Source organism: Acinetobacter sp. YH18001, assembly GCF_013416975.1.
GTDB classification, from domain to species: domain Bacteria; phylum Pseudomonadota; class Gammaproteobacteria; order Pseudomonadales; family Moraxellaceae; genus Acinetobacter; species Acinetobacter pseudolwoffii.
Genome location: NZ_VPEU01000025.1, coordinates 1 through 42,919, shown reverse-complemented (window position 1 = coordinate 42,919; position 42,919 = coordinate 1). Strand labels below are relative to the sequence as shown.

36 protein-coding genes, 1 other RNA gene and 5 pseudogenes are annotated in these 42,919 nt (G+C 44.5%); 23 read left to right on the top strand and 19 right to left on the bottom strand.

Annotation, left to right across the window (positions count from 1 at the left end):
- The 3 genes from FTV48_RS09420 to rimI all read left to right on the top strand — a co-directional run.
- On the top strand, positions 1-809 hold an 809-nt coding region (locus tag FTV48_RS09420), incomplete at its 5' end, for an elongation factor Tu (protein ID WP_180000122.1).
- A 197-nt stretch (positions 810-1,006) separates the two neighbouring features.
- Positions 1,007-1,891: a metal-dependent hydrolase gene (locus tag FTV48_RS09415; protein ID WP_180000121.1), complete on the top strand. Its 885-nt coding sequence runs from the start codon at positions 1,007-1,009 to the stop codon at positions 1,889-1,891.
- Between the two features lie 102 nt (positions 1,892-1,993).
- Positions 1,994-2,452: a ribosomal protein S18-alanine N-acetyltransferase gene (rimI, locus tag FTV48_RS09410; RefSeq protein ID WP_180000119.1), complete on the top strand. Its 459-nt coding sequence runs from the start codon at positions 1,994-1,996 to the stop codon at positions 2,450-2,452.
- Between the two features lie 12 nt (positions 2,453-2,464).
- Here rimI and FTV48_RS09405 read toward each other — a convergent pair whose 3' ends face one another.
- The 3 genes from FTV48_RS09405 to trxB form a co-directional block, all read right to left on the bottom strand.
- Positions 2,465-3,280 carry an arginyltransferase gene (locus FTV48_RS09405; protein WP_005096022.1) on the bottom strand — a complete coding sequence of 272 codons (816 nt, stop codon included), beginning with the start codon at positions 3,278-3,280 and terminating at the stop codon, positions 2,465-2,467.
- A gap of 21 nt (positions 3,281-3,301) precedes the next feature.
- Entirely contained in the window at positions 3,302-4,033 is a 732-nt protein-coding gene (gene aat, locus FTV48_RS09400; RefSeq protein ID WP_180000118.1) for a leucyl/phenylalanyl-tRNA--protein transferase, read from the bottom strand.
- A gap of 92 nt (positions 4,034-4,125) precedes the next feature.
- A complete protein-coding gene (trxB, locus tag FTV48_RS09395) occupies positions 4,126-5,088 on the bottom strand; it encodes a thioredoxin-disulfide reductase (protein WP_005172342.1) in 963 nt (320 codons plus the stop codon).
- A gap of 250 nt (positions 5,089-5,338) precedes the next feature.
- Here trxB and FTV48_RS09390 point away from each other — a divergent pair, with 250 nt between their 5' ends.
- Positions 5,339-8,392, top strand: a complete 3,054-nt coding sequence (locus FTV48_RS09390; protein ID WP_180000116.1) for a DNA translocase FtsK — start codon at positions 5,339-5,341, stop codon at positions 8,390-8,392.
- Between the two features lie 64 nt (positions 8,393-8,456).
- Here FTV48_RS09390 and FTV48_RS09385 read toward each other — a convergent pair whose 3' ends face one another.
- From FTV48_RS09385 to FTV48_RS09360, 6 genes are all read right to left on the bottom strand, one after another.
- Positions 8,457-8,744 carry a PA4642 family protein gene (locus FTV48_RS09385; protein WP_005096030.1) on the bottom strand — a complete coding sequence of 96 codons (288 nt, stop codon included), beginning with the start codon at positions 8,742-8,744 and terminating at the stop codon, positions 8,457-8,459.
- A 443-nt stretch (positions 8,745-9,187) separates the two neighbouring features.
- Positions 9,188-9,460 (bottom strand): cell division topological specificity factor MinE, encoded by a 273-nt coding sequence (gene minE, locus FTV48_RS09380; RefSeq protein WP_005096032.1) that lies wholly within the window; start codon positions 9,458-9,460, stop codon positions 9,188-9,190.
- Between the two features lie 2 nt (positions 9,461-9,462).
- On the bottom strand, positions 9,463-10,275 hold the full coding sequence (minD, locus tag FTV48_RS09375) for a septum site-determining protein MinD (RefSeq protein WP_180000114.1): 813 nt from the start codon (positions 10,273-10,275) through the stop codon (positions 9,463-9,465).
- A gap of 66 nt (positions 10,276-10,341) precedes the next feature.
- A complete protein-coding gene (minC, locus tag FTV48_RS09370; RefSeq protein WP_005096035.1) occupies positions 10,342-11,052 on the bottom strand; it encodes a septum site-determining protein MinC in 711 nt (236 codons plus the stop codon).
- A gap of 159 nt (positions 11,053-11,211) precedes the next feature.
- A complete protein-coding gene (locus tag FTV48_RS09365) occupies positions 11,212-12,276 on the bottom strand; it encodes a preprotein translocase subunit SecA (protein ID WP_180000113.1) in 1,065 nt (354 codons plus the stop codon).
- Between the two features lie 18 nt (positions 12,277-12,294).
- On the bottom strand, positions 12,295-13,221 hold the full coding sequence (locus FTV48_RS09360; protein ID WP_005172334.1) for an acyltransferase: 927 nt from the start codon (positions 13,219-13,221) through the stop codon (positions 12,295-12,297).
- 253 nt (positions 13,222-13,474) lie between these two features.
- Here FTV48_RS09360 and FTV48_RS09355 point away from each other — a divergent pair, with 253 nt between their 5' ends.
- The 9 genes from FTV48_RS09355 to FTV48_RS09315 all read left to right on the top strand — a co-directional run bounded on the left by FTV48_RS09355 (position 13,475) and on the right by FTV48_RS09315 (position 22,795).
- The gene (locus FTV48_RS09355; protein ID WP_005096041.1) at positions 13,475-14,128 is read left to right on the top strand and encodes an OmpA family protein; all 654 of its coding nucleotides are present in this window, start codon (positions 13,475-13,477) and stop codon (positions 14,126-14,128) included.
- A gap of 136 nt (positions 14,129-14,264) precedes the next feature.
- Entirely contained in the window at positions 14,265-16,304 is a 2,040-nt protein-coding gene (locus FTV48_RS09350; protein WP_005096042.1) for a UvrD-helicase domain-containing protein, read from the top strand.
- Between the two features lie 47 nt (positions 16,305-16,351).
- Positions 16,352-16,804: a dUTP diphosphatase gene (gene dut, locus FTV48_RS09345; protein WP_005172331.1), complete on the top strand. Its 453-nt coding sequence runs from the start codon at positions 16,352-16,354 to the stop codon at positions 16,802-16,804.
- A gap of 380 nt (positions 16,805-17,184) precedes the next feature.
- Positions 17,185-18,603, top strand: coding sequence for a phosphomannomutase/phosphoglucomutase (locus FTV48_RS09340; RefSeq protein ID WP_074384136.1), 1,419 nt, complete (start codon positions 17,185-17,187; stop codon positions 18,601-18,603).
- Positions 18,604-18,613: 10 nt separating this feature from the next.
- Positions 18,614-19,522: an acetylglutamate kinase gene (gene argB / locus FTV48_RS09335; RefSeq protein WP_005096046.1), complete on the top strand. Its 909-nt coding sequence runs from the start codon at positions 18,614-18,616 to the stop codon at positions 19,520-19,522.
- Positions 19,523-19,654: 132 nt separating this feature from the next.
- Positions 19,655-20,503, top strand: coding sequence for a class II glutamine amidotransferase (locus FTV48_RS09330; protein WP_159138473.1), 849 nt, complete (start codon positions 19,655-19,657; stop codon positions 20,501-20,503).
- 281 nt (positions 20,504-20,784) lie between these two features.
- A complete protein-coding gene (locus FTV48_RS09325) occupies positions 20,785-21,240 on the top strand; it encodes a bacteriohemerythrin (protein WP_005096048.1) in 456 nt (151 codons plus the stop codon).
- A 143-nt stretch (positions 21,241-21,383) separates the two neighbouring features.
- Entirely contained in the window at positions 21,384-22,463 is a 1,080-nt protein-coding gene (locus FTV48_RS09320; RefSeq protein ID WP_180000111.1) for a hypothetical protein, read from the top strand.
- A complete protein-coding gene (locus FTV48_RS09315) occupies positions 22,463-22,795 on the top strand; it encodes an RnfH family protein (protein WP_005096050.1) in 333 nt (110 codons plus the stop codon). Before FTV48_RS09320 ends, FTV48_RS09315 begins: the two co-directional genes overlap by 1 nt.
- 100 nt (positions 22,796-22,895) lie before the next feature.
- On the opposite strand, the gene FTV48_RS09310 is transcribed toward FTV48_RS09315, so the two are convergent.
- On the bottom strand, positions 22,896-23,294 hold the full coding sequence (locus FTV48_RS09310) for an outer membrane protein assembly factor BamE (protein WP_004279275.1): 399 nt from the start codon (positions 23,292-23,294) through the stop codon (positions 22,896-22,898).
- A 112-nt stretch (positions 23,295-23,406) separates the two neighbouring features.
- Here FTV48_RS09310 and fur point away from each other — a divergent pair, with 112 nt between their 5' ends.
- Positions 23,407-23,844: a ferric iron uptake transcriptional regulator gene (gene fur, locus FTV48_RS09305; RefSeq protein ID WP_005096051.1), complete on the top strand. Its 438-nt coding sequence runs from the start codon at positions 23,407-23,409 to the stop codon at positions 23,842-23,844.
- 66 nt (positions 23,845-23,910) lie between these two features.
- On the opposite strand, the gene FTV48_RS09300 is transcribed toward fur, so the two are convergent.
- A complete protein-coding gene (locus FTV48_RS09300) occupies positions 23,911-25,032 on the bottom strand; it encodes a PilT/PilU family type 4a pilus ATPase (protein WP_005096052.1) in 1,122 nt (373 codons plus the stop codon).
- A 30-nt stretch (positions 25,033-25,062) separates the two neighbouring features.
- Positions 25,063-26,100, bottom strand: a complete 1,038-nt coding sequence (locus FTV48_RS09295; protein WP_004279279.1) for a type IV pilus twitching motility protein PilT — start codon at positions 26,098-26,100, stop codon at positions 25,063-25,065.
- A gap of 123 nt (positions 26,101-26,223) precedes the next feature.
- On the opposite strand from FTV48_RS09295, the gene FTV48_RS09290 reads away from it, so the two are divergent.
- Positions 26,224-26,910, top strand: coding sequence for a YggS family pyridoxal phosphate-dependent enzyme (locus FTV48_RS09290; RefSeq protein ID WP_005172317.1), 687 nt, complete (start codon positions 26,224-26,226; stop codon positions 26,908-26,910).
- 33 nt (positions 26,911-26,943) lie between these two features.
- Here FTV48_RS09290 and FTV48_RS09285 read toward each other — a convergent pair whose 3' ends face one another.
- Genes FTV48_RS09285 through FTV48_RS09275 form a run of 3 tightly spaced genes read right to left on the bottom strand, consistent with a single transcriptional unit; the run spans position 26,944 to position 32,926 of the window.
- Positions 26,944-28,047, bottom strand: coding sequence for an acyltransferase (locus FTV48_RS09285; protein ID WP_034609103.1), 1,104 nt, complete (start codon positions 28,045-28,047; stop codon positions 26,944-26,946).
- A 5-nt stretch (positions 28,048-28,052) separates the two neighbouring features.
- Entirely contained in the window at positions 28,053-31,664 is a 3,612-nt protein-coding gene (locus FTV48_RS09280) for an AAA family ATPase (protein ID WP_180000109.1), read from the bottom strand.
- 8 nt (positions 31,665-31,672) lie between these two features.
- Positions 31,673-32,926 carry an exonuclease SbcCD subunit D C-terminal domain-containing protein gene (locus FTV48_RS09275; protein WP_180000108.1) on the bottom strand — a complete coding sequence of 418 codons (1,254 nt, stop codon included), beginning with the start codon at positions 32,924-32,926 and terminating at the stop codon, positions 31,673-31,675.
- Positions 32,927-33,394: 468 nt separating this feature from the next.
- Here FTV48_RS09275 and FTV48_RS09270 point away from each other — a divergent pair, with 468 nt between their 5' ends.
- Positions 33,395-33,856, top strand: coding sequence for an ABZJ_00895 family protein (locus FTV48_RS09270; protein ID WP_005096058.1), 462 nt, complete (start codon positions 33,395-33,397; stop codon positions 33,854-33,856).
- Positions 33,857-34,008: 152 nt separating this feature from the next.
- Positions 34,009-34,914, top strand: a complete 906-nt coding sequence (locus FTV48_RS09265) for a TIGR01777 family oxidoreductase (RefSeq protein WP_005096059.1) — start codon at positions 34,009-34,011, stop codon at positions 34,912-34,914.
- A gap of 108 nt (positions 34,915-35,022) precedes the next feature.
- On the opposite strand, the gene thiO is transcribed toward FTV48_RS09265, so the two are convergent.
- Both thiO and hemB read right to left on the bottom strand, forming a co-directional pair.
- Positions 35,023-36,150: a glycine oxidase ThiO gene (thiO, locus tag FTV48_RS09260; RefSeq protein ID WP_100328912.1), complete on the bottom strand. Its 1,128-nt coding sequence runs from the start codon at positions 36,148-36,150 to the stop codon at positions 35,023-35,025.
- Positions 36,151-36,165: 15 nt separating this feature from the next.
- Positions 36,166-37,179 carry a porphobilinogen synthase gene (gene hemB, locus FTV48_RS09255; RefSeq protein ID WP_005172298.1) on the bottom strand — a complete coding sequence of 338 codons (1,014 nt, stop codon included), beginning with the start codon at positions 37,177-37,179 and terminating at the stop codon, positions 36,166-36,168.
- A 105-nt stretch (positions 37,180-37,284) separates the two neighbouring features.
- On the opposite strand from hemB, the gene FTV48_RS09250 reads away from it, so the two are divergent.
- Positions 37,285-37,782 (top strand): thioesterase family protein, encoded by a 498-nt coding sequence (locus FTV48_RS09250; protein WP_005172294.1) that lies wholly within the window; start codon positions 37,285-37,287, stop codon positions 37,780-37,782.
- Between the two features lie 73 nt (positions 37,783-37,855).
- On the opposite strand, the gene glpK is transcribed toward FTV48_RS09250, so the two are convergent.
- Entirely contained in the window at positions 37,856-39,340 is a 1,485-nt protein-coding gene (glpK, locus tag FTV48_RS09245; protein ID WP_180000106.1) for a glycerol kinase GlpK, read from the bottom strand.
- 130 nt (positions 39,341-39,470) lie between these two features.
- On the opposite strand from glpK, the gene ssrA reads away from it, so the two are divergent.
- Together ssrA and FTV48_RS09235 are read left to right on the top strand one after the other, a co-directional pair.
- Positions 39,471-39,829: a transfer-messenger RNA gene (gene ssrA / locus FTV48_RS09240) on the top strand.
- Positions 39,830-40,010: 181 nt separating this feature from the next.
- Positions 40,011-40,317, top strand: a pseudogene (locus FTV48_RS09235) (Arm DNA-binding domain-containing protein); the annotation flags it as partial.
- Between the two features lie 187 nt (positions 40,318-40,504).
- Here the strand turns inward: FTV48_RS09235 and FTV48_RS09230 are convergent.
- Positions 40,505-41,492: pseudogene (locus tag FTV48_RS09230) on the bottom strand (LysR family transcriptional regulator).
- 245 nt (positions 41,493-41,737) lie between these two features.
- Here FTV48_RS09230 and FTV48_RS09225 point away from each other — a divergent pair.
- The 3 pseudogenes from FTV48_RS09225 to FTV48_RS09215 all read left to right on the top strand — a co-directional run.
- Positions 41,738-41,869: pseudogene (locus FTV48_RS09225) on the top strand (acyl-CoA dehydrogenase); the annotation flags it as partial.
- A pseudogene (locus FTV48_RS09220) lies at positions 41,853-42,452 on the top strand (CoA transferase); the annotation flags it as partial. The pseudogenes FTV48_RS09225 and FTV48_RS09220, both read left to right, overlap by 17 nt.
- A 127-nt stretch (positions 42,453-42,579) precedes the next feature.
- Positions 42,580-42,720 (top strand): annotated as a pseudogene (locus FTV48_RS09215) (LysR family transcriptional regulator); the annotation flags it as partial.
- Positions 42,721-42,919 lie beyond the last annotated feature (199 nt).

The following is a 42,919-nucleotide window of genomic DNA, read 5'->3' as shown; positions in this document are numbered from 1 at the left end:
TACCTTACATCGTTGTATTCTTGAACAAATGCGACCTTGTAGACGACGAAGAGCTTCTTGAGCTGGTTGAAATGGAAGTTCGTGAACTTCTTTCTACTTATGACTTCCCGGGCGATGACACTCCAGTGATCCGCGGTTCTGCACTTGCTGCACTTAACGGTGAAGCTGGTCAGTATGGCGAAGACGCTGTTGTTGCGCTGGTTGAAGCACTTGACTCTTACATTCCAGAGCCAGAGCGTGCAATCGACCTTCCATTCCTTATGCCAATTGAAGATGTATTCTCAATCTCTGGTCGTGGTACAGTAGTAACTGGCCGTGTAGAGACTGGTATCGTTAAAGTAGGCGAATCAGTTGAAATCGTTGGTATCCGTGATACTCAAGTAACTACAGTTACTGGCGTTGAAATGTTCCGTAAATTGCTTGATGAAGGTCGTGCAGGCGAGAACTGTGGTGTTCTTCTACGTGGTACTAAGCGTGAAGACGTACAACGTGGTCAAGTATTGACTAAACCAGGTGCGATCAAGCCACACACTAAATTCGATGCAGAAGTATACGTACTTTCTAAAGAAGAAGGTGGTCGTCACACTCCATTCCTTAACGGTTACCGTCCACAGTTCTACTTCCGTACTACGGACGTAACTGGTGCGATCGCGCTTAAAGAAGGCGTTGAAATGGTTATGCCTGGTGACAACGTTGAGATGTCAGTAGAGCTAATCCACCCAATCGCAATGGACCCAGGTCTACGTTTTGCGATCCGTGAAGGCGGTCGTACAGTGGGTGCTGGTGTAGTTGCTAAAGTAACTGCATAATCGCTGATTGTTTAAAAAAAGCGCCTCTTTGAGGCGTTTTTTTTTGTCTGGATTTTTGTCAGACAATCACTCATGAGTGTCCTTAACTGATAGTGTGATGACCTAAACTGCACTTATTTATACGATAAAAATCAATAAAACTAGGCTCAATAAAACAAATAATAGATTCAGGCAGCTGTGCTTGAAAGGAGCCTACAATGAACGTAAAAGTAAAAATTTCAGAGCGTGCTGGTGCAAGCTTTCCTGTTCGTCGTATGAATTTTGATTTCGATCATGTCCCGGAATACTGGATGCATGGATCAGCCGGTTTAACGCATTTTATGACCGCTTTATCTGCACTGTTTCCGGCAGGTGAAAAGTTCTTTATCGATAGCGTTCGGGCCGTACGTCAGCATTCAGCGATCAAAGATAATGCAGAATTGCAAAAAGAAATTTCTGCCTTTATTGGTCAAGAAGCTATGCACACGCATGAACATGTCGGTTTTAATGCCTCCGCACAGCGCTATGGACATGATGTCGAGACACTGGATCATTATACCGATCAGGTGATTCAGACCACGCGTAAAGTCATGGCCAAACTGCTGAAGCCAGTTGGCATTAGCCAAAAAATGGTGGATTTGACTGCAACCACAGCACTGGAACATTTTACCGCGACCATCGCAACGCAGTTGTTAAGTAACGCTCATATCCAGGAACTGATGACTGATGAAACCATGAAAAATATGTGGATGTGGCATGCGATTGAAGAAAATGAACATAAAGCGGTGGCCTATGATGTGTTTGAAGCTGTCTTTGGTAACGGTTTAAAAGCCTATGCGCTACGGACCTCATCTTTGGTCATTTCGATGGCAACCTTAGCTGTTGTACAAAGCTATTTTCTGGCACGTTTACTCAAGCAGGACAATCAATTGAATTTGGAATCGCTGAAATCGATATATACCTACGCGTATAGCCCATCAAAAGGGGTAATTACGGGCATGGGTCGTGAAATGTTAATGTACTTTAAACCTGGCTTTCATCCAAATGATCATGATACACATGGCCTGTTAACAGTCTGGAAAGCCAAACTCGGACTTGAATAGGACTGAAAATTAAAGAGCGATTGAAATTGCTCTTTTTTTTACTCGATTTTTTGGATGAAGTTTCTATAATGCGAAAGTTAATTCTATATAAGATGAACGAAGATGATTCGTTTAATGCAAGCAGCGGATGTAGCAGCCGTTGCAAAGATTGAAAAATCTGTTCAATCACATCCCTGGACTTTAAAACAGTTTGAAGATGCGGTGACTGCTTATCAAAGTACTGTGATCGAGCAGCAGGGGCAGGTGCTGGGATTTTGTATTTTACAACCGGTGCTGGATGAAGCCAATTTACTGCTTATGGCAATTGATCCGGCCCAGCAAGGTCAGGGCTTGGGTTATCAATTATTGGATGCCTCAGTCGACATGCTGAAAAATAATCCGGTGCAGATTTTCCTGGAAGTGCGCGAAACTAATATTACTGCCATCAAGCTTTATGAGAAGTCAGGCTTTCATCAGATTGATTTACGCAAAAATTATTATCCGGGTTCAAACGGAATGCGCGAACATGCCATCATTATGGTCAAGGCATGTACGGATGACTTTGCTAGCCTGTTCAAATAGAAACTGACGACCTTATTTAATAATCTGGTGATTCCATCCGCTGGGTAAGGTCGTCATCAATGAGTTTCCCAGGTGCTGAATCTCCAGCTCACTCAGCGCACGGTTTAAACGTCGCCATTGGCCATCAATCAAGAGTTCTAGCGGCAGATACTGAGATTTATAATTCATCTTGTTGGAGTGTGGCACCCAATAACCGAGGTAGATGAATTGCAAGCCAAGTTTTTGCGCATGTTCAATCTGCTTCAAGATTGCAAATGCACCGAGAGAGCGGCGATTTTCATCCGGATCGAAGAAGGTATATACAGCCGAGATGCCATCATCTAGCAAGTCGCAGGTGGAAACACTGATCAAGCGATCATCCAGCCATAATTCTAAAAAGAAACTGTCCGTACAACTTTGCAATAAAAACTTTTCGAACTGATCGCGACTCGGAGGGAACATGTCACCATCTGCGTGGCGTTCATTGATATAGCGTTCATACAGCGCATAATGCGTATCACCGGCCTGCTCTGGACTGGTAATTTTCACCCGCAGATCCTGATTGCGTTTCCAGGCTTTTTTTTGTGAACTGTTCATGGAAAATTCAGCCACTGGTACGCGTGAAGATAAGCATTGACGACACAGATGACATTCCGGACGATAAACAAAATCGCCACTGCGCCGGAAACCGGTGCGCGACAGTTCTGACAGGGTCAGTACATCAATGCGATGCGCAGGATCCAGAAAAACCATACGTGCCGACTTATTGGGCAAGTAGCTGCAATCGTGCGGCGGCGTAATATAATACTGTAAATCGTTCAGTAGGGACTTTGGCTGATAAGAGTTCATAACAAGTACCCTCTGTTATTTTCATTCACTGAGTCGCGCGTTTTGCGCTATTGTTTTACTTGAAAATACACCCTCTTGATACTTTTTCCAATCGATAGCAGGCTGTTTTACAACATCTTGTAACGAATTAAGATAGTCTTGGCGAGAAAGTGTACAGGCGCCGAGGCTTAAAAGATGGTCATTGACCAACTGGCAGTCAATCCAGGGCAGCTTATTTTCCTGCCCAATCAGCATTAAAGTATAAAAAGCCATTTTAGAAACATCGGTCTGCGTACTAAACATGGACTCACCAAAACAACCCTGTCCAATCGTTACACCATAAAGCCCACCTACAATGCGATTTTCATCCCAGATCTCAATACTATAGCCATATCCGGCATCGAACATGTCGCAGTATCCTGCGATAATATCTTCACTGATCCAGGTATCTTCTGCATAAGCACGCGGCAATGAGCAGGAACGAATCACCCTTTCAAAAGCATGATTGACCGTGATTTGATAATCCCATTTTTTCATATTGCGGATCAGGGATTTACTTGGATGATAATCATGGGGCCGAATAATGCAGCGCGGTTCCGGACTCCACCAGCAAATAGGTTCTCCCTCAGAAAACCAGGGAAATAAGCCATGGGTATAGGCTTCAAAAAGTGTGGAAGGGGAGAGGTCAGCACCAATACAAATCAGTCCTTCGCCTTCAGGGTCAACCTGCATCGGGTCAGGGAAGATAAATTGTGAGGGAGAAAGTAGATGCATGGCAAACCTGAAATAAAACTATAGATGAATCATAAGCTAATTCTAGCAATAAAAAAGCCGCCCATAATGGACGGCATTTTTATTCTTGCTGCTTAGTCTAGTTTGCCCATCGCATCAAGATATTTTTCTGCATCGAGTGCAGCCATACAGCCTGAACCCGCAGAAGTAATGGCCTGACGGTAAATGCTGTCAGCAATATCGCCCGCAGCAAATACGCCCGGTACCGAAGTTTGGGTTGCATTACCCGCAGTACCACTTTGCACCTGAATATAACCGTCGCGCAGCTGCAACTGACCGTCAAACATTGAACTGTTTGGCTTATGGCCAATGGCAACAAACATACCCGTTACATCGACGTTTTGAGTAGAGTCATCCTGGGTCGACTTGATACGTACTGAGGTCACACCAGATTGTGCATCCCCTAAAACTTCATCGACCTGATGGTTCCAGATAATGCTGATCTTGCCTTCTTTTTCTTTGGCAAATAAATGATCTTGCAAGATTTTTTCAGAACGTAATGAATCACGGCGATGAACCAGAGTCACATGCGAAGCGATATTGGATAAGTATAAGGCTTCTTCAACAGCGGTGTTACCACCACCCACAACCATGACTTTCTGGTTTTTGTAGAAGAAACCATCACAAGTGGCGCAAGCGCTGACGCCTTGACCCATAAAGGCAGCTTCAGATTCAAGACCTAAATATTGAGCTGTTGCACCGGTACAGATGATTAAAGCATCACAGGTAAATTCGTCCATATCGCCTTTCAATACGAAAGGGCGCTGGTTTAGATCTACTTCATTGATATGGTCATACACGATTTCAGTGCCAAAGCGCTCTGCATGCGCCTGCATACGCTCCATCAATGCTGGACCGGTTAAGCCTTCAGGATCACCAGGCCAGTTATCCACGTCCGTGGTCGTGGTCAATTGGCCGCCCAGTTGCAAACCGGCAATGAGGGTTGGTTTTAGGTTTGCACGCGCTGCATAGACTGCTGCGCTGTAGCCTGCGGGGCCAGAACCTAAAATAATCAGTCGTGAGTGACGTGCGCTCATCAGCTGTATCCTTTTTTATTTAGAAATTTATTGAATTATACGTGAAACTGTATAACAGTGGGGTGAGATTAAAGTCGATATTATTGATCATTGAAATCGATTTGGGCTATATATAATAAGTACACAGTGTGCTTGCACAATAGTGCATCTTTTTTCACAGAACAGGTGCATAATATGCCTTTTATTGCGTCGCTTTTTTCAAGCATTGAAGCAAAAGAATATTCATGAAGAATTGGTTACAGGACAGTATATGACAGCGGTGTCGAGTGCCTATGCACAGCGCTTAGTAATGACATTATTTTTAGTCTCATTTGGGATTTATCTGTTTCTTGCAACAGTGACCTATACGCCATTTGATCCGGGATGGATGCATATCTCTAGTGATACGCAGACCGTTTCGAATGCCAGTGGGGTTGCGGGTGCCTGGATTGCAGACCTTTTGTTTGGCTTTCTCGGTTGGGCAAGCCTGCTGATTCCTGTCTATCTGTTTATGGAAGCGGTTCAGGTCTGGTGGCCACGTAGCTTCCTGAACCGGCCATTCCGCTATGCTGCGCAATTCTTCCTGTTATTGACCACGTCAGCACTGCTGTTTTTATTCTGGCAAGTGCCTGCCGATACGCTGGATAACTCTTCCGGCGGTATTATTGGCTATGAATTAGGCCAGAGTTTAGAACAGTTGCTGACGGTATATGGTGCTGCATTCTTCCTGTTGGTATTTTGGGTGATGTTATTTACACTGGCCTTTGGGGTGAAGTGGAACAAGACCTGGAGCAGTCTCAAAGCAACACCGGCTTATTTACAGGATCTGTTCTATCGCAATATCCCTGAAGGTATGTCCGATTTTGACCGGACTGCGCCTGTGGTTAAAAAAGAGCCAGTGAATGCTGCGAAGAAAATGGTCGCAGTAACCCCTGCACCTGAGCATGAACTGGTAGACATCGATCCGGTAGTGCGTGATCAGGTTGCTGAACGCTTATTTGATGATTTTGCTGATAAAGAATCGCAGCAGCCACAGTTACATGACGATATTCCTGAGGCTGTACAGCAGGCTCCTGAGCCAGTCGAGACATTGAAGCAAGCACCGCAAGTGCCGCAACAGCCAGACCGCGTCGTGGCAACAGGCGAAGTATGGCGTGCCTTACATTCCAGTGAAGATCAGCGCCATAAACAGGATATTGATGCATTACTTAAAGCTGCCGAAGAAGAGCAGCATAGTGCTCCAGCCTCACACTTGGCGGTTTCTCAAGCTGCGCCGTCTCAACATGTTCAAGCCAGAACAGCGCCTGCTACGCATACTGGGCTGGACTGGAATGATGATGAAATCTTTGATGAACTTCTGGCTGCCGTTCCACAAGGAAAAACGGCGACAGATGTGCATAGTCCATTTAATGCTGCGCCTGCTGCAAAACCCCAGAGCTTTGCCGAAGAAGTTACAAGCGCGGCGCCGGTTCTGGCATCTGTCGCAACAGCACATGTAGTCAAAAATAGTGCATTGCAAGCCGATCTGGATGACCTGGGTGATTTGCTGATTGAAGAGGATGAGCCAAAACAAACTATACGTGCCTCTAGCTATGCGCAATCTTCTGCTTTTGTACAGGCCCCGATTCAGCATCAAGTTATAGCACAACCGGTATCTGATTCTTCTGCAACTCATGCCGCAGTACGCGAGGCTTTATCTAAAGAAGAATTTGTAGAAGCCTGGCAAGAAACGGCTGGCAAACCACAAGATGAAGACGAGTTTGATTTTGATGCACCTTTAACTGATGCTTCAGGCCGTCCGATGTCACGTGCGATGCAGGTGGCTGAGCGCCGTAAAGATCTATCGCCTCTTCCGGGTCTGGACCTGCTGGATGAAGTCGATCCGAATAAAAAAGTGAATTTCACTGAAGAACAATTGTCGCGTTTATCTGAACTGCTTGAAATCAAGCTGCAGGAATTCAATGTCAAAGCCAAGGTGGTTGAAGCACAGCCGGGCCCAGTGGTGACACGTTTTGAACTGGATCTGGCGCCGGGTGTGAAGGCCTCTAAAGTCACTAATATTTCCCGAGATTTGGCACGCTCGATGTCGATGGCATCGGTACGTGTGGTTGAAGTGATTCCCGGTAAACCGTATATCGGGATTGAAGTGCCAAATAGCAGCCGTGAAATGGTACGTTTGATCGAGCTTCTGACCATTCCAGCCTTCACTGATCCGAACAGCATTCTTTCGATGGCAATGGGTAAGGATATTTCCGGTAATCCGGTAATTGCTGACTTGGGCAAGGCACCGCATATGCTGGTGGCGGGTACCACGGGTTCAGGTAAGTCGGTGGCAGTCAACTCGATGATTCTATCGATGTTGCTCAAATACAGCCCTGAACAGTTGCGTTTGATTCTGATCGATCCAAAGCAGCTGGAACTGGCCAACTATAATGATATTCCACATTTATTGACGCCAGTCGTCACCGATATGAAAGATGCAGTCAACGCATTAAATTGGTGTGTCAATGAAATGGAACGTCGCTATAAACTGATGTCTTTCCTGAAAATTCGTAAACTCAGTGACTATAACCGCAAGGTCGAAGAAGCGATTGCCAATGGTGAAGACCTGATCGATCCAACCTGGAAGGCCAGCGATTCAGTGGTGGGTGAGCGTGCACCGCGTTTAACGCCGTTGCCTTCGATTGTGATTGTCGCGGATGAATTTGCTGACATGATCATGCAGGTCGGTAAAAAAGCTGAAGAAATGATTACGCGTCTGGCACAAAAATCCCGTGCGGCCGGTATTCACTTGCTGCTTGCCACTCAGCGTCCATCGGTGGATGTGATCACCGGTTTAATCAAAGCCAATATTCCGACCCGTGTAGCACTGCGTGTCAACTCAAAAATTGACTCACGTACTATTCTGGATGCAGGCGGTGCAGAAGACTTGCTCGGTCATGGTGATATGCTCTTCTTGGGGCCTGGTAAAATTGAGCCTGAGCGTGTGCATGGTGCCTTTATTGCCGATGATGAAGTGAACCGGATTTGTGATGCATGGCGTGAACGTGGTGCGCCCAATTATGTCGATGAAATCCTGACGCCGTATGATGAGGAACCATCAAATCGCGGTTTTGAAGAGGGTGGAGAGAGTGGCCCAGATCGAGATGCACTGTATGATCAGTGCGTAGCATTTGTACTCGAAACCCGTAAGGCTTCAACGTCTTCGCTACAGCGTAAATTTAGTCTGGGGTATAACCGTGCTGCGCGGATCATTGACCAGATGGAAGAGAATGGTATTGTCAGTGGCATGGGGGCTAATGGTAAACGCGAGATTCTAGTTTAAGTTTCTCTATGCTGAACCATAAAAAAGCCTGCAATTGCAGGCTTTTTTAATACGGTAGCTAAAATCAGGCAAACTTCGCCAATACTGCCAAGAACTCGGCACTTTGACGCGGGAAGGTGGCAATCACGTCATGAATGCGTTGTCCTTCAGGATTGGTTGCATTGACATCACGGCCATCAGCGACAAATTTCGTCAACAGGCGTTCATAATCAAATGGACGCATATGCTTGAAAGCATGATAAAGCACATGAAAGTCAGCATTTACACCTGCAGGAGGAAGCTGATTCAGGTAGGCAAATACACGCTCATCTGACCATTCTTCGTTAAAGGTCGCTGGTTGAGATAATGCCATCGCAATTTCCTTAATCTAATGTAGTTTTTTCGGCATGAAAAAAGGCAAAATTTGTATGAGCAAGAGACAGTGTCTTTTGAGCTGACTCTGTCGACTAGAAACATTGTTTCTAGTCTTGGGATTGAGTAAATCCTTAAAAGCCGTGCTTTAATTTACTGATCCAGTCCACTCAAAGCCTAGCTTCTCGACTTGCGGCCGGGTAAAGCAGTATTTACGACCAGCCCACTCGAAGCATAGCTTCTCGTCTTGCGGCCGGGTAAAGCAGTATTTACGACCAGCCCACTCGAAGCTTAGCTTCTCGTCTTGCGGCTGGGTAAAGCAGTATTTACGACCAGCCCACTCGAAGCCTAGCTTCTCGTCTTGCGGCCGGGTAAAGCCGTGCTTTACTAATCCGGCCTCATATTTTGCCTTGAATCAATTTGCTTGACCAATCAAAAATCAGATTATCGTTCTTCAGGTAAATTGATATTCATCTCAAGCATTTCAATATTGGCTTCAGAACGTACCGACATTTGAATATGCTGCTCATCGACACCACGTACATAGCGATTGACCACTTGCATGATTTCTGTCTTCATCTGATCAATTTTGTCCTGGCTCAAGCGACGACCCAAGCCTTGTTCGGAAGCAACGATAACCTTCAAACGGTCTTTAGCAGTCCGTGCGCTTGATGGTTTATCCTCGCCACTAAAAAGTTTACTCCAGAATCCTGCCATGTCTACGCTCCAAATAGTCGTGCTAACCAGCCCTTAGGTTTTACCTCGATATGACGGTAAGGACGTTCTTCGCCAAGGAAACGTGCCACGAGGTCATCATAAGCCTGACCTGCTGCAGCCTCAGTAAAAAGAATCACCGGCTTACCTTCGTTCGATGCCTGTAAAACACTTGGACACTCAAGAATAACGCCCAAGGTCGGTACACGTAAAATATCTTTAGAAATATCGTCAATCGTCAGCATTTCCTGTTTATCGGCACGTTCCGGGTTGAAACGGGTAATACACAGATGCTTACGAATGCGACCTTCGTTTTGTTCTACTTTTTTAGTTTTACTGTCAAGCATGCCAATGATACGGTCAGAGTCACGTACTGATGAAATCTCAGGATTGGTGACAATGATGGCTTCATCAGCATGGTACATGGCCAAAATAGCACCACGTTCAATACCGGCAGGTGAATCACAGATAATGTAATCAAATTCCTGCGAAAGTTCATCCATTACACGAGCAACACCTTCATCTGTTAAGGCATCTTTATCACGTGTTTGTGATGCAGGTAAAATATATAAATTTTCAATATCTTTATCGCGAATCAGTGCTTGCTGTAATCGTGCTTCGTTATTTAAAACATTCACAAAATCATAAACTACACGGCGTTCACAGCCCATAATCAAATCAAGGTTACGTAAACCTACATCGAAATCGATCACAACAGTTTTGTGACCGCGTAGGGCTAAACCTGTTGCAAAAGATGCACTTGTTGTAGTTTTACCTACACCACCTTTGCCTGACGTTACGACAACAATTTTCGCCACCGAATCCACTCCTGTTATGGTTCAAATCCCCTGTTTAAAATGGGGTTTTTGGTATTTATTTATACATTAAAATTGTAGAGCTTCAAATACAAGCTCTTGTTGATCATTCAAGTAAATATGCACTGATTTCTTAACGACATGCGGGGGAATATCATCCGCTACGCAATAGGTTCCCGCAATCGAGATCAGTTCTGCTTCAAGGCTGTGACAGAAAATACGAGCTGCCGTATTCCCCCCGACACCTGCAATGACACGACCACGTGCGCTGCCATACACATGGATATTGCCTGAAGCAATCAGTTCTGAACCACTGTTGATGCCGGCATTGATAATAATGTCGCCATTATGCTGCACAATACATTGGCCCGTCCGCAGAATTTCATCATGATATGAGGTCACATGCGCAACGATCGGGGCAGCAGCTGCCTGATCATCACTTGTCGCTGCTTCTGGCTTAACTTCTACCACCTGTTCTTTCGTGGCTTTCACTTCTTCTAACTGGCGATCGGGTGGCAGAACCGGGAACTGAATGGAACGCGCCTGATCACCCAGTAAACCCTCAGTCACGGCCATTGGCTGTACATCTAAGTCGATTAACAGCTGAATCAGGGCAATCAGTTCCTGTTCAACTGAACTTTCAATGACGGCCAAAGTGCCAGATGGGAATGCAGCTTGTAATTTTGGGCTAAGTTGCTGGCGGATGGCATCATGATCATTGGTATCTAAGCTAATGCGTATTGCATTGACCATTCTGCCTTTTATCCGTATATCAGCCATAATTCTTCCTTAAATACTTCTGACTTGCTGGTTTTATGTCGAAGCAATGTTGTAAATAGTGCAAATCCTAGAACAAATTGGCGTAATTCTCTAGCGATCTCAGTTATTTTTTTATGCCAACAGAACCGGATGATTTTATCTGATTCTGCACTTTAAATGTTATCTATCTATTGAGCGCTGATTTTGCTCATGTTCTTCTAAAATCTGTTGCCACTGTTTGATTTTCACCTGTTTTTGGATCGCTTCAAGTGTTTCAAAAACAGCCGATTCGACCAACTTATCAATATGTGGATTATGTTCAATCTGAATCTGGCTGATTTTATCTGAAATTAGGGTAAAAGTCGGATTTTCTTTTTGGCCGGTATGAGTAAAGGGATCAATCAGACCTTGGGTGATATTTTCCCCTAGACGTTGGCCAATACTTTGAATTTGTTGTTCAATCCGGCTACCGACAAGTGGAATTAATCGCAATAACTGGGTCAGTTCCGGGGTGTCTTCAATGGCTTGATTGACTACTTGCCCGACATTTTTAGCAATCATGGAACGTTGTGCCTGCAACTCTTTACCCAAAGATTCCTGCAAGATGTCTGCCAAGGCAACTGCCAGTAATTTACGATGATGTTCTACCAAATCATCAATCAATTTTTTATGTGATGTACTGGTGCTGAGTTCACGCTTAATACCGTCCAGTACAGTCAGCACCACACGGCTGGAAAGCTCCTCCATGAGCATGTTGTAATAAAAATTGCCTTGACGATACCAGCGCTCGGGAATGACTTTATAACCGTGACTATGCAAGTTATAGCCAATCGCGACCGCACGTAACAGACGCAGAAAGCGCAGTTGTGGAATAATGGAGAGAATTTCATACCAATGTACGAATGGAAAAAACCACCAGCGCCGATGATGGCGCTGAACAATGGCAATGCCCCAACGTGCCAGTAATTCACAGATCAGGAAGGTGGTAAACCAGCCCTCAGTAATGACGACCCAAGGGCGTAAATCACTTTTATAAAACTGCAAGATTTCCGGTAAACGAATGAAGTCAAACAACCATTGACCAAAATCGCTCATTAAAATGGCATTGGCACTGAGACAAAATAGATTAATGATGATTAAGACCATCATAAAAATGTCGTAAATCAGTGCAACTTTCCAGCCCCAGGTGCCTTTACGAATAAACTTAAATGAGCTAGAGGTGATGTCGGGGTTGTCGTTCTTCATAGTTACTCAGGCAAAAAATCAGACAGCGCTTTGGTCAAAGTTCTGCTGCATTTGCGCTATTAGTTGATCTTTTTCAGTCCAGATTTGATCAATCCATTTCTGGAAACGTGCACGGTATTCAGCATCATCTTCATAATTGCCGCCGAGTACCCAGTCAGGAATCTCAATTTTTCTTAAATTTACCGCAATTCGTGGCACTTCACCTAACCAAAATTCACCATAACCCGGAATACCGTCCGGATAAACGATGGTCATATCGACCAGCGCATCAATTTTATCGCCGAGAATACTCAGCGCCAAAGCCAGACCACCGGCCTTAGGTTTAAGTAAGTATTTGTAAGGAGACTGCTGCTGATCATGTTTGTCTTGGGTAAAACGCGTGCCTTCCAGATAATTTAACAGGGTAAAGGGCTGACTGATCAGCTGCTCACAGGATTTACGTGCTTCTTCCATATCGCGGTATTTTAGCGCAGGATTTTTAGCAATCTGTTCCTTGCTATGCCGTTTCATCATCGGAAAACCTAAGATTTTAAAGGCTTGACCGACAAAAGGAATAAAAATAAGTTCCCATTTTGTAAAAAAACGCGTCAGCGGCATACGGGTCAAGCCGAAGTACTGATTGACGGTGGTATCGACCCAGCTTTGATGATTACAGGTCATCAAATAACGGCCCTGCATATTTAAATCAAGTGATTCATCTACTGTTATTTGCCATTCGGTATTGTTGAGCACATTGTCAATCAGCCAGTTATTGACGCCTAACCAGCTGTTGGTAATCTTGATATTGGTTTCATCAACTTTTGCAGATTTTTTAAAAAACTTGGTAAAACCCAGCGCCAGAACCGGAGGGCCATGAAAAAAAGTACTGCCTGTCATCACTGAGGTGACAGCCAAGCCACGTGTAAGTTTTTTTAAAGTTGCTTGTTTATTGCTATTCGATGACATATCAAAACAGTCCCCAGAGATTAATCGCTTAAATTTTTTCATATTTTGAATAATATAATGAGAGTGAGGCAAATAAAAAAGCCTAAAGGCCTAACTATGAAGATATTGTGATGAAGTCCATTGTTTTAGTTACATATAAACATTACAAAATATTGCGAAACGATTTATTATTAACAAAAATTCAATGGTTATCCCGTTCAATTTAAATCATTATTTCGCTTATACAACAAAGCATACAATAAGGAGTCATGCGATGCGTGCACTAGTAATTTCAGCAGCTGTAGCAGGGGCCGTAGCACTTACAGGTTGTCAATCAACTGGTAATAACCTCGGTGGTGTGGAATATGATAAAGCTGCTTTAGGTACTTTAATTGGTGCTGCAGCAGGTTACGGTGTTTCTAAGAGTAATGCGAATACCAGCCGTCAAAACAACCGTGCAGCAGCGATTGGTGCTGTTGTTGGTGGTGCAGCAGGTGTTTATCTTGATAACAAAGAGAAAAAATTACGTCAAGCAACAGCCGGAACTGGCGTAGATGTTAACCGTAATGCAGATGGTTCGATTAACCTTGTAATGCCAGGTAGCATTACATTTGATACCAACAAATCGAACATCAAACCAAACTTCTATGGCACTTTGAATAAAGTGGCTCAAGTATTAACCGAAGATAACAACAGCGGTATTTTGGTCACTGGCTATACAGACAGTACCGGTAATGACTCAATCAACATCCCGTTGTCTCAAGCACGTGCTAACTCTGTAGCAACTTATTTATCAGGTCAAGGTGTTTCACGTACACGTATTAATGCTCAAGGTTTAGGTTCAGCCAACCCGATCGCAGACAATACAACTGCGGCGGGTAAAGAACAAAACCGTCGTGTAGAAATCGCGGTATATGCTGTTCAATAATCTTTAAACGCATATAAAAAACCACCTTCGGGTGGTTTTTTTATATCTGAACATTGACCTGATTAATCGTATTTTAAATTAGGCAACTGAGGCAGAGATGACTATAATCGGAGCCGAATCTAGAAGAGGAAGCCATATGTCACTCGCCAGTCAGTTAAATGACAAGCAACTTGAAGCCATGAAATACACTCAAGGACCCTTGTTAGTACTTGCAGGAGCGGGTTCAGGCAAGACTTCAGTGATCACGCGAAAAATCGCATATCTTGTCAAGCATTGCGGGATTCCTGCGCATCGTATTACTGCAATGACCTTTACCAACAAAGCGGCACGTGAGATGAAAGAGCGTGTCAGCAAATTGTTAACCCGTGAAGAAAGTAAAGGCGTTTCAGTTTCGACTTTCCATACCTTTGGCCTGAATATGCTGCGTCTGGAGCTGAAACATACCCCCCTTAAAAATAATTTTTCGATTCTGGATGCTGACGACTGCAAACGTATTCTGATGGATTTGATGCATCGTGACAATTTATCCGGTGCAGAAAGCAAAGAACTGATTGCCAAAGCCATGAAAATGATCTCGGACTGGAAAAATGATCTGATTCCACCCGAGCAGGCGCATACCACTTGTGAAACTGCCGAAGATGTCCAGTTTGCGCATTTATATCAGCTTTATGAACGTAATCTGCGTGCCTATAATGCCGTAGATTTTGATGACCTGATCGTGATGCCGACACGTCTGCTACAGGAAAATGCCGAAGTACGGGATAAATGGCAAAACCGGGTGCGTTATTTGCTGGTCGATGAATATCAGGACACCAACACTGCACAGTATATTCTGGTGAAATTGCTGGTTGGCGTAATGGGGCAGTTCACCGCCGTAGGCGACGATGACCAGTCCATCTATGCTTGGCGTGGCGCCAAACCGGAAAATATGGCCTTGCTGCAACAAGATTTCCCGAATTTAAAAGTGATTAAACTGGAACAGAACTATCGTTCGACCAGTCGTATTCTTAAAGCAGCCAACACCGTGATTGGCAATAACCCGCATATTTTTGATAAAAAACTCTGGTCAGACAAAGGCCATGGTGAAGTGATCCGGGTGATTACTTGCCGTAATGATGATGATGAAGCAGAACGCGTGGTCAAAGACCTGATCACGCATAAATTGATGAATGGGAAAAGCTGGAAAGATTATGCGGTATTATACCGCGGCAATTTTCAGGCGCGTATTTTAGAAACCCATCTCCGTCAGATGCAGATTCCGTATAAATTGTCTGGCGGTCAATCTTTCTTCGCGCGTGCCGAAATCAAGGACATGATGAGTTATTTACGCCTGATCATTAACCCTGAAGATGACAGCGCTTTCCTACGGATTATCAATACGCCAAAACGTGCCATTGGGCCGGTGACACTGGAAAAACTGGGTCTCTTTGCTCAGGAAAATAACCTGTCACTGCTGGCTGCGGCAGCGGATCAGCGTTTGACCATGGCGATTCCGAAAAAGGCCACCACACAGTTGGCAGAGTTTGCCGACTTCATTGAGGGCTTTACCCGCAATTTACTTGATGATGATGAACCGGTACCGATCATCCGTCAGATGATGATTGAAGCAGGTTATATCGATTACATCAAGGAAACTGCAGCCACGCCGGCACAGGAAAAAACCAAGCTCGACAATATTGAAGTGCTTTACAGCAGCATCCAAAGCCTGATTAACCGCGCTGAAGATGTCGATGAAAAAAATATTGAAAGCGTGATTCGTAAAATGGTGCTGCTGGATATGCTGGAGCAGCAACAGGAAGAAGAAGATACTGACAAAGTCAACTTGTTAACCTTACATGCTTCTAAGGGGCTTGAGTTCCCATATGTCTATCTGATTGGGCTGGAAGAAGAAATTCTGCCGCATAAAAACTCGATTGCTGCAGAGACGGTTGAAGAGGAACGTCGCCTGATGTATGTCGGGATTACCCGTGCACGTCAGGGTCTGACCATTACCTTGGCCGAACAGCGCAAGGCCGGCGGACAGATGAAGCAAATGACTCCAAGCCGTTTTCTGGATGAATTACCAGAAGATGAACTGGAATGGTTAGGTCGCAAGAAAAAGCTGGCCGGTAATATCGATCCGAAATTACAGGCGCAGCATTATCTGGATAATTTGCGCAATCTTATCAAACGATAAAGTTCAACGCTTATACATATTTTAAATGCAACAACAGGAATGAACACATGAAAGTTCAGGTGAAAGTCCTTGACTCGCGTCTCGGTCAGGAATGGCCATTACCGACTTATGCCACCACAGGTTCAGCAGGATTGGACTTGCGTGCCTGCGTCCATGAAACGACAGTGATTGAACCGGGTCAAACCGTTTTAGTGAAAACAGGCTTGGCGATTTATATCGAAGATCCTGCTTTTGCAGGTCTGATCTTGCCACGTTCAGGTTTAGGTCATAAGCACGGGATTGTGCTGGGTAATCTGGTAGGTCTTATCGATTCAGATTATCAGGGTGAATTGATGGTATCGGTCTGGAACCGGAGTCAGACTGCTTTCAGTCTGGAGCCGGGTGAACGTTTGGCGCAATATGTGCTGGTGCCGGTAGTACAAGCTGAATTTGATCTGGTCAGTGAATTTGAAGCCACTGAGCGTGGTGCTGGTGGCTTTGGCCATACCGGTAAAAACTAAAGAGAAGATGACCTGCAAACAATGAATGGATGTAGGTCATTTCTTAAATACAACAAAGTAAATCCTAAACATAATGTGACGCTTAAAATGGAGTTAAAAATAAAAATTTATTTTCTATATAAATAGAGTTATTCAAAATTGAAATTTATATCTTTATTTTAATTTTAGCCGGGGAAATTAAAAATAAATATAATTAAATAAGGACTATTTCATCACAGAAATTTTCTGATTATTCAGTTAACGGTAATATTTTTATAATTGATTGTTACATTGAAATGGTTTAAAAGTAGCGGGTCTTAAAACAAAAACAAATGTTTAAAGTCATGATGATGAAATAAGTCATTTTATATCTCCTTATATTTAGTGAAAAGAACAGTTTTATGGGATCTATGAATCATCTATTCCCTATGCACATTTTTCGAGCCTATGACATACGCGGTAAAGTCAGTGTACTGGGTGCTGGGATTATCGATGCAATTGCTCACGGTTTAGCACAGCAATATCAGGCTGCGCGACAGACACGTGTCGCAATTGGCTATGATGCACGGCTTAGCAGTCCGGCTTTTGCAGAAACCATTCGCCGTATTTTTCAAGCTTATTCGATTGAAGCCACCATTGTCGGTTGTTGTTCCAGTCCGATGCTGTATTTCACCGCACGGCAATTTGATGGCAATGGCATCATGGTCACGGCCAGTCACAATCCCAAAGAAGATAATGGTATTAAATGGATTGTCTCTGGTGAGCCGCCTTGCCCAGAGATGATCCAGCAGGTGGCTCATCTGGCCAAACCACATTATAGCAATCAGCAGCTTTGCCTAGACGAACAGACTCATCAAGTTATTCCAGAATTTTGTCTAAAATATCAGCATGGTATATTAAAAGATATCCAGTTGAAGCGCTCATTTAAAGTGGTTCTGGATGGTCTGAATGGTTCAGCCGGGCGCTGTGCCAATCTGGTGCTTCAAAAAATGGGTTGTGCGGTGATGGCTTTGCGTTGTGATGCCAATGGGCATTTTCCAGACCATGCACCAGATCCTTCGCAAGACAAACATCTGGAGACTTTACGCCAAAGCATCATGCAACAGCAGGCTGATCTGGGCATTGCCCTGGATGGCGATGGCGATCGCGTGGTCTTGATTGATGCACAGGGCCAGATTATCACGGCGGATCAGTTACTGTGCCTGTTTGCCGAAATTTGCCTCACTGACTCAGCACCACGCAAGTTTGTTTATGATGTCAAATGTTCAACCCTGGTGCGAGACACCGTGCAACGTTTGGGCGGTGAGCCGGTGATGATTCGTACCGGAAGCTCATTTCTGAGAACTTATCTGGCACAATCTCAGCAGCAGGCGATTTTTGGTGGAGAATATGCCGGGCATTATGTCTTTAATGATGGCCGTGGCTGGGGCTATGATGATGGACTCTATGCAGCGCTCAGAGTCATGGAATATCTGGATCAAACTGGTCAAAGTCTTGCACAAGCTTTAGCGGCTTATCCGAAACGGCATGGGACCGAAGATCTTTATATTGCAACGCATCATGTGCATCCGGTTGAACTTTTAGACTTTGTTGAACAGCAATCTGAAAGAATTCGTGCGCAAATCAGTAAAATTGATGGGATACGTCTTGATTTTGAGGATGGTTTTGGCATCATTCGAGCATCCAATACAGGTGAGTATTTCACAGTGCGCTTTGATGCCAATGATGCTCAGGGCCTGAATGAAATTCGTCAGCTGTTTGTAGCCATGTTGCGTGACCGTTATCCACAGATCGCTCAAGATATTTTAGATGCTCAATAAGGAGAGGCGAATGCCAAATCAACAAACAGGCATCGACAAAGCACAGATTTTGACAGAAGCTTTGCCGTATATTCAACGCTTTGCGGGTAAAACCCTGGTAGTAAAATACGGCGGTAATGCGATGACCGATCCTGAGCTGGAAAGTTCATTTGCACGTGATATCGTATTATTAAAAACGGTTGGTATTAATCCGATTGTGGTGCATGGTGGGGGGCCACAAGTCGATTCCATGCTGAAACAGTTGGGCCGTGAATCAGACCGTATCGACGGGATGCGCGTGACTGATCCTGCCACGATGGAAGTCGTGGAAATGGTACTTGGCGGTAGTGTCAATAAATCGATTGTGAACCTGATCAACCAGCATGGTGGTCGTGCCATTGGCTTGACCGGTAAAGACGGCAACCTGATTCGTGCACAAAAACTGCTGATGGAAAAAGTGGCTGAAGATGGTTCGGTTCAGCAAATTGATTTGGGTCTGGTCGGTGAAGTCGTTGGCGTAAAAACCGATGTGCTGGAAATGTTCACCAACAGCGATTTCATTCCCGTGATTGCACCGCTGGGTGTGGATGAAGAAGGCAATACCTATAACATCAATGCAGACTTGGTGGCAGGTAAAGTCGCAGAAGCCCTAGGTGCAGAGAAGCTGATTCTGCTGACCAATATTACAGGTGTTCTGGATGAAAATAAAAACCTGCTGACGGGTTTAAGCACTCAGGAAGTTGACCGTCTGATTGAAACAGGTGTGATCTATGGTGGCATGATTCCTAAAGTCGGCTGTGCACTGGATGCGGTCAAAGGTGGCGTAGTGAGCGCGCATATTGTAGATGGTCGTGTGCCACATGCCAGCTTATTGGAAATTTTTACCGATCATGGCGTTGGTACACTGATTACCAACCGTGCCCATCCACCTCGTCCATAAGTTGTTTTTTTGCGGAAAAGAGCCTCAATTGAGGCTCTTTTTTATCTCTATTTATAACTGATAGCTATTTGAAATGACTCGGGTAGTCATGCACAATAAGCATCTAAGAAAATAGAAAGCTGAAACCAGACCATGTGCCAACTGCTCGGAATGAATTGTGCCACCCCGACGGATATTACCTTTTCATTTCGTGGGTTTTCCCAGCGGGCTGGAATTACCTCGGATCATGCCGACGGTTTTGGGATTGCTTTTTTTGAGGATAAAGCCTGTCGCCTATTTGTCGATAACCAGTCTGCGGTTGAATCTCCGATTGCCGAGCTGGTGCGTAACTATCCGATCAAATCCCGTAATGTGATTGCGCATATCCGTAAAGCTACCCAAGGCAAAATCAATCTGGAAAATTCGCATCCATTTAGCCGCGAACTGTGGGGCCGGCAGTGGATTTTTGCCCATAATGGCGATTTGCATGAGTATTTTCCGGTGCTGAGTGGCCGTTTTACCCCAGTCGGCAATACTGATAGTGAGCGCGCTTTTTGCTATTTGCTCGATCAGCTGGTCAAACGCTTTGGTTATGATGAACCGAGTCTGGATCAGGTCTTTGAACTACTTGCTGAGGTTTCACCTACGATTGCAGAACACGGCACTTTTAATTTCTGTCTTTCCAATGGGCAGGCGCTGTTTAGCTATGCCATTACCAAATTGCACTGGCTGGTGCGTGAATACCCGTTTAGACCGGCACAGCTGATTGATATTGATGTCGAGGTGGACTTTAGTCAGGTCACTACGCCTAAGGACAGGGTTGCGGTTATTACCACCGAGCCATTGACACAAAATGAGGAATGGACCGCTTTTCAGCCGGGTGAAATGATTCTGTTTAAAGAGGGTACCAAGTTCCGTTCGCAACTGACTCGGGTAGATCGGTTGGAACGGGAACGTCTAGATCCGTCCTTAAAACGTGTGACCAAAGCAGATTTATATTAAAAATAGATTTTTTTATTTTAAAGATGGGATTTAATTCCTATTTTTTAATATCTTTTTTATTTAAATTAAAGAGAAACCATATTATTAGAAATAGTAGATTGATTAAAAAATATCTGATTCTTATACTCGGGTTTAAAATATATTCCTAATGAAAACAGTTAATTGCAAGGTTTCTCTTAAATTAAGCCGAAAGCCGACTAATTTACTTCATTTTTATTCAAATCAATACGTTATATGATGATTTTTATGTGATAAGTCCTTAATATTTATAGGTGGTCGTAATGAAAATGAAATGGGTTCCAGACTATAATACTGGTATCGATGTGATTGACGATCAGCACAAACGAATTCTCGATTATATCAATGAAATTGATGAGATCAATGTAAATACCGACCGTGCCCGTATTAAACAGATCCTCGAAAATATTATCGATTATACCCAGTCGCATTTTACTTTTGAAGAATCTCTTCAGGAAGAAGCGGGTTATAAATACCGAGTTCCACATAAACGTGTACATGACCTGTTTATCAAGAAAATCGAGTCTTATCGTGATCGTTTTGAACTGGGGCAGTCGATTGAATCAGAACTGCATGAAGTATTATCTAAATGGTTAATCAACCATATTCAGCACGATGACGCTGATTATGTCGGCGCAGTGAAAGAAAATATGATGGGCATTATCAAAGAAAAAGAACAGAAAAAAGGTAAAAACTGGTTCGCTCGTTTCTTCTCATAATAAAAGACGTAACGAGATAACAAGAATTACAATTTAATAATAAATTTTGCGCAGCAAATCACTGTCATGGTGGTTTGCTTTTTGTTTTTGATTTTCACCGCTTCACAAGGCAAAATAGCGCTAGATTTTTATAGGAATGCATCATGCAGGACAATGCTATGTCAAAATGGTTATCACCGCTGATGGCTTTCTGTTTATCGTTTATTATCATCGCGACGCTCGCACCGATAACGGGTATACAGATTGATCGTCAGCTGGATTTCTGGATGCTCTGGTTAGCCACTATGCTGATTCTGGCGCTTCCCATCTGCTACTTGGAAATTGCTTTGGCCAAGCGCTCTAAAACAACGGCATTACAGGCACTGTCAACGCTGACCCGTGAAGCAGATGCCTCACAAAAATGGCGTATAGTCGGCTGGCTCAGTGTGATCTTTATTCCTTTTCTGGCCGGTGCCATGCTGAACAATGCCAGCAATGTTCTGGCGCTTGCTGCACTTGATCTTGCACCGAATCTTTTGTTTATAGGTCTGGTAATTGCTGCTCTGGTCTTGTCACTGCTGCCGCGTCAAATTTTGTTAGTCATTACGGCGATTGGTGTACTGGCATCTCTGATCTTGGCAAATGTGATGGGAACTGCGCTACCTGCATGGCAAGTCACGCCAGTTGAATTCTCGGAATGGGGTAATGCCACCGTATTGGCACTGGTTGCAAGTGGTCTGGGCATGGGCCTGTACTGGCAGTCTAGCCTGAGCACGGTACAACAGCAGGATGTCGCCAGCAAGACGGTCTTGCCGATCTGGATCGCACAATTGCTTGCTGTGATTGCATTTGCCTTCTTTGCTGTACAAGCACAAATCCCTGCATTTACATTGGTAGCAGCGATTGTAGCGACTGCAGCATTCATCCTGCTGATGGCACGAGAGCAGTTACAGCAACGTCAGCTTCACCCTGCGATTCAATGGGCGATTATGGCTGTGGTCACCCTGATCTGGGCCATTCCAAATGTGACACCAATGTTCAACGTAGTCTTACTACTTTGGGGCTTATTGATTTGTTTGATTTACGCGCTCTTTGCGGGCTGGATCATGAAGATCAGCCATTTACGTAAATCAATGAATTTTAGCTCTGAAGGGTTCTATAACCTGTGGCGTATTGCTGTCCGTGTGGTATTGCCTGTTTCGATTATCGTGGCGATGGTCGCTGTTCTAGGACAACTGTTCTGATGAATAATGCACTGATCTGGGTGGCCTACGCGACTCCGGAGCAACAGTTTCATCTGGCTGTACCATTTCAGCCCGGCATGACAGCATTGGATGCCATTCAGCAAAGTGGCATAGTAGAGCAGGTTACCCTACCTGAACCTTTGTCTTTGGGTATCTTCGGTGTACGCTTGCAAGATCATCAGCAGCCACTGGCAGCAGGTGATCGAGTCGAAATTTACCGAGCACTGACTATCAATCCTAAAGATATCCGACGTAAACGTGCCGAGAAAAATCCGGTGGGTCGTTATGCCAGAGGCAATCTTTTAAGAAAGCTGAAACCATCTTCCGAATAGAAAGCGGCTTGAATGAGCATTAGTTTCAATGATCTGCTCAATCAATCGACTTAATCAAAAAAGCCCCTGATGATTCAGGGGCTTTTTCATGAGAAAGCGACTATAGTGGAGGCGCATTTAAAATTGCTTCTTTTGAACCTGGTAAGCCGGGTTGAGATTCTGGAATGGTTTCCAGACCTTCAACACGTTCCACGATACCAGACTGGTTAAAGTAAATTTTCAAATGCTGGCCTTGGGCTGCCGGGATCTTGGCTTTTTTAGCGTAGGTTCCTGGGGTATAGTTATAGATGTAGTCCCAGCGTAAAGGATTCAGCGGATCGCTTACCGTTGGACTGCCCAGTAAGAAACGCACCTGTTGATGACTCATTCCCACTTGAATTTTAGCGGCTTGAGCTTGGGTTAAAGGGGTTCCTTGTGGAATATCTACTTTATAAACACCTAATGTCGAACAGCCGACGAGCAAGGAAGTGACGAATAACGTCAACATGATTTTTTGCATTTTGCTAAACTATCCCAAATTAATTATGATGCATTTGATCCAAGGATAGATCATACTGCATCTAAAGTTTGTTGCATATTCCAACTTTGATTTTGTTGAGAGACCTTTTTACATGACTATTTCAAACCAAGATTTACGAAAAGCTGGACTGAAAGTTACCCTTCCACGAATTAAAATATTAGAATTACTAGAAAATTCAAGACAACATCATTTAAGTGCGGAAGATATTTACAAGACTTTACTCGATCAGGGTGAAGATGTAGGTTTAGCAACTGTGTATCGTGTGTTAACACAGTTTGAAGCCGCGGGTATTATTGAGCGTCATAATTTTGAAAACAATCATTCCGTTTTCGAGATCATGCAGGAAGATCACCACGATCACCTGGTCTGTTTGAATTGCAGCAAAGTCGTTGAATTCATCAATGATACGATTGAAAAAGAGCAGCATGATGTTGCTGAAAAATTTGGTTTTGAATTAACCGGTCACTCTCTGAATCTGTATGGCTACTGCGATGCGCCGGCCTGTCAGGAAGTGTTTCGTAAAAAATAATTTGCACTCCGGTTGAAACAAAAAAACAGGCTTCTTGAAGCCTGTTTTTTTATGTGCTCAATCTGATCAGGACTGGCCATCAAAGGTGATATTGGAATGTGCACGTAATAAATGACTGCCGCCTTCTTCTGCCAGTTTGATTTGCAGACGTAAGTCATTGGGTGAATCCGCATGTTTCAGCGCATCTTTATAGCTGATCTGCTTGGCCTTATACAGGTCATACAGTGCCTGGTCGAAGGTTTGCATGCCCAGTTCACGGGAACGCTTCATCAGGTCCTTGATCTCATGCACATCACCTTTACGGATCAGGTCAGCAATCAGGGGGGAGTTAATCAGAATCTCAATCGCGGCACGACGACCATTGCCATCGATGGTTGGGATCAGTTGCTGTGCCACAATGGCTTTCATGTTCAGTGACAAGTCCATGAACAGCTGGTTATGCCGGTCTGCTTCAAAGAAATGAATGATCCGGTCAATGGCCTGGTTGGCGTTGTTGGCATGCAGGGTCGCAAAGACCAGATGACCAGTTTCGGCAAAGGCAATCGCATAATCCATGGTTTCACGCGAACGAATCTCACCAATCAGAATCACGTCCGGCGCCTGACGTAAGGTATTTTTCAGGGCAATTTCAAAGGAATCGGTATCAATCCCGACTTCACGCTGGGTAATGATACAGCCTTTATGCTGGTGAATGAATTCAATCGGATCTTCAATGGTAATGATATGACCTTTGGAATTTTCATTGCGATAACCGACCAGCGAGGCCAGTGAGGTTGATTTACCGGTACCGGTTGCCCCGACAAAAATAATGATGCCGCGTTTGGTCATCGCCAGTTCTTTTAGAATCGGCGGTAATTTGAGTTCATCCATGGTCGGAATCACGGTTTCAATCCGACGCAAAACCATACCCGGTTGATCACGCTGCTGAAAAGCACTGACACGGAAGCGGGCACTTTTGTCCGGTGTGCTGATGGCGAAGTTACATTCACGCGTGTCTGCAAATTCTTTACGCTGCTTGTCGCTCATGATGGAATGGAGCAGTTGTCCTACTGCCGCGCCGGGTAATTTTATCGAACCAATCGGTAAAATCTGCCCGTTAATCTTGATTGAAGGTTCGACATCGGCTGTAATGAACAGATCCGATGCTTTTTTCTCCACCATATAATCGAGTAAGCCGTTAAAATCCATGTATAAAAACCCCAATACAATTAATTTTTCTTATAAGAATGCTTCTGGCTGTTTGGCTGCAGTACGTGCCACTTGCGGGCTGATGAGACCTTTAGATACCAGCGTTTTCAGAGTCTGATCCAGTGTGGTCATGCCATAGTTGGCACCGGTCTGAATCGCAGAATACATTTGTGCGACTTTATTTTCACGAATCAGGTTACGGATTGCAGGAATACCAATCATGATTTCATGCGCTGCAACACGTCCGCCGCCATTTTTCTTTAATAGGGCCTGTGAAACCACAGCCTGCAATGATTCCGATAACATGGCACGAACCATATCTTTTTCTTCGGCAGGGAATACGTCAATCACACGGTCAATGGTTTTGGCCGCAGAGGTGGTATGCAGGGTGCCAAACACCAGGTGACCAGTTTCTGCCGCAGTTAAGGCCAGACGGATGGTTTCAAGGTCACGCATCTCACCGACCAGAATAATATCAGGGTCTTCACGCAGTGCCGAACGCAGGGCTTCATTAAAGCCATGCGTATCACGATGCACTTCACGCTGGTTGATCAGGCATTTCTTGGATTGATGCACAAATTCGATTGGATCTTCGACGGTCAGAATATGGTCATAACGGTTGTCGTTAATATAATCCAGCATCGCCGCCAAGGTGGTTGATTTACCCGACCCGGTTGGCCCTGTGACCAGTACCAGACCACGCGGATATTCACAGATGTCTTTAAAAATCTGTCCCATGCCCAGATCTTCAAGGGTCAGAACTTTGGATGGAATGGTACGGAATACTGCACCGGCACCACGGTTCTGGTTAAATGCGTTGACACGGAAACGGGCCACACCGGGTACTTCAAAAGAAAAGTCAGTTTCCAGATTTTCTTCAAAATCACGGCGCTGTTTATCGTTCATGATGTCATAAACAAGTTTATGTACTTCTTTATGTTCTAATGCTGGTAGGTTGATACGACGAACTTCCCCATCGACACGAATCATTGGCGGTAAGCCTGCAGACAAGTGTAAATCCGACGCACCATTTTTAGCAGAAAATGCCAACAATTCTGTGATATCCATAAGGTCCCCGAGTTCATTAAAATGTTAATTATTTTGATAGAATAATAAGGCTTTCCCACAGCTTAACCAACCCTTAGTTTATGGGCAAGGGAAAAAAAGATGAATGAAATGAGAACCCCATCAATGAATATGTTGCAACAGTCACGAAATCAGGTTTTAGCGCAAATTGAAACAGCCTGTGCTCAGGCCGGTCGTGAGCCAGATTCGGTGCAACTGCTGGCCGTTTCCAAGACCCAGCCGAGTGCAGTACTGGCTGATATGTATCAGGCGGGACAACGTGCCTTTGGCGAAAACTATTTGCAGGAAGCGCTGGAAAAAATTACGGCTCTAAAAGACTTGGAAATTGAATGGCATTTTATTGGCCATGTACAGCGTAACAAGACCAAACATCTGGCAGAAAATTTTGCCTGGGTGCATGGGGTGGATCGTCTGATTATTGCCGAGCGTTTATCCAATCAGCGTAGAGAAGATCAGCTCGCGCTGAATATCTGTCTTCAGGTCAATATTGATGCTCAGGATACGAAAGATGGTTGCCAACCGGAAGAAGTTACTGATTTAGTTAGACAAATCAGCCAACTGCCAAATGTGCGCTTACGTGGCTTGATGGTGATTCCAGCGCCGGGGAATCCTCAAGCTTTCATCGAGGCTAAAGCTTTATTTGATAGGGTGAAAGCTCAGCATGCGCATCCTGAAGATTGGGATACTTTAAGTATGGGCATGTCGGCCGATATGCAGGCTGCAATTGCTGCCGGTTCCAGCATGGTGCGTGTCGGCACGGCATTATTTGGTGCACGTCCTCAAAAGGATTAACAGGCGTTGTCGGGTTATTTTGAAAAAGTATGATTAAGCGTTATTCGATAACGCTTTTTTTCTTTGTGGCTCCAGCCATTTTGCCATGAGCCAGGCAAAGACAATCAGGCTGCCCATACTGCCGAGCAAGGCTAAAACAGCGCCGCCCAGACCATAAGCCAAGGTTGCCGGAACACAGCCCAGAATAAACAGCAGCAAAGGGAAATGGGTTACATACAAGGTATAGGAAAAATCAGCGGATTGTACCCAGACCGGATTGTAGTGACTGCGCTGCTGCTGGAGTTGTACCAGCCAGCAGCTAAATGCTAGGCCGATACAGAAATTAAAGAGAGTAAAATTTGCAGCGCGATATTGTCGGGCTTGATCGACGATATGAAACTGGTAAGCATCAATGCAGGCGATTAGAAATGCCAAGCCAAATAACCCCAGTTTAAGCACTTGTAACCGGTTTAGAAAATGTCGCTGGATATGACGAAATGAACAGGCAAAGGCCATCAGCCAGACCAGAAAATAAATAAAAAACTGAATATTCAGGATGGATAAAACGATTAAAACACTAAAAAAGCCGATTTTGGCTATTTCTGAATCTTTGAAAAAAGGCAGAAATCCGGCCAAGACATAGAACCAGACTTCATAACTCAGGCTCCAGAGCGGGGCATTGGCTGAAACTGTAGGCGTGATGAAGCCATTCAAAAACAGCAGAGCGCCAATAAAATCACCTGAATCGAGACCATAGTCAGTCCGGATCATCATGCCAAAACTGTTTTGAAAGGCATGGCTTTGAGTGGCAAAGAGTAGTGGTGCCAACAGATACAACAACAGGCTCAGAGCCATGGCAAACAGAAAGGGTGGCAAAATCCTGCGATAACGCTGTTGGGTATAACGGCGCAGATTGAACTGACCATGCTGATGAATATTGTGCTGGATCGAATAGCCAATCAGATAACCACTCAGAACAAAGAAAATCATGACCGCGGCCTGACCAAGCAGGCGCACCCATGAATACAGGCTGAGGTCAAAAGGGGCGATAAAGGCCTGAAAGCAATGCGTGAACAGTACAACAATGGCACTGATGCCCCGTAGGCTCTCGAGCTGTAAGCTGAAATAGGGCGAGAGCTTGTCTGGGGCAGGGTGCATCATTGTCAACCTATAATCTGAATGGTACTGGCGCCAGCACCGACTGGCTTGACCTGAATCTGTACTGGAATCCGTTCATGCATTTCCTGCACATGCGAGATTAAGACCACTTTACGACCCTGACTTTGTAAATGATCCAGTGCATTCATCACCATATGTAATGAGGCTGGATCTAAAGTACCAAAGCCTTCATCAATAAATAGCGATTCCAGTTTCATCGAACCGGAAGCCATATTGGCAATCGCCAGTGCCAAGGCCAGAGAAACCAGAAAGGTTTCTCCGCCAGATAAAGACAAGACCGGACGTACTTCGCTGTTCATGTCCAGATCAATAATCGCCAGACTCAGGCTGTCTGGAATACGGTGCAACTGATAGCGCGGTGCCAGCGGTTGCAGTTGTTGGTTGGCGTATTCCACCAAGATATCCAGATGATGTTCCTGAGCAATTTTCTGGAACTTGGTACCTTCCTTATGTCCGATTAAATCGTAGATACGGCCCCAGCGATATTCTTCGGCTTTGACCTGTTCAATCTGTTGCTGATATTTGGCATAGGTATTTTGATTATTGGCATTCATACGCAGTTTGGTATCAATCTCATTGAAGCTGTTTTGTTGCTCGGTTTTTTCCTGTGCCAAACTATTTAAATGTGCTTCCACTTCCTCAAAAGCAAGTTCAGGCTGTTGCTGGAGATGCTTCTGGTATTGATCTTCCAGCGTTTGCCAGGCAATTTTGGCATTTTCCAGTGCTTGATGTTGTGCCTGTAATTGCTGCCGGATTTGCTGATGTTCACTCAGACCAATGGTCAGACATTGTTGGATCAGTTCCGCATTAAAATGTCGATGCAGATTTTGCCATGTACGGATGGCCTGATCAGATTGTGCCTGCTGTTGAGTTAGCTGTTGCATTTGGGTCAGCAAAGCCTGTTGTTTAAGTAAAGCCTGATGCAAAGCTTGCTCATGCTGTTCATATACCTGGCGTTGTGCTTGAAGCTGGCTATTAAGCGCTTTTAACTGGGTATCCAGTTGCTGTCGCCATTCTGCTGCCAGCTTATAGGTCTGACCGGCATGTTGTTCGGTCAGCTGATTGAGTTGCTGACGTAAGTCTTTGCCTTGTTCAAGCAAATAATGGGTCTCGGCCTGTATTTGCGTATGCCGCTGCTCATGCATCTGTAGTTGCTGTTGAGCCTGATTCAGTTGCTGCTTGAAACCTTGTAGCTCCTGTTCCGCAGTTTTGACTTGATTGACAAGATGTAATCGCTGCTGCAAATGTTGTTGCAGCTGGGTACAGGCAGCAGGCGCATTCTTGTGCCAAGCGAGCTGCTGTGCTTCGGGCAGTACTGTAAGAATTGGCTCAATCAGTTGATCCAGTTGCAGCATTTTTTGCAGACTCAGTTGTAAGCTGTCGAGTTGCTGTTGCTGTTGTCGCCAGTTTTGCCAAGTCTGTTGCAGGATTTTGAACTGTTCGTTTGCCTGAGTGTGTTGCTGTTGCCATTGGCCAAGCTGTGTTTGCAGGGGATGGAGCAACTGAGCTGAATGATCAGGATTGGCTGGCTCAAGTCCTAACTCTTTTAAGTTTTGTTGTAATGTCTGGTGCTGTTCATTCAGTATCCGTTCAATGTGGATTAAACGCTGTTGTTTTTGCTCAAGGAGCATCTTGATTTTGGATTGTTGAATCTGGGTTGCTTTTAAATCATCTTTAAGCTGATTCAGTTGTTGTTGTGCCTGTTGCAGCTGTTGATCTTGCAGCTGGTTTAGCGCTGTGTCTAATAATGCTTGATGTTGGACAAACGGATGCTGTTGGCTGCCACAGACCATACAGGCTTCATCAGGTTTGAGCTGCGCGCGCAGTTCCTGCACGCTTTGGGTTTGCAGCAGGCGCTGTTGCTGCAGCATATTTTGTAGTTGTTCAAATTCCTGTTCGGTGTTGCTGACTATTTGCTGCAGTTGAATTTCCGTATGTTCAAGCTGGGTTAATTCTGTCTGTGCATGCGCTACGTCTTGTTTGAGTTGCTGTTGTTCGGCTTCCTGTTCCGCTAGACGTGCCACGTGCTGGATCAAGCCTTCCAGTTTAAGCAGCCGGGTCGAGCTCTGTTGCTGTACGGTCTGATGCTGCTGAAGTTGTTGTTCCAATTGGGCTTGATTGCCAAATTGTTGCTGCAAACTTTCGATTTGTTGAGCCAGCTGCTGCCGGGAATGTTCCAGTTCAGTACGCGATTGAGAGAGTACTGCCGGCGCCTGTTGCTGCATCTGTTGATACAGCTTCTGATAGTCTTGCAGTCGTTGCAGTGTACTTTGTGGTTCCAGATCAAACACGGCAAGATCAGCCTGCTGTTCAAGTTGCGTCAGGCGTTGCTGTTGCTGCTCGGCAGCAGATGCGAGTTGCTGTTTCGATGATTCAATCTGTTGTTGCAAGGGTTGGATATACTGCTGTGCATAGTCCAATAAATCTGCTGATTTTTTCTTATAGTCATTGCCGACCAGATGCATCTCATGATCCAGTTTTAGACCTTGTTCCAGATGCGGCTGCATGGCATGCATATGTTGAACATGGGCCTGCTGTTGTTGCTGGATCTGAGCAAGTTGCGTAAATTCAGCATCACGTTGCTGTTGTACCTGTTGCAGCTGCTGTTCGAATGATTGTTGTTGTATCGTAAGCTGCTGTTGCTGCGTGAGCATTTGATTCTGCTGGATAAACTGTTCGCGAATGCCTTGAAACTCATCCAAATGAACCAGCAACTGCTTTTGTGCGGTCAGCTTCTGATCGGCATCCAGCTGTACATCGTAAATTTCTTTTTTGGCCTGAATTTCAGTATATAAAGCATGTTTCTGCCGATGCCATTTCAGGTCATTTTCTAGTAATTTTTCACTCTGGTTAAAATGCTCAAGTATCTGGTTGAAGGCAGTATGTTGCTGTTGCAGCTGAGTAATATCGTCTTCGGATAGTAATTCCAGATGACCGAGCCAGTTTTCCAGTTCATGGCGCTTTTGTCGAACCTGACTATGCTTTTCCGCTGCTTTTTTACTGACCTCACTGAAAATCTGTGAATTGGTCAGATATTCCAGCAAGTCTGCGCGTTCATGGTCTTTGGCCTTTAAAAATGCGCCAACTTCCGACTGCGCCAGCAGTACCGCGCGGGTAAACTGTTCAAAGCTCAGGCCCAGCAGTTTTTCAATTAAGGGAGTAACTTCAGATATTTTTTGCGTTAGCGTCGTATCATCATCGATGCACTTGATAAAACGATCTACTTTTAGATTGCCATCGACTTTCTGACGTGCCCGGCGAATCTCCCAGCGTGCTGTATAGCGTTTGCTATCCAGGGCAATAAACTCCAGCTCGGCAAAACCATGCACGCAGCCACGGCGTAGAATATTCTTGGAGTCTTTAATCGAAACATCCTGACCACCGGCATCTTTCAGGCTGCCGGTCGCACCTTTTAGACGTGGAATTTCGTTATAGAGCGCCAGACACATGGCATCGAGCAGGGTCGATTTACCGGCTCCGGTTTTTCCAGTGATTGCAATCAGGCCGGCATGTGTTAAAGGGCTGGATTCAAAATCAATATGATGGGTGCCAGTGAGGGAGGCCAGGTTGTTGAGACTCAAACGTAAAATTTTCATGGCCGATCCTAGGCTTGTTGTTTCTGAGCAAGTTCGTGCTGGGCTTCAACCAGAAGTTGCTGAAAATCCTGTTGTACAGAATGATCATGTTCATAGCCCATTTTTTTCCAGATATTCAAAAACAGCGATTCCGGTGTCGGTGGTGCCAGATCAATTTTCGAATCTCCTTGCGTATGTTCGGCCTGTTGTTGATAAATCCGGCTGATGCGCAGCAAGCGGTAACGGTTGGCGGGTAAAGCCAGTTCAATTTGCTGGCGTAAATCGACTGGTGGCGGCGCATCGGTGGTGTATTCTATTTCCAGAAAATGTCGTGCCGACAGTTGTTCGATTTCTCCGGCAGGCAAGGCCTGAAGTTTAGCAATTAAATCTTCCAGTTCTTCCCGAATCCGGAACAGCTCGACGGTGCGTGGCACTTTTAGAACATCGTATTGAAAGCGCTGTTCCGGGCTTTGTTCAGGATCAATTCTGACCTCAACCACCTGATGTTGATAGTTGATTTCACTAAATGACAGCGGAATCGGTGAGCCACTATAACGGATATGCGGCTGACCAACTTTTTGTGGTTTATGCAGATGACCGAGTGCGACATAATCAATCACTTCATCAAACAGCGCCGTCGAGAGCGCTTCTTCATTACCGACAATAATTGGCCGTTCCGAGTCGGAAGTTTCGCCACCTTGCATATGTGCATGCGACATTAGAATCAGAGCTTGATGCGGCTGTTTACGGGCCTTGGCTTCGGCAATCAGTTGTTGATGCAGATAGCTAATCGCATTCTGGCTATTGCTGGTATGTTCATTCAGCCCGGTAATTTCGGCACTGCGTAAATAGGGCAGGGTCAGACACCAGGCGATGATATTTTTATCCTGATCATAAATCGGAATCAGCAAGCGATCCAGATTCAGGGTGTTTTCTGCGGTTCGGCCCACAATTCCCACAGCTTTGGCATTGAATTTAGACAGAAAAGGTTCAACCTGCTCAATCCGGTAACCGGAATCATGGTTGCCGGCAATCATCAAAGTCTGCATGTGCGGGGCCAGATCATGTGCATCGGCCAGAAACTGATACAGTTGCTTTTGCGCACTTGAGGCTGGATTGATCACATCAAAAATATCACCGGCAATCAACAAAGCATGCGGCTGTTTTGTTTTAATTTGATCGAGCAACCAAGTCAAAAACTGGGCATGTTCAAATTCACGGTCATGGTTATGGAAAAATTGCCCCAGATGCCAATCGGAAGTGTGAAGAAAATGAACTGCCATGTAGATGAACCCTGAAATGTCTGCCTTGCTACTATAGGAAAAAGCTGAGGGGAAAATCTACTTAAAAAAGATATTTCAGCGAATTGTTGCTGATGTCAGGCTGAATTTATTTTAATCAGTAGGCAAAATAGCAGGATAGTCATGTCTAAATCACCCAGTCTTAAACAGTCATGCAATTCATCAGGCTGAAAAATCGGAATTTTAAAAAATAAAAACCGACGATTCGAGTGATGTGAAATCGTCGGTCAAATTTGTGTTACATGAAGATTTTGGCTGCTATTCAAAATTTCCCTGTACACTGGACTTATTGCTTTAGCTCTAAGGTCAGCAAAAATTCGTGGATGCCAGTCCAAATTTTTGTACCTTGTACCCTATATAACGTCACCTTCTGGCCGATGGTTGACAATAAAATGAAAAAAAACCTGTTTTTTTTTATACTAGCTTGCTGAATATCACCGAGTGATTCCTATGTTGCCTTTAACCCGTTATTTTATCTGGTTTTTTATTATCTGCTTTATTTTTACCTGCATTTGCGGGGTGCTGGCAGCACTGATGCCAACGGGGATGGGCGCCGTACTGACGGTTGTTCCTTATCTGGTTGCCATGATCTGGATCTTATTTAAGTTTTTAAAACAGCAAAAACGTGCCCCAACGCAGTCGGAACGTAAAAAATTCACTTTGGGTTTTAGCCTGATCTATTGGGGTTATAACCTGCTATTTCTGTTACTTGGTATTCTGATTGCCACGCGCTCTAATCCAAATGCCTGGCAGGACTTTTTGCTATATCTACAGCAGCCACAATTTATAAGTATTGTGCTGATCATGTTCTTGCTGATCGCGATTCCGTTGTATCTATTGACTTACTGGTTCTATGGCAAGCAGGCACAGCGTATGGCAGATCAAATGTTTGGCAATTCGCCGCAGGCCTGAGAGGTAGGTGGCTTTATGACGATTGATCTTTATAAATTGATCGCATCAGGCAGGATACAAATTCACCACGACAAAGAGGGCATTGATTGAAAAATCTCAGAATAAGTTGCGTATAATTTAAATAGAAAAAATAACAGGGCTAAGAATGACTTATGGATAAACCTGTAGTGCTGGTGACCGGAGCGAGGGGTTTTATTGGCAGTCATCTGGTACGTTTTTTATTAGAACGTGATTATCGGGTGATTGGGCTGACCCGCCGCAAGAATCAATCTGAACCTCATCCAGATTTTCACTGGATTAACCAGCTGGATGAATTAAAACAGCCTCAGATTGATTATGTGATTAATCTGGCTGGCGAAAGCATCGGTCAGGGACGCTGGACAGCAGCGCGTAAAAAGAAATTGCTGGATAGCCGTTTAGACACCACCAAACAGTTATTTGACTATTTAGAAAAATACCAGATCAAACCGAAACGGATTATTTCGACCTCGGCCGTTGGTTATTATGGTATTGACCCGAGCGAGCGCTGGGAGCAGGTCTATACGGAACAAAGCCCGCCACAAGATATTTTTATGTCTGAGCTCTGTGCGAAGTGGGAACAACTGGCTTTGTCCTATAGCAGTCAGGACACCAAAATTGTTCGCTTTGCTGTGGTCTTCGGCAAAGGTGATGGAATTCTGCCGCAGATGTTATTGCCGATTAAACTGAATCTGTTCGGGCGGATTGGTCATGGGCGTCAGCCAGTCACTTGGGTGCATTTAGAAGATGTATTGCGTGCGATTGAATTCTTGATGCTTGAAACGACGACCGGGCAGATTTTTAATGTGGTTGCTCCGGAAAAAGTCAGTCAGGCACAGTTTGCCCGGACTGCTGCACAGCTACTGAAACGCAAACCTTTACTGCCACTGCCAGCATGCAGCTTGAAAATGATGCTGGGAGAACAATCGCAACTGGTCTTGAACGGTCAGTATGTACAGCCTCAAGCTTTACAGGATGCGGGCTTTCAGTTTGATTATCCAACCTTGAAAGAAGCGCTGCATAATATCCTAAAGCACTAAAGCACTAAAGCACTAAAGCACTAAAGCACTAAAGCACTAAAGCACTAAAGCACTAAAGCACTAAAGCACTAAAGCACTAAAGCACTAAAGCACTAAAGCACTAAAGCACTAAAGCACTAAAGTGCTTGGTTCCGATAGACGGGCCGGAGCATAGGGCTGTGGATCTACAATGGTCGGCGTTTGTTCAAGCATCAATTGAGCGAGTAATTTGCCTGAGGCTGGGGCCATGCATAAGCCATTGCGGAAATGGCCAAAATTGGCCCAGGCATTTTGCAATTCGGGGATTTTGCCAATATAGGGAATACCATCGGGTGAGCTGGGTCTTAATCCGGCCCATTGCTTGACCAGCGGAAAATCCGCCAGTTCCGGCACCATCTCCAGACAAGCCTGTAGAATATCTTGCCGGATTTCAGCAGAAGGCGAGGTGTCAAAACCGACCTGACGTATACTGGAACCACATACAACATGTCCGTCGCGCCGTGGAATCAGATACATGACCTTGTTCATGCACATGCTCGGTAGCCAGTTTTCTGGGGTTTTAAACAGCAGCATTTGTCCTTGCACCGGTTGTACCGGAATTTCACAGCCAAGCTGTTCTGACCAGCCTGCAGACCATGCGCCTGTGGCGATTACAAACTGATCTGCCTGAAAATGTTGACCACTTGCACTAGACACACTCGTTACCCAGCCTTGCTGAATATTGAGCTGAGTGATTTTACAATGTTCTTGCCAGGTGACATGCGGATGCTGTTTTAAATAGCTGATGACCGACTGTAATAGTCGCGGATTGCGGATATTGGCCAGTTCGGGAAAGTAAATCGCCTGTTGGAACTTGCGCTGATCAATTCGGGGATTGATTTGTTGTAGCTGAGTCTGATCAAGCAATTCGGCCTGTTGCTGAGGGTCCTGATATTTTTCCGCATAGCGCAAGCCAAGCTCAAAATCATCTTCATCAAAAATCAGCATGCCTGTTTCATGAATCTGGAAATCGATACCGGTCACTGGCTGCAGTTTTTGATTCCAGTCCTGATAGAGCGGTTTGGCATGCCGGGCCAACGTATTGACTGCAGCGGGGTAGCGCCAGGGATACATCGGAGAAAGAATCCCGCCTCCGGCCCAGGACGCAGCCTTCCCGGCAACTTGCTGATCAAAAATCGTGACAGAACATCCCTGTTCAAGCAGTTCCAGCGCCGACATCAACCCGGTGATGCCAGCGCCGATAATGGCGATATGCATTGCGCCGAAATCCTTTTACTTCATGTCTTTCAGTTTAAGCGCAGCTTCTTCGGCAAAGTAAGTCCAGATGCCATCGGCACCGGCGCGGCGGCAGCTCATCAGTGATTCAATAATCACGCTGTCAGATAACCAGCCATTTTGAATGGCAGCGGCCAGCATCGCATATTCACCACTGACCTGATAGACAAAGGTTGGTACACCAAAAGTGTCTTTAACTTCACGGACGATATCCAGATAAGGCATGCCCGGTTTGACAATCACCATGTCTGCGCCTTCCTGAATATCCAGCGCAATTTCATGCAGTGCTTCGGCACGGTTACCGACATCCATCTGGTAATTGTATTTATTGCCGCCTTTTAAATTGCTGGCAGAACCGACTGCATCACGGAATGGACCATAGAAGCTGGATGCATATTTGGCTGAATAAGCCATGATTGAGGTATAGATATGCCCATTTTGTTCAAAGGCCTGACGAATTGCACCGATCCGGCCATCCATCATGTCACTTGGGGCAAATACATCTGCGCCTGCTTCGGCATGGCTGAGACCCTGTTTAATCAGACATTCGACCGTTTCATCATTTAAGACATAACCGGTCTCATCAATAATGCCATCCTGACCATGCGTGGTATATGGGTCGAGTGCACCATCAGTAATCAGCACCATTTCTGGCAGTTCCTTTTTTAATAAACGCAAAGTGCGTTGGACCAGACCATCTTCGCGCCAAGCCGCTTCGGCGGTCAGGCTTTTATCTTCTTGTGGTGTGACTGGAAACAGTGCCAGTTTGTTGACGCCCAGTTCCAGCAGACGCTCTGATTTTTTTAACAGCAAGTCTGCTGACAGGCGCTGGATATTCGGCATACTGGGAATATCTTGGCTCTGGTTTTGTCCCGGCAGTACAAATACTGGATAAATCAGGTGATCTGCACTGAGATGCGTTTCACGTACCATAGAACGTAAATGCTCATTTTTACGAATACGACGCATGCGAGTTGCAGGAAACGCGGGACGATTGAACGTATAGGTCATAAAAATCTCAGCAATCAGTATTAAACTAGGCACCTATTGTAGCCCTAACTGAAATTTTTGGGCATAAATTAGCGGTTTTTTATTGCGGTGGATTTGAGCAGAGTGATGACTAAGACAGAGAAAAGCTGGACAGGTAATATACACTTGGGGGCAAAGGTGGATATTGATGTGGTCTTAAATCAGTTGGTACATGCTTTTAATAGCTCTCCTTTTTTTAAGCATAATGGTATGAGCATGCGGGTGGTGGAAGGCCAGATCGAAGCCTATGTCGAAATGCAGGATTTTATGATTGGTAATGTCGCGTTTCAAATTTTGCATGGCGGTCTTGCGGCCACGGTACTCGATAGTGTCGGTGGAATTGTAGCGATGGGGGAGTTATATAAAAAAGCCGAACCTGAAACCATTGCCGACACCATTAAAAAAGTCTCGCGTTTGGCGACAGTGGATATGCGGGTGGATTATCTGGCACCCGGGCGCGGTAAATATTTTATCGCGCGGGCAGAAACCTTACGTTTGGGGCGTAAGGGCTGCACCATGCGTATGACCATGATCAATGATGAAGATAAGCCAATTGCTACAGCGATTGCATCTTATGCTTATTGAGGGTAAGAGATAGAAAATAAAAAGCACTGTTTAACAGTGCTTTTTTAGCTTTCGACCTTCAGATCGATACAGGTTATAGATCTGATTTGGCCCGTTTTAAGGCCTTCTGCCATTTGGCTAAATGAGCTTCACGCTCATCATTTTGCATTTTCGGTTCAAAGGCATGTTCAAGTTGCCAAGACTGCGAAATTTCCTCCAGACTGGAAAATATTCCGGATTTTAATCCGGCCATGGCGGCTGCCCCCCAAGCGGTAGACTCCAGCATTTTCGGACGCAGCACCGGCACATTGAGAATATCTGCCTGAAACTGCATCAGCATGTCATTGCTACTGGCACCGCCATCGACCCGTAATTCTTTTAAAGGGTGGGCAATATCGGATTGCATTGCACTGAGGACATCCGATACCTGAAAAGCGATTGATTCTAAGGCTGCTCGGGCGATATGCGCTTGAGTCGTACCACGAGACATGCCACAGAGCAGGGCACGCGCTTCACTGTCCCAATGCGGCGCGCCAAGTCCGGTAAAGGCCGGAACCAAAACCACGCCGTCGGTATCCTCAACTTTACAGGCCAGTTTTTCGATATCATTGCTTTTTTGAATAATCCCGAGACCATCACGTAGCCATTGCACTACCGCACCCGCCATAAACACGCTGCCTTCCAGTGCATAGGTGGTTTGACCCTGCGCTTGCCAGGCAAGGGTAGAAAGCAGTTTATTCTGACTGAGCTGGATGTCTTGACCGGTATTGAACAGCATAAAACAGCCGGTGCCATAGGTATTTTTTGCGCTCCCCACTTCAAAACAGGATTGACCAAACAGTGCAGATTGCTGATCACCTAGAATACCGGTAATGGGGATATTGGCACCGAGTAAACCTGAAGCGGTGTCAGCGATATAATTATCCGAGGAAATAATTTTTGGTAAGACCGAAGCAGGAATATGAAACAGCTCCAGCAGTTCTTCGTCCCAAGTTTGTTGATGCAGATTCATCAGCATGGTACGGGAAGCATTGCTGGCTTCAATCACATGTTCTGCGCCTTGAGTCAGGTTCCAGATCAGCCAGCTATCGATAGTACCAAAAGCGACATGACCCTGTTCAGCCAGTTCACGTACGCCTTCTACATGCTCCAGAAACCAGACCAATTTTCCTGCACTAAAATAAGGATCAATCCGTAGACCGGTTTTCTGCTGAATTTTGCACATCCAGCCCTGTTCAATCAGCTGGTTACACCAGTCAGAAGTTCGACGGTCTTGCCAGACGATGGCCGGCGCGAGCGGTTTACCATTTCTTCGATCCCAAACCACCGTGGTTTCGCGCTGATTGGTCAGACCAATGGCTTTAATATCTTTGGCGAGAATACGCGCCGTAGCAAGCGCTTGCTGTACCACCGCAATCTGCGTGCTCCAGATTTCCTGAGCATCCTGTTCGACCCAACCTGAATGTGGCGTCTGAATATGGGTTTCACGTTGAGCCGTTGCCTGAATTTGTCCATGTTCATTAAAAATAATAGCCCGACTCGATGTGGTTCCTTGATCTAGGGCCAGTAAATAGCTCATAATTTTTCTGTTATTCGGCTTGAAAAGTAAAATATTAGCGCAATAATGTAATTAAGCGCATCAAGTTGTGTAAATGTTTAGAAAATGCATCGTAATTTTTGACATCTATGCTATGATTGCCTTGTACTTTGGGGGTGTTTCTGGCTTCGACGCTGGTGATGAAACTCATAGATGCATGCCGAGAGCGCATTTTCTCTCGTAAATCAAATTTGCATTTTTTAGTCGCAAACGACGAATCATACGCTCTAGCTGCCTAAGGGCAGCTTGTCCGCCTCTCCGAATACTTGTGGTTAGAGAGTCCGACTGAAGCGCACGCACACAAGTCCGTATAAAGCCAAGCCTCGGGGCTTTGTACTAAACTAAGAGGATCGCGATTTGTATCCTGTTCGTCGGGTCACAAAGAGTTAAAACAATAGACGATATCTAAGCATGTAGTATTCTCGAGCGTAATGCTGGCGGACGCGGGTTCAACTCCCGCCACCTCCACCAAAATTCTTTCCGAAGTAATCCGTCGGAATATAAAAAAGCCTTTAAACTCAATGTTTAGAGGCTTTTTTTATGCCTGTTTGTCCGATATTGTCTGATCTCATTTGACCTCATATTTGCTCTTTGTGGGTCAAAATTGGGACAATTTGATCCACTAAATAAGTTAATTATGTGGGACAAAGATATGTCGCTTACCGATGTGCTGTGTAAAAAAGCATTACTGCAGGAAAAACAGTACCGCCTTTCTGATATTAATGGTCTGTCTTTACGAATCGATCCGAATGGTAAAAAATATTGGAATGTACGCGTCACTGTCCATGGTGAACGTAAGTCTGAATCGCTTGGTTCATATCCAGATGTAAGCTTAATAAAAGGCAAGGGAGCTTGCATATGAGCTTAAGCATCGATTCTCACGTTTAGTGCTGCATGAAGAATTAAAGCCATATTTCAAAGAAGTTGCAGAAGATTGGTTCAATAATCAAAAAGAAACCTAGTCATCCAAACATATTAGTAATGTTCGAGCTAGTACAGCATTACTGACAACGAGTTAAACGGACACCATCCCCATTAAATTACTTACCTGTTCGGAGATTTTCACGTATTTTCTGGATTTTTATTTTAATTAGTAGCGACCGGCAGTAGCATAAAAATTTCTTTTGGATTGTTTGAGGCAGAAAATCAGTAGCATATGCCATCCGTAGATCCAATACACGGACCACTAAAGCGCTGAGTATATTCATTACTTAACTCTTTCTGAATCCATTCTACAAATTTTTCAATCAATGGTGAATTTTCCTGACTAGAATGCATTAAATAATAAGCGCGCTTTTTTTCGAGTTTTTTGGTGGAAACCATAACAAGCTCACCTTTCTGTAACTCTTTTTCAATCAGCATCTGTGGAATTAGTGCCATTCCCATACCATGATTGGCTGCAACTGCTAACATTGAAAATAATTCATGTCGTTGGCCATGATTGGGGGTTGGATGTTTTATAGGATAGAGATTAAACCATTCCTCCCAAATATGTGGTCTTGTCGTTTGCTGTAATAAAGGGAGCTCTATTAATTGTTGTGCACTTAAATCAAAGCTATTGATATTGATCATAGTCGCATCTGGAAAATAGTGTTTGATTAAGCTAGGTGCACATACCGCAACCACATCTTCATGCATTAAAAAGTGACTGTATGTGCCAGGCCATTGTTCAACTTGTTGAGGGGTGCCTGCATAAATAGCAGCATCTAAAATATGGTCATTAAATAAAAAAGGTCGTGTGCTCGTTTCTAAATGGATCGTAATTTCAGGATAAAGCTGGTTAAAGCTGGGTAATTTGGGTAACAACCACCGGGTAGCGAATGTTGGTACCACACCTAATTTTAGAGTACCTCCTTGTCCTTTATGTGCAATGACATCCAGAGTGGTTTGTTCCAATCCCTTTAAATAATGAGTGATACTTTTGTAATATTGTTTATCCTACATAAGTTAATTCTACGCCATGACGAGTGCGGGTAAATAAGAGAGCATTTAAATAATTTTCTAATTGTTGTATTTGTCGAGAAACCGCACTTTGACTTAGAAATAGTTCTTGTGATGCATGCGTATAACTCGCATGCCGTGCTGCCGATTCAAAGCATAAAAGTGCTTGTAGAGGCGGAATTTTACGGCGCATAAATTCATCCTTGAAAATATTAAGATATTAATAAATTACATATCAGTATTCTTTGACTATAAGACATTAGTGTTAAAATTGCCCCAATAGGTCAGTCATTTATATTTGAGAGTTGTTAATTTTAATAAGATATGCGGTTTTTGCATAACTGCATGCATATTTATTGTTTGAAAGAAAGATTATTCACGCATACAGTCAGTTCCAGAATAATACAATGTATGGATATAAGGGACTGGTAGGACACTATGAATCAGATGGTAAATACGAAGAAAGTAAAGCAATCAAATTTTAATTGGCAAGACCCGTTTTTAATCGAACAGCAATTGACCTCAGAAGAGCGCATGATTCGTGATGCTGCAGCTGCTTATTGTCAGGATAGCTACACTGGCCAATCAGGGTATGAATTATCTCACCACTGGCGTATCTCCAAAGCGCATGGGAAATAATCATCCTAATATCGTGCCGTATCAAACCTTTAAGGCCAAAGATAAAGAATTTATTATTGCTTGTGGTAATGATAAGCAGTTTAAAGATTTATGTATCGCCATTGAGTTGCCTGAATTATTAGAAAATAAAAAATTCCAGCGTAATCAGGATCGGGTTAAGCATCGTGATGAATTGATTCCATTACTGTCAGAATATTTCTTGGCTAAAAATGCACAAGATTGGGTGGCGGCCATTCATGCAGTAAAAGTACCGGTCGGGGTGATTAACTCAATCGAAGATGCATTGAATGAGCCACAAATTAAATCGCGTGATATGGTGGTGGATGTTGCACATCCGTTGAATAGTCAGTTTAAAATGATTGGTTCACCGATTAAGTTATCCGATACACCGGTTGAATATAAGCACGCTGCGCCACAATTGGGTGAACATACTGGGAAAATTTTATCGCAATTTAAAACCCGAGAAGAACTGGCGGTATTACATGCTAAAGGCATTATTGATGGTTCGAGCTAGTACACTTTAATTTAATTATTCTTATCATTTAAGGACTTAGTTAGAAGATATTTATAGGCTTGTCGATAGTTTCAAGTGTTTTCTATACAAACTAAGGAATAGTTGCAGCAAGTAAATGAGGGAATAAATGGAGCTGAAACAATTAAGATATTTTATATCTATAGTCGAATCAGGAAGCTTAGGTAAGGCAGCTCAAAAATTGGATGTTGGAACTTCTGCCCTAAGTCAGCAAATTGCTAAACTCGAAGATGAATTATCGACACGTTTAGCCCTCTAGCTTATATATTGAATACAATTTGATAAGGTTTAAATCCTCCGATCACCGCTTCAGAAATCAACTTGAACCGTACCGGGTTTGTCGGAGACTTTTTTATTTAAGTTAGGCCACCTGACCTAACGGATTAATCTTATCATAGTACATTGCTTCAAACTCAAAAGGCGATACATAACCCAGTGCACTGTGTACA

Excerpts from the sequence above, each read along its gene's own strand:
- FTV48_RS09415 (WP_180000121.1), top strand. The coding sequence starts at position 1,007 with ATGAACGTAAAAGTAAAAATTTCAGAGCGTGCTGGTGCAAGCTTTCCT.
- rimI (WP_180000119.1), top strand. The coding sequence starts at position 1,994 with ATGATTCGTTTAATGCAAGCAGCGGATGTAGCAGCCGTTGCAAAGATT.
- FTV48_RS09405 (WP_005096022.1), bottom strand. The coding sequence starts at position 3,280 with ATGAACTCTTATCAGCCAAAGTCCCTACTGAACGATTTACAGTATTAT.
- aat (WP_180000118.1), bottom strand. The coding sequence starts at position 4,033 with ATGCATCTACTTTCTCCCTCACAATTTATCTTCCCTGACCCGATGCAG.
- trxB (WP_005172342.1), bottom strand. The coding sequence starts at position 5,088 with ATGAGCGCACGTCACTCACGACTGATTATTTTAGGTTCTGGCCCCGCA.
- FTV48_RS09390 (WP_180000116.1), top strand. The coding sequence starts at position 5,339 with ATGACAGCGGTGTCGAGTGCCTATGCACAGCGCTTAGTAATGACATTA.
- FTV48_RS09385 (WP_005096030.1), bottom strand. The coding sequence starts at position 8,744 with ATGGCATTATCTCAACCAGCGACCTTTAACGAAGAATGGTCAGATGAG.
- minE (WP_005096032.1), bottom strand. The coding sequence starts at position 9,460 with ATGGCAGGATTCTGGAGTAAACTTTTTAGTGGCGAGGATAAACCATCA.
- minC (WP_005096035.1), bottom strand. The coding sequence starts at position 11,052 with ATGGCTGATATACGGATAAAAGGCAGAATGGTCAATGCAATACGCATT.
- FTV48_RS09365 (WP_180000113.1), bottom strand. The coding sequence starts at position 12,276 with ATGAAGAACGACAACCCCGACATCACCTCTAGCTCATTTAAGTTTATT.
- FTV48_RS09360 (WP_005172334.1), bottom strand. The coding sequence starts at position 13,221 with ATGTCATCGAATAGCAATAAACAAGCAACTTTAAAAAAACTTACACGT.
- FTV48_RS09355 (WP_005096041.1), top strand. The coding sequence starts at position 13,475 with ATGCGTGCACTAGTAATTTCAGCAGCTGTAGCAGGGGCCGTAGCACTT.
- FTV48_RS09350 (WP_005096042.1), top strand. The coding sequence starts at position 14,265 with ATGTCACTCGCCAGTCAGTTAAATGACAAGCAACTTGAAGCCATGAAA.
- dut (WP_005172331.1), top strand. The coding sequence starts at position 16,352 with ATGAAAGTTCAGGTGAAAGTCCTTGACTCGCGTCTCGGTCAGGAATGG.
- FTV48_RS09340 (WP_074384136.1), top strand. The coding sequence starts at position 17,185 with ATGGGATCTATGAATCATCTATTCCCTATGCACATTTTTCGAGCCTAT.
- argB (WP_005096046.1), top strand. The coding sequence starts at position 18,614 with ATGCCAAATCAACAAACAGGCATCGACAAAGCACAGATTTTGACAGAA.
- FTV48_RS09330 (WP_159138473.1), top strand. The coding sequence starts at position 19,655 with ATGTGCCAACTGCTCGGAATGAATTGTGCCACCCCGACGGATATTACC.
- FTV48_RS09325 (WP_005096048.1), top strand. The coding sequence starts at position 20,785 with ATGAAAATGAAATGGGTTCCAGACTATAATACTGGTATCGATGTGATT.
- FTV48_RS09320 (WP_180000111.1), top strand. The coding sequence starts at position 21,384 with ATGCAGGACAATGCTATGTCAAAATGGTTATCACCGCTGATGGCTTTC.
- FTV48_RS09315 (WP_005096050.1), top strand. The coding sequence starts at position 22,463 with ATGAATAATGCACTGATCTGGGTGGCCTACGCGACTCCGGAGCAACAG.
- FTV48_RS09310 (WP_004279275.1), bottom strand. The coding sequence starts at position 23,294 with ATGCAAAAAATCATGTTGACGTTATTCGTCACTTCCTTGCTCGTCGGC.
- fur (WP_005096051.1), top strand. The coding sequence starts at position 23,407 with ATGACTATTTCAAACCAAGATTTACGAAAAGCTGGACTGAAAGTTACC.
- FTV48_RS09300 (WP_005096052.1), bottom strand. The coding sequence starts at position 25,032 with ATGGATTTTAACGGCTTACTCGATTATATGGTGGAGAAAAAAGCATCG.
- FTV48_RS09295 (WP_004279279.1), bottom strand. The coding sequence starts at position 26,100 with ATGGATATCACAGAATTGTTGGCATTTTCTGCTAAAAATGGTGCGTCG.
- FTV48_RS09290 (WP_005172317.1), top strand. The coding sequence starts at position 26,224 with ATGAATATGTTGCAACAGTCACGAAATCAGGTTTTAGCGCAAATTGAA.
- FTV48_RS09285 (WP_034609103.1), bottom strand. The coding sequence starts at position 28,047 with ATGCACCCTGCCCCAGACAAGCTCTCGCCCTATTTCAGCTTACAGCTC.
- FTV48_RS09280 (WP_180000109.1), bottom strand. The coding sequence starts at position 31,664 with ATGAAAATTTTACGTTTGAGTCTCAACAACCTGGCCTCCCTCACTGGC.
- FTV48_RS09275 (WP_180000108.1), bottom strand. The coding sequence starts at position 32,926 with ATGGCAGTTCATTTTCTTCACACTTCCGATTGGCATCTGGGGCAATTT.
- FTV48_RS09270 (WP_005096058.1), top strand. The coding sequence starts at position 33,395 with ATGTTGCCTTTAACCCGTTATTTTATCTGGTTTTTTATTATCTGCTTT.
- FTV48_RS09265 (WP_005096059.1), top strand. The coding sequence starts at position 34,009 with ATGGATAAACCTGTAGTGCTGGTGACCGGAGCGAGGGGTTTTATTGGC.
- thiO (WP_100328912.1), bottom strand. The coding sequence starts at position 36,150 with ATGCATATCGCCATTATCGGCGCTGGCATCACCGGGTTGATGTCGGCG.
- hemB (WP_005172298.1), bottom strand. The coding sequence starts at position 37,179 with ATGACCTATACGTTCAATCGTCCCGCGTTTCCTGCAACTCGCATGCGT.
- FTV48_RS09250 (WP_005172294.1), top strand. The coding sequence starts at position 37,285 with ATGACTAAGACAGAGAAAAGCTGGACAGGTAATATACACTTGGGGGCA.
- glpK (WP_180000106.1), bottom strand. The coding sequence starts at position 39,340 with ATGAGCTATTTACTGGCCCTAGATCAAGGAACCACATCGAGTCGGGCT.